Genomic DNA, 56,759 nt, shown 5'->3' on the forward strand with positions numbered 1-56,759 from the left:
AATAACCGCGCTGGCGCGCGGGGCGGGCAGGCATCCCTGTTCGCATCGGGGAGGGGACATGGGTGGTTTGCTGAATCGGCTCTTGCTGAGGCAAAAATTCTTCCTGCTTGGGCTGTTGGCGGCCGCCATGGTGGCGTTGCCCACGGTATTGTTTGTCCTCGAATCGAACAAGTCGGTCCTGATCGCCCAGACCGAGGCGCAGGGCATCGCGCCGGTGCGCACGGTGTTGCGGCTGGTGCAGCTGGTCCAGCAGCACCGGGGCCTGCAGGCGATGCGCCTGAATGGTTTTCACGATGTCCGGGCGGAGCAGGAGGCCAAGCACGCCGAGGCCGACCGCGCGATCGCCACGGTGGAAGGCCAGGTGCGGCGCCTGGACGATCGCGGCGTCAACGTCGCCTGGCTGCGGATCCGCGAAGACTGGTTCACGCTCAGCAATGACATCACCCGGCAATCCCAGTCGGCCGAGGCCAGTTTCAAGTCGCATACGGAACTGGTGGTGCGGCTGCTCAAGCTGGAACTGCTGATCGCCGACCTGTTCAAGCTGCGGCTCGACCCCGAGGCCGAAACCTATTTCCTGATCGACGCGGCGATGGTGCGCGCGCCCGCCCTGCGCGAGATGCTGGGGCAGTTGCGCGGCGTCGGCAGCGGCATCCTGGTCGAGCGCACGGTCAACCTGGCCCAGCGCATGTTGATCCGTTCGCGCTCCGACCGCGCGCTGGATTACTACGACAGCATCGATGACTCCTTGTCGCTGGCGATGGGCGGCAACGAGGCGCTGCGCGACACGCTGGCCGAGGTGGTGCAGGCCAACCGCAACGCCGGCGCGCAGGTGCTGCAGCTGGCGCACGAGCAGATCATCGCGCCGGAGCAGCTCAGCTTTCCCTCGCTGGAGTACTATCGCCTGTTTAGCGAGACCATCGACGGCCAGTACCGCGTGAGCGAGCTGGTGCTCGACCAGTTGAGCGCCTCGCTGTGGCAGCGCGCCAGCCGCCTGACCCGCGTCGCCAACACCTTGATGGGCGCGATTGTGCTGCTGGCGCTGCTGGCCGTGCTGCTCGGGCGGCGTATCGTGCACTCGGTGACGGCGCCGCTGGGCGTGGCGCTGGAGCTGGCGCGCGCCATGACCGCCGGCGCCGCCGACAAGATCGCCGTCACCGAGGCCATCGCCAGCGGCGACCTGACGCGGGAGCTGGTGCCGGCCGAGCCGCCCTCGCTCGCACCCGACAAGATTCCCGGCGATGAAGTGGGCGAGTTGCTGCGTTCGGTGCTACGCATGAGCGAAGTGCAGCGCTCGCTCGACCTGGCGTTCGGGCAGATGACGGTGGCGCTGCGCGCCAACAGCGCGGCCGAGGGCGCCCGCGACTGGCTCAAGTCGGGCCTGAATGAGTTGAGCGACCTGATGCGTGGCGAGCACGAGACCGGACCGATGGCCGAGCAGGTGCTGCAGTGCCTGGCGCACCGGCTGCGGGCCCAGGTCGGCGCCTTCTATCTGTACGACGACGCCGCGCAGCAACTGTATTTGTGCGCCAGCTACGCCTACACCCGCCGCAGGGCGCTGGGCGAGCGCTTCGGACTGGGCCAGGGCCTGGCGGGCCAGGCCGCGCGGGAACGCTGCTGCATCTGCATCGACGAGGTGCCGCCGGACTACGTCAGCATCGCCTCGGGCCTGGGCGCGGCGGCGCCGCGCAACGTCAGCGCGGTGCCGCTGCTGCACGGCGATACGCTGGTGGGCGTGCTGGAGATCGGCGCCTTTCACGTGTTCACCGATGCCGAGCTGGAATTCCTCGAGCGGGCGCGCGACAGCATCGCGGTCGGCTTCGACGCCAATCTGTCGCGCCAGCGGATGCGGCTGGTGCTTAACGGGAGGGTAGCAACGTGAGATCCTTGCTGTCGCGTTCCATGTTCTGGAAACTGTTCGTCCCGATCGGCGCCTTGTTGCTGCTCAGTGCGCTGGCCGCGGCGATCCTGCTGCCGCTGGTGATACAGCGCAACGCGGAACAGGAAGCCATCGAGGCCGGCCAGGAAACCGTGCGGCAGTTCCAATTGCTGCGCAAGTACTACACCGACAACGTGGTGTCCAAGGTGATGGCGAACGGCAAGCTGCGGGTGTCGTTCGACCACCTGGCGCGGCCCGACACCGTGCCGCTGCCGGCCACCATGATCCTGGACCTGAGCGCGCTGCTCAAGGAATCGGGCACCAGCCTGCGCCTGTACAGCCCCTATCCCTTCCCCAACCGGCGCGACCGTGTCCTCGACCAGTTCGGCGAGGACGCCTGGACTTTTCTGCAGGGCAGTCCCGAAAAGGTGTTTACCCGGGTCGAGACCGTCGGCGGCAAGACGGTGGTGCGGGTGGCGATGGCGGACCGGATGGTGGCCCAGACTTGCGTCAGTTGCCACAACAGTCTGGCCGGCAGCCCGCGCACCAACTGGAAGCTGGGCGATGTGCGCGGTGTGCTGGAGGTCGATTCGAGCCGGCAACTGGCGAGCGGCCAGGCGATCGTCTACCAGGTGCTGACCGGGCTGGCGCTGATGCTGCTGCTGCTGGCGCTGTTCATCCGGCTCTTTTATCAGCGCAGCATCGCGCGGCCGCTGGCGACCGCGCTGGAGACGGCGCGCGCGCTGAACGCCGGCAGCGCCGAGAAGGTCCAGGCGGTCGAGGCCATCGCCGGCGGCAATCTGGAGCGGGAGATCGTCCTGGCCCGGCTGCCCGCCGTCGATCCGCGCGCCATCTCCGGCGACGAGGTGGGGCAGTTGCTCAAGTCCGTGTTCAGCATCGGCGAGGCCCAGCTGGCGCTCGATCATGCGATGCGCAAGATGGGCCTGTCGCTGCGCGCCAGCCGCGCGGCGGAGCAGGCGCGCGACTGGCTCAAGAGCGGGCAGAACGAGCTCAATGCGCTGATGCGCGGCGAGCAGGAGACCGCTTTGCTGGCTGAAAAAGTCCTGGGCTACCTGGCCACGCGCAGCGGCGCCGGGGTCGGCGCCTTTTTCCTGCATGACGAGCAGAGCCAGCAGTTCTATCTGGCGGCGGCCTACGCGCTGCCGGGCGGCGTCGACCTGGGCGCGCGCATCGCCAGCGGCGACGGCTTGCTGGGTCAGGCGGTGCGGGAGCGCCGCATCCTGTTGGTGGACAATGTTCCGGCCGGATATCTGCCGGTGGGATCGGCGCTGGGCCACGCCGACCCCGGCAACCTGATGCTGGTGCCGCTGCTGCACGGCGACAACCTGGTGGGGGCGATCGAGCTGGCGGCGTTCCGCGCCTTCCGCGCGGCCGAGCTGGACTTGCTGGAGTCGGTGCGCGAGGCGCTGGCGATCGGCTTCGAGGTCAATCAATCGCGCCAGCGCACCAGGGGCTTGCTGGTCGAGACCGAGCAGCAGGCCGAGGAGTTGCGGGTGCAGCAGGAAGAGCTGCAGCAGACCAATGAGGAGCTGGCCGAACGCGCCGACTTGCTGGAAGCCCAGCGCGAGCAGCTGCGCCTCAAGCATGCCGAGGTGGAGCAGGCCAGCCGCGACATATGGCGCAAGGCCGAGGAGCTGCAAAAGGTCAGCGCCTACAAGAGCGAGTTCATGGCCAATATGTCGCATGAGCTGCGCACGCCGCTGAACAGCATGCTGATCCTGTCGGGCCTGCTCAAGGAGAACAAGAGCCAGACGCTCACGCCCAAGCAGGTCGACTACGCCAGCACCATCCATGGCGCCGGCCAGGACTTGCTCAACCTGATCAACGATATCCTCGACCTGTCCAAGGTCGAGGCGGGCCAGGTCGAGTTCAGCTATGAGTTGCTGGCGCCGCTGCAACTGTGCGAGGACATGCACGACCTGTTCCATTTGCAGGCTGAACAGAAGGGCTTGCGCTTCCACACCGAGGTCGCGCCGGAGGTGCCGCCGCGGGTGGCGCTCGATCTGCAGCGCACCGGGCAGATCCTGAAGAATCTGATCGCCAACGCCGTCAAGTTCACCCCCGCCGGCGAGGTGGTGTTGCGGGTGTCGCTGGCCGACGCGGCCGCCAATCCGCTGGGACAGCCGGCGCTGTGCTGGACGGTGGTCGACACCGGCATCGGGGTGCCGGCCAGCAAGCAGGAGTTGATCTTCGAAGCATTCAAGCAGGCCGACGGCGGCATCAGCCGCCAGTACGGCGGCACCGGGCTGGGCCTGTCGATCTCGCTGCAGCTGGCGCGCAAGATGGGCGGCAGCCTGAGCCTGCACAGCGTCGAGGGGCAGGGCAGCAGCTTCACCCTGTGCCTGCCGCTGGCGGCGCCCGCCGCCGCTGAAGCCGCCGGGGATCCGCCGGGCGCGCTGCCGCCGCCGTCCGCGCCGCCGCCGTTCGCGTCGGCTCCGCTGGCCGGCGCGCCGCTGCCGCCGCAGGCGCTGGCCGACGACCGCGCCACGCTGGAGCCGGAGGCGCGCTGCATCCTGATCGTCGAGGACGACCGCAACTTCGCCGGCATCCTGATGGACATGGTGCGCCAGCGCGGCTACGCCGCCCTGGTCGCGCTGGACGGCGCCGGCGGCATCGCGCTGGCCCGGCACTACCTGCCCAGCGCCATCCTGCTCGACGTGATGCTGCCGGGCCTGGACGGCTGGGGCGTGATGCGCAGCCTGAAGGACAGCGCCGAGACGCGCCACATCCCGGTCCACTTCATCACCTGCCTGGAGGAGCGCCAGCGCGCCATGGCGATGGGGGCGATCGGCCTGGTCACCAAGCCGGTCAGCGCGGCCCAGCTGGACCAGGTGCTGGGCACGGTCGAAAGCGCGCTCGACCATTCGCTCAAGCAGTTGCTGATCGTCGAGGACAACCCGGCCGAGGCGGCCAGCTTGAAGGCCCTGCTGGGCGAGCGCGAGGTGGTGCTGACCGTCGCCGCCAGCGGCCGCGAGGCGATGGCGCTGCTGGCGGCCGGCCGCTACGATTGCATGGTGCTCGACCTGGGGCTGGCCGACATGTCGGGCTTCGAGCTGCTGGAGCACATCCAGGGCATGGAGCAGGCGCGCCGGATACCGGTCATCATCCATTCCGGGCGCGACCTGACGCGCGAGCAGGAGCGCCAGTTGCAGCGCTATGCCGAGCGCATCATCATCAAGGGCGCCAAGAGTCCGGAACGCCTGCTGAACGAGGTGACGCTGTTCCTGCACATGGTCGAAAGCAAGATGGAGCCGTCGCGCCAGCGCATGATACGGGCCGCGATCGACAAGGAGGCGGTGTTGGAAGGCAAGACCGTGCTGATCGTCGACGACGATATGCGCAACATCTTCTCGCTCACCAGCCTGCTGTCCGAGAAGGGCATGGTGGTGCTGGAGGCCGACAACGGCCGCGAGGCGCTGCTGCGGCTGGAAGAGCATCGCGGCGTCAGCGTGGTGCTGATGGATATCATGATGCCGGAGATGGACGGCTACGAGGCGATGCGGCGGATCCGCGCCGACCGCCGCTTCAGCGGCTTGCCGATCATCGCGATGACGGCCAAGGTGATGCAGGGCGACCATCAGAAATGCCTGGAGGCCGGCGCCAGCGACTACCTGGCCAAGCCGATCGACACCGACAAGCTGATGTCGCTGCTGCGGGTCTGGACCAGCCGCTAGGAGCCGACCCATGGACCAGGACGCTATCGAGGATGTGGAAATCGGCTTGCTGTTGCAGGGCGTGCGCCAGGTGTACGGCCACGACTTCAGCGGCTACACCGAGGCCTCGTTCAAGCGCCGCCTGCGGCTGTGGCTGGCCGGCTCCGGCCACGCGACGTTTTCCCAGGCCCAGGCCCGGCTGCTGCGCGATCCGGCCTGCTTCGAGACGCTGCTGCAAGGGATCACCGTGAATGTGACGGAGATGTTCCGCGACCCGCCGTTCTTCCTGGCGCTGCGGCAAAAGGTGATCCCCTTCTTGCAGACCTATCCCTTCGTCAAGATCTGGCATGCCGGCTGCGCCAGCGGCGAGGAAGCCTATTCGATGGCGATCCTGTTGCAGGAATCCGGGCTGGCCGGGCGCTACCGCATCTACGCGACCGACCTCAACGAGGCCGTGCTGACGCGCGCGCGCGATGGCATCTACCCGCTGCGGGCCATGCAGGCGGCCACCCGCAACTACCAGCTGAGCGGCGGCACGGCGTCGTTCGCCGACTACTACACGGCCCGCTACGACAATGCCATCCTGGCCTCCGGCCTGCGCGAGCATCTGGTGTTTGTCCAGCACAACCTGGTCACCGACAGCGACGTCGGCGAAATGAACCTGGTGTTGTGCCGCAACGTCATGATTTATTTCAAGGGCGAGCTCAAGGACCGCTGCCTGCGCCTGTTCGAGCATTGCCTGCAGCCGGGCGGCTTCCTGTGCCTGGGCATGAAGGAGCGGCTCGACAGCCGCCCGCAGCACCAGCGTTACGAGCGCTTCGCCCCCAACCTGAGCATTTATCGCAAGCCCTATGCCTAAGCGCGCGCCATACCGGGCCATCGTGCTGGGCGTGTCGGCCGGCGGCGTCAGCGCGCTGAAGCTGCTGCTGGCATCGTTGCCGGCCGACTTGCCCTGGCCGATGCTGGTGGTGCAGCATATTTCGGCCGACTCGGACGGCGCCCTGGCCGGGATGCTGGGCCGCGGTTGCGCGCTGCGCGTCAAGGAGGCCGAGGAGCGCGAACGCATCGAGCCGGCCACGGTTTACCTGGCGCCGGCCAATTACCACCTGATGGTGGAGCGCGACGGCACGCTGGCGCTCAGCACGGACGCGGCCGTCAGTTATGCGCGGCCCTCGATCGACGTGTTGTTCGAGTCGGCGGCGCGCGCTTTCGGCCCGGCCCTGATCGGGGTAATATTGACTGGAGCAAACGCCGACGGCAGCCAGGGCCTACGGGCGATCAAGCAGAAGGGCGGGCTGGCCGTGGTGCAGGACCCGGCCGACGCCGCCAGCCCGGGCATGCCGCTGGCGGCGCTGGCCGCCGTGCAGGCGGATTATGTGGTGCCCCTGGCCGGTCTGGGGGCGCTGTTCCAGGCCTTGGCCGGCGCGCATGGACGTAAAGGAAAACACAGTGGACGCTAACAAGATTCCGGTGCTGATGGTCGATGACCGTCCCGAGAACCTGACGGCGCTCGCCGCCCTGCTGTCGGACATGGGGCTGGACCTGGAACTGGTGGCCGCCAACTCCGGCAACGAAGCCCTGCGCCAGAGCCTGAAATGCGATTTCGCCCTGATCCTGCTGGATGTCCAGATGCCCGAGATGAATGGCCTGGAAACGGCCACGCTGCTGCGCACCAATCCCAAGACCTGCCACTTGCCGATCATTTTCGTGACGGCCGGCATGAACGAGAAGAACCATATATTCAAGGGCTACGAATCGGGCGCGGTCGACTACCTGATCAAACCGATCGAACCGCTGGTGTTGCGCAGCAAGGTCAGGGTGTTCTGCGAGCTGTACGCCCAGCGCATGGAGATCGAATACCGCAAGGTCAACCTGGAAGGCATGGTGCACGAACGCACGGCCGAACTGTCCGCGCTGGCGCAGAACCTGGGGCAGGAGTGCAAGGTGCGCCAGGCCACCGAGGCGGCGCTGAAGGAGAGCGAGCTGCGCTTGCGCCAGCTCAACGAGGACCTGGAGCGGCGCGTCGAACAACGGACCCAGGAGCTGAGGCGGGCGATGGACCAGATCGTCGAATCGGAAAAGCTGGCCTCGCTGGGGGGCATCGTCGCGGGCGTGGCGCACGAGCTCAACACGCCGATCGGCAATATCGTCATGATGGCGTCGGCGCTGGGCGACCGCCTGAGCGAGTTGTCGAAGTCGGTGGTCGAGGGCACCTTGACCAAGAGCGTGCTGTTCGCCTCGGTGGACGAGTGCATCAACGCCAGCGTCATCCTGGTGCGCAGCGCGCAGCGGGCCGGCGAGATGATCGACAGTTTCAAGAAGGTGGCGGTGGACCAGACCAGCCAGCGGCGCCGCGTGTTCGACCTGCGCGAGACGGTGGGCGATATCCTGCACACGCTGGGCACGGCGATGCGGCATGCCCATGTCGGGGTGGAGTTACGGATACCGGCCGGCATCGAGATGGATGCCTATCCCGGCGATCTGGAGCAGATACTCAGCAATCTGATCATGAACTCGATCCGGCACGGCTTCGGCGACGCCGGCGGCCGCATCGTGATCGACGCCCGCCAGCTGCGGGAACAGGTCGAGATCATTTACCAGGATGACGGCGCCGGCATCGCGCCCGAGTTGCACCGCAAGGTGTTCGAGCCTTTCTATACCACCAAGCTGGGGCAGGGCGGCTCGGGCCTGGGCATGTTCATCGTGCACAACCTGGCCCATGGCGTGCTCAAGGGCGATATCAAGCTCGACAGCGCTTGCGGCAAGGGCGTCACCTTCACCCTGACCGTGCCCGCCGTCACCCCGTGACTGGCGCTCAGGCGGCCGGCACTTCCTTGAGGCCGCTCCACGACAGCGACGCCGCCTCGGTCACCAGCACCGAGGCGCCAGGCTTGATGCTTTCCGCCAGGCGGTGGACGGCGTCGCGCACTTCGTTGATGGTCTCATTGCCGAAGTACATGAAGGTGCCGGGTGGCAGGTGGTAGCCACGGCCATCGTCGGCCTTGACGCCGGCGGCGATATTGTATTTCGACAACTCGAAGCTCAGGCGCACGATGGTTTCGGGCTGGGCTTCGGTAAAGGACACGTTGATTATGTAGTTGATCATGGTCAGGCCTTGATTGAGGAAGCTGAATCATGCAGTAAGGCACCGGCAAAAGCAATCCTCCCCAGACATGGAAAAGCCCCGGGCAGGCTGTGGACCTGTCGGGGCTTGGTGTCAATTGGCGGAGAAAGCTGGTTGACTGGGATGCATAATAATGCAGATTTCTTAAGATTGCCTTAGTCGCCATCCCGGCTTGGGGCTTTGGCGGCGTGCGCGGATGGTGTAGCATGCTGGACGGCGATTTGGCCGGGCGCATTGGCGCCGGCCCGCCGGTAATTCGAGGATAACTATGCAAATCAAAATCAACGACGTGTTGCGCGCCTACATCGAGCCGCTGACCGAGGCCGAATACGCGGCGCTGGAGCGCAGCATCCTGGTGGAAGGCTGCCGCGACGCGCTGGTGCTGTGGGAAGACGTGCTGGTCGATGGCCACAACCGCTACCAGATCTGCCAGCAGCACGGCATTCCGTTCAAGGTGACGGAAAACACCAGTTTCCGCAGCCTGGACGATGTCAAGCTGTGGATGATCGATAACAACCTGGGCCGCCGCAGCATTTCCGACTACCAGCGCGGCGTGCTGGCGCTGCGCAAGAAGGAGATCGTCACCGCCCGCGTGGTCGAGCTGGCCGCGCAGGCCGCCGCCGAGGACGCCGCGATCGCGCCGCCGGAAGGCGAGGCGTCCAAGGCCAAGCCGGCCGCCATGCCGCTGACCTCGCGCGAGGACATCGCCCGCGCCGCCCGCCTGAGCAGCGCCACCATCAGCCAGATCGAAAAGATCCAGAAGACGGCGACGCCGGAGCTGGTGGAGGCGGTCCGTTCCGGCACCATCTCGATCAACGCCGCCGCCACCGTGGCCTCGCTGCCGGAAGCCGACCAGGTGGCCGCGGTCGCCGGCGGCAAGAAGGAATTGCAGAAGGCCGCCAAGGAAGTGCGCGACCTGCGCGCCGCCTCGCGTCCCGCCAAGGAGGCGAAGGAGGGCGGCGGCGAGTACGGCCGGCCGCTGACCGAGGCCGACGAGCTGCGCGCCGAAAACGCCTCGCTCAAGGAAAAGAACGCGGCGCTGCGGGCGGAAATCACCGCGCTGCAACTGCGTATCTCGGAGCTGGTCGACGCCAGCTAAGTTGTACTTCCCCCCACCGCCCGGAGTCTGTCGATGCGTTCAAGCTTAGCCCTGATGTGTTGTGTTGCCAGTGTCGCCAGTGTCACGATAGGTCCGGCGGTGGCGGCGCCCCCGGCGGCGGAGGCCGCGCGCCTGAAGGCCGCGGCCCAGCGCGTGACCATCCTGCGCGACAAGTGGGGCATTCCCCACGTCTACGGCAAGACCGACGCCGACGCCGTGTTCGGCCTGATGTACGCGCAGGCCGAGGACGACTTCAAGCGGGTCGAGCTCAATTACATCAACGCCATGGGCCGGCTGGCCGAGGTCGAGGGCGAGGCCGAGCTGTATCGCGACCTGCGCATGAAGCTGTTCATCAATCCGGCCGACCTGCAGGCGCAGTACGCGCTAAGCCCGGCGTGGCTGAAGCAGCTGATGGTGGCCTACGCCGACGGCTTGAACTACTACCTGGCCACGCACCCGCAGGTGAAGCCGGCGCTGATCGCCCGCTTCGAGCCGTGGATGGCGCTCAGCTTCAGCGAGGGCAGCATCGGCGGCGACATCGAATCGGTGGACCTGAAGCAGCTGCAGGAGCTGTACGCCAACGGCGCCAGGCTGCCGCTGGCGCCGCCGGTGCTGCTGTCGGCGCGCCAGGGCGACATCGAGCTGGACAAGGAACCGGGCGGCTCCAACGGTTTCGCCATCGCGCCGGCGCTGAGCAAGCACGGCCACGCGCTGCTGCTGATCAATCCGCACACCTCGTTCTACTTCCGTCCCGAAGTGCAGGTGCACAGCGAGCAGGGCCTGAACGCCTACGGCGCCGTGACCTGGGGCCAGTTCTTCGTCTACCAGGGCTTCAACGAGCGCCTGGGCTGGATGCACACCTCCGGCGGCGGCGACGTCATCGACGAATACCTGGAGACCATCAGCGACAAGGACGGTCAGTTCCACTACCAGTACGGCCGGGAGCTGCGGCCGTTGAAGGCGGTCGACATCACGCTGCCGTACAAGACGGCGGCCGGCATGGCCAGCAAGGTGGTCAAGGTCTACTACAGCCACCACGGCCCCATCGTGCGCGCCAAGGACGGCAAGTGGATCGCCGTGCGGCTGATGAACCAGCCGTTGAAGGCGCTGACGCAATCCTATCTGCGCACCAAGGCGCGCAGTTACAAGGAGTTCTACAAGGCGATGGAGCTGCGCACCAATTCGTCCAACAACACCGTGTACGCCGACGCCGACGGCAATATCGCCTACTTCCACGGCAACTTCATCCCCAAGCGCGATCCCAAGTTCGACTGGAAGCATCCGGTCGACGGCAGCGATCCGGCCACCGAGTGGCAGGGCCTGCACCCGGTGAAGGACACCATCACGCTGTTCAATCCGAAGAACGGCTGGATCCAGAACACCAACAACTGGCCGTACACGGCGGCCGGCGCATACAGCCCCAAGGCGCGCGACTATCCGGCCTATATGTCGATGAATCCCGAGAACCCGCGCGGCATCCACGCGGTGCGGGTGCTGGAGAACAAGAAGAATTTCACGCTCGACAGCCTGATCGCCAGCGCCTACGACACCCAGCTGCCGGCCTTCGAGCCGCTGCTGCCGCAATTGTTCGCCGCGTGGGATGAATTGCCGGAGGGCGATGCGCTCAAGGCCGGCCTGGCGCCGCAGATCGCCGCGCTGCGCGGCTGGAATATGCGCTATGCGCTGGAGTCGGTGCCGACCTCGCTGGCGATCTTCTGGGCGCAGGACCTGTCTGCCACCTACGGGCCGGCGGCCAAGGCGCGCGAGGTGCTGGTGCTCGATTACATCCAGGCCGCGATCACGCCGCAGCAGCGCCTGCAGGCACTGGAGCGCGCGACGGCCAAGCTGGCGGCGGACTTCGGCACGTGGCAGACGCCGTGGGGCGAGATCAATCGCTTCCAGCGGCTGACCGGCGACATCGTCCAGCCTTTCGACGACAGCAAGCCGAGTTTGCCGGTGGCGTTCGCGTCGGCCAACTGGGGTTCGCTGGCCGCATATGGAATGACCAGCAAGGCCAAGACCAAAAAGATCTACGGCGAGCGCGGTAACAGCTTTGTGGCGGCGGTGGAGTTCGGGCCGCGCATCAAGGCGCGCAGCATCCTGGCGGGCGGACAGAGCGGCAATCCGGCCTCGCCGCATTTCAGCGACCAGGCCGCGATGTACGCGCGCGGGGAGTTCAAGGACGTGTTGTTCTACAAGGCGGACGTGGAGCAGCACCTGGAACGCAAGTATCACCCAGGCGACTGAGGCGCGCCGCCGGGCAGGGCATCGCCGATGGTCTTCGCCGGAGCTGAGCGGGCTTCCGCTTCCGCCGCTGCCGCGGCCAGCGCTGCCGCCGCGGCCCGCGCCGCAGGTGAGGCATGGCGCGTCTGCGGCGCCACTGGTGCCGGAGGCGGCACCGGCGCCGCGACGGGCGGGACTTCCGGTTCCTTGCTCCAGGCCAGATTCTCGACCTTGTTGTTGCGCGGGTTGCCGTCCTTGTGGCGCACGTACTTCAGGCCCGATGGATTGGGCAGGTGTGCCTCGGCCACCAGGTTGTGCACCAGGAACTCGCCGGTGCGGTTGCCGTTGCGCAGCTTGACCATCAAGCCGTCCGGCGTCACCTTGGGCCGCAGCGCCGTCACCTTGGGGCCGCCGGAGGCCAGCACGCGGCCATCCTTCGACACCTTGTAAAAGTCGCTGCCGGGCACCGGCTTGGCGCTGGCCACACCGAGCGAGTAGAGCGCTCCGATGGCCAGTACGCCGATGATGATTAAGAGGAATTCCATGAGGTCTCGGGCTGATTACGCGATTCCCGGATACTAGCACCTAAATCGCATCGAGCGAACGGCGAATATCGGCCCTTAAATCCTCTATATCCTCGATTCCCACCGACAGCCGTATCAGGCCGTCGCCGATGCCCAGCCTGGCGCGCGTGGCCGGCGGTATGGTGGCGTGCGTCATCAGCGCCGGATGCTCGATCAGGCTTTCGACCCCGCCCAGGCTTTCGGCCAGCGCGAACACCGAGCAGCTTTCCAGGAAGCGGCGCGCGCCCGGCAGGTCGGTCTTCAGGTCGATCGAGATGATGCCGCCGAAGCCATCCATCTGGCGCTTGGCCAGTTCGTGCTGCGGGTGCGATGCCAGGCCGGGGTAGTAGACCTTGCGCACTTCCGGCTGTTGTTCCAGCCAGCGCGCCAGTTCCAGCGCGCTGCGGCAGTGGCGCTCCATGCGGATCGCCAGCGTCTTCACGCCGCGCAGCGCCAGGAAGCTGTCGAACGGGCCGGCGATGGCGCCCACCGAGTTCTGCAGGAAACCGACCTGTTCGCACCATTCCTTCTGGTGCGGCTCGCCGCCCACCACGGCGATGCCGCCGATGATGTCCGAGTGGCCGTTCAGGTACTTGGTGGTCGAATGGACCACGATGTCGAAGCCGTGTTCCAGCGGCCGCTGCACCATCGGGCTGGCGAAGGTGTTGTCGGCCACGGCGATGATGCCGCGTTCGCGGCAGATCCTGGCGATCGCCTTCAGGTCGGCCAGCTTGAGCATCGGGTTGGTCGGCGTTTCGACCCACACCATTTTGGTTTCCGGCCGGATCGCGGCCAGCAGGTTTTCCGGGTTGGTCAGGTCGACGTAGCTGAAGTCGTGGCCCGCGCTGCGCCGGCGTACCCGCTCGAACAGGCGGTAGGTGCCGCCGTACATGTCGTCGCCGGCGATGATGTGCGAGCCGGCGTCGGCCAGCTCCAGCACCGTCGAGATCGCCGCCAGGCCGGAGGCGAAGGCGTAGCCCTGGGCGCCGCCTTCCAGGTCGGCCACGCAGCGCTCCAGCGCCCAGCGGGTGGGGTTGTGCGAGCGGCCGTAGTCCAGGCCCTTGTGCACGCCGGGGCTGTCCTGCACGAAGGTGGAGGTGGCGTAGATCGGCGGCATGATGGCGCCGGTCGACGGATCGGGCGCCTGGCCGGCGTGGATCACGCGGGTGGCCAGCGCGGCTTTTTTGTGGCTGTTCAGAGGTTGGTCGCTCAAGATAAAGTCCTTCTCAGGTGGTTCAGCAAATCGAAGCGGGTGATCAGGCCGTAGAAGGCGTCGCCGTCGGCCACCACGGCGGTCAGGCCGCGGTCCAGCGTGCTGCGCAGCGCCTGCACGCTGGCGCTCGGGTGCAGCGTCTCCAGGCGGGACGTCATGGTGCTGCCAACCAGGCTGGAGAACTGTTCGGCGTGCTGGTCGACCTTGAGCAGCAGGTCGGATTCGTCGATGATGCCGACCAGCTTGCCGTGTTCAAGCACCGGCAGCTGCGCCAGGTCGGTGCTGCGCATGCGGTTGAAGGCGGTCAGCAGGGTGTCGGCGGGGGAGACGCTGACGACATCGCCCTCGTCGTAGCGGCGGCCGATCAGGTCGCGCAGGTCGTGCAGCGGTTCGCGCCGCAACAGGCCCTGGTCGTGCATCCAGCCGTCGTTGTAGACCTTGGACAGGTAGCGGGTGCCGGTGTCGCAGACGAAGGTGACGACGCGCTTGGGCGTGGTCTGTTCGCGGCAGTACTTGAGCGCGGCCGCCAGCAAGGTGCCGGTCGAGGAGCCGCCCAGGATGCCTTCGGCGCGCAGCAGCTCGCGGGCGCTGTCGAAGCTTTCCTGGTCGGTGACGGTGTAGGCCTTGCGCACGCCGCTCAGGTCGGCGATCGACGGAATGAAGTCTTCGCCTATGCCTTCCACCGCCCACGAGCCGCTGGTGTCGGACACGTGGCCGGTGTTGACGTACTCGGTCAGGATCGAGCCCTTGGGATCGGCCAGCACGAATTCCACGTGCGGCGCGGCCTTGCGGAAATAGTTGGTCAGCCCGGTCAGGGTGCCGGACGAGCCGACCCCGACCACGATGGCGTCCACCTCATGCCCCATCTGCTCCCAGATCTCCGGGCCGGTGGTGGTTTCGTGCGCCAGCGGATTGGCCGGGTTGTTGAACTGGTCGGCGAGGAAGGAGCCCGGCAGCCCGCGCGCCAGCCGCGCGGCGTAGTCCTGGTAGTACTCGGGGTGGCCCTTGCCGACGTCGGAGCGGGTGCTGCGCACTTCGGCGCCCAGCGCCTTCAGGTGCAGCACTTTTTCGGTCGACATCTTGTCCGGCACCACCAGCAGCACGCGGTAACCCTTGAGGCGGCCGACCAGCGCCAGGCCCAGGCCGGTGTTGCCGGCGGTGGCCTCGATGATGGTGCCGCCCGGTTTCAGGCGGCCGTCGGCCTCGGCCGCTTCGATGATGGACAGGCCGATGCGGTCCTTGATCGAACCGCCGGGATTCTGCGATTCCAGCTTGAGGAACAGTTGGCAGGGGCCGGTGTCCAGGCGCGTGACCTGGACCAGTGGCGTGTTGCCGATGAGCTTAAACAATGCGGGGGTGGGCATGCGATTCTCCTTGCGAACTGTGGGCGCGGGCGAATTGTGTTCGCTCGTGCTTTTTTGTAAAGGGCGGATGGTAGGCCGCTCTGTAGGCGCTGGAAAGGAATGTTTCCGAGTTTGCATATGCAAAAAAAATACCGGTTTCACCATGCTGCTGGAAAAGCAAGTATGCTCCTTTTTCTGAAGGGGCGGTTTATAATCCCGCACTTCAAAAAGGGGTAGTAGTGGCTAAACTTTATTTCCGTTATTCTGCTATGAACGCAGGCAAGTCCACCGCGATGTTGCAAGTGGCGCACAATTACGAAGAGCAGGGCCAGCAAGTGCGTCTGTTCACCGCCGCCATCGACAACCGCTACGGCGTGGGCCAGGTGACGTCGCGGCTGGGACCGCAGCGGCAGACGGAAGTGTTCGACGGCGGCACCAATTTCCTCGAACTGATAGACCAGAAAATCGCCTGCCTGCTGATCGACGAGGCGCAGTTCCTCAGCACGTTGCAGGTACAGCAGTTGCATCAGTTGGCGCAGGTGCGCGGCATACCCGTGATCACCTACGGCCTGCGCACCGACTTCCGCGGCGAGCCGTTCCCCGGCTCGGCCTATCTGCTGGCGCTGGCCGACGATATTGAAGAGTTGAAGAACATCTGCAGTTGCGGCAAGAAGGCGACCATGAACATCCGGGTCGACCAGGACGGCAAGCGCATGAAGGACGGCGAGCAGATCAGCATCGGCGGCAATGAGAGTTATCGCCAGGCTTGCGGACGCTGCTTTTACACCGACAGTCATTAAACATTAGAACCGGGAGCGCGGGCGATGTCGTTAAGCGTCACCGATGTGCCTGCGCTGGACAACCGGCGCGTCAAGACCAGCACCGAGGATGTGCTGATCGACCGCGTCGTGCCCGGCGAGATCCTGGTGATCGCCTTCGGCTTCGTGTCGTGGGAGACGCGGCCGGAATTCGATTTCTATGGCCGCCTGAAGAAACTGGAGCAGGCCAGCGGGCGGCATCTGAACAAGATCCTGGTGCGCGATTCCGGCAACAGCTGGTATCACCGCACGATTGCCGGCCTGGGCGATCATCCCGACGATACGGTGGAGACGCTGCGCGCGCTGATCGTCGCGATCAAGCCGAGCAAGGTGGTCACCATCGGCCAGTCGATGGGCGCCTACGCGGCGGTCATGTTCGGCCTGCTGCTCGACGTGCAGCAGGTGATCGCCTTCGGGCCGCTGTCCTTCCTCGATGTACGGCAGGCGCTGCTTTATCACGACCGCCGCTGGATCGCCGTGATGCGCGCGCTGGAGCAGACTCCGCCGGCCTCGGGCTACTACGACCTGGCGACGCTGGGCCGGGAGCGGGCAGGTGGGCAGACCCGCTTGCATATCGCGTTCGGCACCAAGCCGGATCAGCCCAATTCCACCGAGTCGGTCAACCTCGACGCCATGCACGCGCACCGCCTGGCGGCGATCGGCAATTGCACGCTGTATCCGTACCCGTATTCGGGCCACGCGGTGGTGCAGCACCTGATCGACACCAAGCGCATCAACGCGCTGCTGGCCGGGATCATCACCGGCATCGAGCTGCCGGCGGAGACGCTCGCCATCACACCCGCGTGGCGCGCCTGGGTGATCGAGAACCTCAAGCTGGGCAGCACGCAGGAGGAACTGGTGGACATCCTTCAACAGCACGGCTTTTCATATGACAGCAGCGTCGCGGCGGTGACCGGCGCCGCCTGAGGGCGCCGCGCGCAACAACACATCGGGATTGACCTTCGCGATCATCGTGGTATAGTTTTCATACAAATATGGGAACGTTTCCATTCTACTGTGGAAGCGCTTCCATGTTTTGTACTGCGGTCCTTCATCACAAAAACCAATGGAGACTACATGAAGACGACACTACATCACCGCATCAAATGGTGGTTGGCCCTGGCCGGCTTGGCCGTCGCCGGCGCCGGCTACGCGCAAACCGCCTTGCCGGGCAAGCTGGAGGCGGAGAGCTACACCAGCATGACCGGCGTCGCGCTGGAAGCCACCACCGACACCGGCGGCGGCAGCGACGTCGGCTGGATCGACGCCAACGACAGCATGACTTACTCGGTCAACCCCGGCAGCGCCGGCTGGTACAACGTGCAGTACCGCGTGGCCTCGGCCAGCGGCGGCGGGCAGGTGGTGCTGGCGCAGAACGGCAAGGCCATCGGCGAGACCACCACCTTGCCGAACACCGGCGGCTGGCAGAGCTGGGTCACGGTCAGCTCGCACGTGTTCCTGGCGGCCGGCCCGCAGAGCCTGACGGTGCAGGCGCGCGCCGGCGGCTTCAACCTCAACTGGATCACCTTCACCCCCGAGACCACCGGCGTGACGCTGCCGGCGATACGGCAGAACGGCAAGTACTGGGTCGACAATGCCGGCAACCGCGTCAACCTGCGCGGCGTTAACCTGGGCAACTGGCTGGCGTTGGAAATGTGGATGATGAATACCAACCTGACCAACAACGGCGCCGGCATCGGCGACCAGTGCCACCTGGAGTCGGCGCTGTCCGGCCGCTTCGGCGCGGCGGAAAAGGAGCGGCTGATGTCGGTCTTCCGCGACAGCTGGATCAGCGGCCGCGACTTCGACCTGATGAAGGGCATGGGCATGAACGTGGTGCGCGTGCCTTTCCTGTACAGCCTGGTTGAGGACGAGGCCCGTCCGTACACGCTGCGCGCCGACGCCTGGAAATACCTGGACTACGCCATCAACGAGGCCGAGAAGCGCGGCATGTACGTGATCCTCGACCTGCACGGCGCGGTCGGCGGCCAGGCGGCGGCCAGCGAGCAGCACGACGGCTGCGCCGGCGCGGCGGAAATGTGGACCAATACCAGCTACCGCGACCGCACCAAATGGCTGTGGGACATGATCGCCAGCCGCTACAAGAACCGCAGCTCGGTGGCGGCCTACGACCTGCTCAACGAACCGTGGGGCACCGACGCCACCACGCTGGCCAACTTCTCCTACGAACTGTTCAACGTGGTGCGGGCCAAGGACGCCAATCACGTGATCCTGCTGCCCGGCCACAATTCCGGCATCGACGCCTACGGCAATCCGAACACGCGCGGCCTGAGCAACGTGGCCTTCTGGATGCACTTCTATCCCGGCCTGTGGGGATGGAACGAAGTGCAGGGCGCCACCGCGCAAGCGAATATGCATGCGACCTGGCTGCACTGTAATGCCAGCGGCACCGGCGAAAGCTGCGACTGGAACAACAAGCTGAGCGCGCTGAACACGCCGTTCCTGATCGGCGAGTTCCAGCCGTGGACGCTGACCGGCAGCTACGGCGGCCAGATCACCCGCAAGACCTACGACATCTACAATATGTACGGCTGGGCCGCGACCAACTGGGCGTACAAGACGGTCAGCTACGGCGGCTCGAACGGCGACACCGGTTCATGGGGCTGGGGCATGGTCAGCAACAGCAGCAACGGCGGCGGCTTCGGCGCGCTGGACGTGGGCAGCGCCACCAATGCCGCCATCGAAAGCTACTTCCGCGGCTTCGGCACGCAGGCGCTGGTGCGCAACGAGAGCATCGCCTACTGGATGAACTGGAAGGCCGAAGCGGGCCAGCGCATCGAGGCCGAGATGTTCAGCAACCATAGCGGCATGCGCATGGAAACCACCACCGACACCGGTGGCGGTTTCAACGTCGGCAACATCGACAGCAACGACTGGATGAGCTATCCGATCAATGTGCCGAAGACGGGGTGGTACAACCTGCAATTCCGCGTGGCCAGTCCGAACAACGGCGGCCAGCTGGTGCTGAGCAAGAACGCCACCGACCTGGCCGCGCTGGCGGTGCCCAACACCGGCGGCTGGCAGAACTGGACCACCGTCACCGGCACCGTCTACCTGACGGCGGGCCAACAGGACCTGGCGATCTTCGCCCGCGCCGGCGGCTGGAACATCAACTGGTGGTCGTTGACGGCGCAGTAGCGCTTGCGGCCGGTGCTGCGTCGGCGACGCGGCGCAGCACCGGCGCTCCGTGTTGCCGTTTGCACAAGACATCGCACAACTGTAATGCGCGCAATTGACGTTGTTCCGCCGCCGTGCGACGATGCGGCCATGAGCAGCCTGTTTGAATGTAGTACGCTCGCGCCGGCGTGGTTATGCCATCACCGCGACATTCTGTTGTACCTGGCGCCGTCGCTAGTGCTGGCGCTGCTGATCCGTGCCTTGTCGGCCCGGCATCCCTTCTTTTTCCTGTTCACCGTCGCCGGCACCATCTGCCACGAGCTGGCCCATTTCGTTGCCGGCCTGGTGACGTATGCGCGGCCGGCCGCCTTCACCGTCATTCCGCGGCGGGTCGCGCAGGGCTGGGAGTTGGGATCGGTGCGCTTGACGCGGGTGCGCTGGTACAACGCGGCGCCGTCCGCGCTGGCGCCGTTTGTGGTGGTGTTGCTGCCGTTCGTGGTGGCCTGGTGGCGCACCCGGGCCGGACTGGATTTCCAGTGGATAGACCTGGCGCTGGCGTTTGCCGTGGCGCCGCAGTTCCTGGCCTGCTGGCCGTCGACGGTCGACTGGAAAATCTCCTTGCGCTCCTGGCCCTACCTGCTGATCGCCGGCTTGCTGTGGTGGTCGGTGCCTTACTGGTGGCCGCTGCTGAAATCGATCTGACTGTTGGCGCCGATGTCGAATTGATCCGCTACGCCGACTCTGGCTGACCCAAGTCTTGCCCACGTAAGCCAGGCGGGGGCCACGTTTGCGCAAAGTTTGATGGGTCACCGATTCTCGGCGGCCTGGGTCGATTTGGCATCGGCGCCAACAATGGTGGCAGTATAGAGAATGAAGACGCACAGGAAAAGAGACCTTCAACACATCGGACGTCGCCCCCCCCCCGCAGCGCGCGCCTACGATTACAATGGAGAAAATATATCGGAAAAGATTCAATGTCCAACCTAGGCCGCCTCCCCACTGCCAGCGATGGCAAGACCATCGGTTTCAAGGCCGAGAAATGTTTCGTCGCGCGCTGCCCAGAAGCTTGGCTGGCAAAAAATGTAGATGGCACGGACGACTTCGGGATCGACTATCAGGTGCAGACCCTTCATGACAGCCAAGTGACTGATATGTTTCGCGTGCAGTTGAAGGGCACGACTATCCCCGATCTTAGTGCGGACGGAGCCCATTTTTCGATCCAGCTCAAAGCGGCCACCATTCGATACTACGCGCGCTTCACTGAACCCATTCTTCTAGTTCTCTGTGACCTAAGCGCGGATTCCGTGGCGGTCAACTGCCCGCTGTATCACGTCTGGATTCATGAAGAGCTGCGCCGACTGAACGCACACGGCCTCAGCGACGAGCAGCTTTTCGTCACCCTGCGCGTGCCGAAGGCAAATGCGCTCGACAGCCACACCGACCTGTCCAAAGAGTTGTCGCAATTTAGGGCGTTGGCGAACATCGGTGCTTCTCTAGACATGACGTTGGAGAAGCGCAGTCCAACCATGGCTGCTGGAGAACGGGCGGCGCTGATAGAAAAGCTCCCAGCGGGCTTCTCCACTCGCAGTGCCGCCCTCATGGAATCCCTATCTGAAGAGCCCGCCACTGTATGGCCGGACAGGCCGCCTGGATCAATGGCCTGGTTCTTGTTTGAGGCCGAAAAAGACCTGAATACAGGCGCGTTCATGAGAGCCGCAGAGCGGCTTGGTTCTGCGAGCGCATTGGTGCACAAAGCCGTTCCGTTGGAAGTCGCAGACTATTGGCATCTGAGCGGACGCGAGAGCCTATCTCGGCTTTGTCAAAGCGAGGCCTGCGAGGCTTTTGAGAAGGCCATGGAAGTGGCGCCAGGGCACCCCAAGTATCTGGCCGCTTGGGCAGAGACCAAGTTCAGCGTGGAGGTGTCCGAAGATGGTCACGGTGACGTAGGCGCCATACTAGCCAAATTGACGTCCTCAGAGCCGGCAGTCTTGTCGATCAAGGCCCGTATTCTTGCAACGGAAAAAAGGTTCGACGAGGCGGAAGACGCGTTGTCCACATTCTCAGGCGCAGAGCGGCTCTCAGCCTTGGCCATCATCCACACGATGCGCTCGCAGTTGGCACAGGCCTTGGCGGTCTCCGAAGCCGGCCTCTTGCTGCCTGATCTGAAAGATGGAACGCGCATTCTTTTTCTAATCATCAAGGCGCGCGCGCAGTTCAGCATGGCGATGAACCTTGAGCCGGAGCCGGAAAGCGGAAGACTCCACCTCCCTTTGACAGGCAGGCCCGGCGCGAATTTGAATCTCGTGCACGATGCTTGGAACGGCATGAAGTTAGCTGCCGAAGGACTGAGAGCGAGCGGCTGGCCCGTCAACATTGAATTCTTAGCTGACATTCTTTGCGCCGCCAGCTCAATCCTGGACAAGGAGGAGGAGGCGCTGGCGATCCTGACGGAAGCGGCGGACAAGCGCCCAACCCTTCCGACGCTGCAATCTGCAGTGGAATCTTTGGCTGCCCAGACAGGCGACTTTGATCTGGCCCTGAGTTCCAACGCCATGCAACCGCAAAACGCCACGACGAAGCTTCGCAAGACCGCGATGCTGCACGCAACAAAAAGAGATGCCGAATGCGTGGCGTTTTTCGAGGAAGAGCTTCCAACGCTTAGTCGCGCCGATCCCATGTTTGGGGAAGCGCTCAGTTCCGCCCTCACCTCAGCCGACCGCTTGGTCAGGGCAGATCTGATCGAGGCATGGTTGCCGCTTTTTGAAGAAAGTCCCGAGCTTTTAAACCAGCGCGCGGTATGGAATTACGCGACGGCCATCTCAAAAAACAAAGCCAAGCGTGGCCAAGCCCTCGAGGAACTGTTCGCCAACTTTGAGAGCAAAGGCAGGCCCGTCGCGCTCGCGATCCATTTGTTTCACGCGCTTAATCCTCATCAATTGGCCGAAGCTGAAAGAATCGTCGCCGTCGCTGAGGTTTTGGTGAAAGACAGATTGTTGCCGATGGAGCCACTTCTGCAATTGGGACAAGCCTACACGACGTTGGGGCGATGGAGGGAGCTATTGGCGCTTGCCGAGGATGGCCGTGAGCGTTTCACAGAGAACTCAACATTGACTGCGGTCGCCGCGCTGGCGCTGGACCGCTTGGGCCGCACTGCGGAAGCTCGCGCGCTGCTGTTTCCGCTCATTGAGCAAGGCGTGGCGGAGCCATTCGTCCTCACCGTCCACATCGACATCGCCACCCGATGCGGATTTATGGACGAGGCAATGGCGGTGACGGAGAAGATGCTCGCGCTGTCCAGTGGGAACGACAAGAAGATCGAACATTTGCGGTTGCTTCATCATCTGGTTCGGGCAAAGAATCCCGCGGATCCACGCGCGCACGCCATCGCTTGGCGCATCGGCGAATTGATTGACCCCGACGACGAGATCAATGAGGGCTCATTCCTAATGATGTTCATGACCTCTCCCCATCCAGCGAAACCCGACCCGAAGCAGATCGCTGAGTATCAAGCTCGCCTGAAGCACTACTCTGAAAAATTCCCGGATTCGAAGATACTGCGGGCGGGCTCCTTCGCCGACGACTCTACTCCAGAGGAGATGCTGCAGACGTTGATGAAGTTGGTTGGAGATACGCCCGAAATCATTGAGGAGCGCCGCAAGCAAGAGGAGTCGCTGAGTGAACAAGCGAAGGGGGCGCCATTTTCCTGGCGTCCGCATTTCAACGCAAATTTGGGCAGAGATCTTCCCGCAATATGGGAAGCGTCAAAGATGGCAAAAGGCGGAGAGAAAAGCCTTTTGTTGCAAATGATACCGGGGCAATGGGAACCCTTTCCATTGGAAAAAATGCGGGGTCGAGTTCCATTGATGGACCATCTCTCTTTGTTGGTCGCATACGACCTCGGCCTCATCGACCTGATCTTCAAACTTTTTCCCCAAGTGGCCGTGTCGCAGCGGACCATGCATGAAATCGGCCGACTGGCCGATCCTGTCATGGGCTCGTTCGTTCGAGAAAAATGCCGATCAATACAGGCCGGCCTCCAAAAACACTTCGGACAACTGCTACAGCCAAGGAGCGACACTTCGGATGCGGAAGATGCCGGCATCGCATCCCTCCAAATCGCAACGGAGATCCAGGCGCTGGCTAAGCAACCGCCCCATCTTTTGTATTCCGACGATGCTATTTTTAGAATTTATTGCCAAGGGCATGATGGCGACTTTGAAAGCATCTGTGCCTTGGATATTTTGGCCGCGCTGGAAAGCAACGGAACGCTCACTTCGAGAGAGGTGGCGGAGAAGGTCGGCCAGCTGTGCAACTGGGGAGTCGGAACCGCAGTTCAACAAGGATGGCAGATTGCCAGCTTGCCCGCCGACTTGTCCACCGCAAAGAGCGTGAAGGAAGGCGAAGACATTCTCCACTCGGCGGAGCTTTGCATCTCCATTTTCAATGGCATGTGGGATCGACCTGGCCAGACGTATGGAGAAAGTTTGGCGCACGCCGCGAGTCTGACAGCGACAATGTTAATGGACGACGACCACGACCCGATATCCATCGCCGCTCTGATGGCCATTTGGCACGAGAAAGCCATGCTATCCTCCGATCCACCACCCAACGCGGAGACCTCGATGGCTCTCTTAGCGAGAAATGCTGCGATGTCTCTGCCGCTATCCGGCGATTACGGCTCTATTAGCCGCAAGCTTTGGAAGGTTTATCGGCTGCTGCTGGAACGTTTTCAGCCAGAGAAGGAACATGCGGTTAGGCTGGTCGATGGCCTGATCATGATCGCTTGCGTGGCCATCAACAATGACGTGACGCCTGGGAGCTCTACCCGCCGGTCTATCAAGACATTCTTCTGTGCCGGGCTTGCGGATGGTTCAAACACAAAGCGCGCATTCCAAAAGAGCTGCAAACTATGGCGAGAGAAAGTATTGGGTGCACTCGGAAGAACTCCGATATTCGTCAATGCTTGGGCGCCATCCAACGCATCGAAGCCAGATTATTGGCACCTTTGGGTTAGCCAGAATAGCGAGGCGAGCTTGACTCACGAGGGAATGACTGCCCCCGTATCGCTAAACCTGCCAAGCATGTCGTCGACCAGTGAACATGAAAATGCCAGAGACTATGGCTATCAGAAAAAATTGGCCTTCTCACAGACTTTTATAGAGGCACTGCGTTGGGTGCGGCGAATTCCGTGAAGCGCGCGGACTGCCCAACGTCGAAGCGACTCGCTAGATAGGGACTAGTCGAACCTGCTTTGATGGGAGCGCTGACCCAGGAACCTAGAAACAGCGCCATAATTGCTTGCATCAAACCAAGCGATCTGTTGGCGCCGATGCTGAATTGATCCACTACGCCGACTTTGGTTGACCCAAGTCTTGCCCCCGTAAGCCAGGCGGGGCCTACGTTTGCGCAAAGTTAGATGGGTCACCGATTCTCGGCGGCCTGGGTCACTTCGGCATCGGCGCCAACAGCCGCTGCTGAAGCCGATCTGACGGCCACCGTGCGCGCCTAGTGCTGGTGCGCGCTGTTCAACGGCTTGACGACGGCGTCCACCACCATCTTGCTGCGGACTTTGTTCGCGTCCTCAAACTCCAGCGTCAGCGGAACCTTCGCGCCGTCGGCCAGCGGCTGTTTCAGCTGCATCAGCATCAGGTGATAACCGCCGGGGGCCAGCTTGACGGCCTTGCCGGAAGGCAGCGCCAGGGCGTCGATCTGACGCATGCTCATCATGTCGTTCACCATTTTCATTTCGTGCACTTCGACCGCGCCGGCCGCCGGCGAGCTGGCGCCGACCAGGCGGCTGTCTTTCGCCGAGGTCAGCGTCATGAAGGCGCCGGTGGCTTTTTGCGAGGCCACGGTGCCGCGCACCCAGGCCTCGCTGACGGTGACTTGGGCGAAGGCGGGCAGGGCGGCGAGGAGCAGCAGGTAGATCATGCGTTTCATTGGAATAATCCTTTCAGGAAGCTGGTTTCTTTTTTAGGTTGCATCAGTTTGCGCAGATCGGCTGCGCATTGCTGGGCGGTTTGTTCGTGCTTGAAGGCGAGGCGGATCTTGCCGGCGGCGTCGAGCACGTAGGTGATGGCCGTGTGGTCCATCGTGTACGAGCTGCCGCTGGGGACTTTGCGATAGAAGATCTTGAAGTCCTTGGCCGCCTTGGCGGTTTGCGCCGCGTCGCCGCGCAGGCCGACAAAGGCGGGATCGAAGGCGCGCATGTATTCGGCCAGCAGCGCGGCGGTGTCGCGTTCGGGATCGACGGTGACGAAGACGACTTGCAGCTTGTCGCCATCGGCGCCCAGCAGCTTCTTGATCTCGACCGCGCGCGACAAGGCGGTCGGGCAGACGTCCGGGCATTGCGTGAAGCCGAAGAACAGCAGCACGTATTTGCCTTTGTAGTCTTGCAGCGAGGCGGGCTTGCCGTTGCCGTAGAACAGGCGGAAGTCCGGGCCGATGCTGCTGCCGGTGATGTCGATGCCGGTGTAGGCCGGCGGCGCGGCGTGCGCGGCCAGCGGCAATGCGGCGGCCGCGGCCAGCGCGGTAAGTAGGGTACGGCGTTGCATGGTTAATCCTGTGAGTCGTTGAACAGGCGCACGCCAGCCATCGCCGGTGCGGCGTGGCTGCATGCGGTCTAGCGGGACGTCAGGACAGGGCGGGCGGTGCGCGCGGCTGCGCGCTCGACCAGTTGAACAGCGGGGTGGGGGATTGGTAGTGCAGCGCCGGATAGGCGTCGTGGCCGCTCAGCACGGTGAGCAGGCCGGCCGGCGCTGGCGGCGGCGCGTAGGTGTCGGCATGGGTGGCGCAGAACACGCAGTGCTTGAGCGCGTGCGTGGAAGTGTCGCCCGGCGCCGGCTTGGCCGGCGTGGTGCTGCAAATTTCCAGTACCAGCGGATCGCGCGCCAGCGTCGCCATCGCATGGCCGATCGCCGGGGCGAGCAGGTTCAGCAAAATCGCAATGCAGACGATCAGGCTGTGGCCGCGCCGGTGCTTCAGAAATGTACCCATGCCGGAATTATAGATGAAAGTGCGGCGGGCGCCATTTCAGTCCTGCTTAAGCTTGGGCGGGGACACTGCAAACTCCCAGCGCCGCGGTGCAGCCTATCCTGTAGAATGGAACGGCAGGCAGGAGCACTGCGCGCGACGATTAATTGATAACACTACGTTTCGGAGTAAGCCGATGAAGAAGCAAATACTGTTAGTGGCCGTGTTGGCGGCGCTGTCAGTGCAGGCCGGCGCGGCCGTGCCAGAAAAAGCGGCGGCGGAGACCGTACTCAAACCCCAGCCGGGCCAAGCCCAGGCGGCCGTGTGGGCCTCGCGGGTACTGACCAAACTGCATTACAAATCCACTCCGTTAGACGATGCGATGTCGGAAAAGATCTTCGACCGCTATTTCAAATCGCTGGATTCGGAAAAACTGTTCTTCACCCAGTCCGACATCGACCAGTACGCCATTGTGCGCACCCGGCTGGACGACGCCATCACCGGCGAGAACCTCAGCGTTCCATTTTCCGTCTACAACCAGTACCAGCAACGTTTCAACGAGCGCATCGCCTACGCCCGCGAACTGCTCAAGACCAAGCCCGATTTCTCGCTCGACGAGAGCTATCAGTACGACCGCGAGAAGGCCGACTGGGTCAAGAGCGACGCTGAAATGAAGGAACTGTGGCGCAAGCGCGTCAAGAACGACTGGCTGCGCCTCAAGCTGGCGGGCAAGGACGACAAGGGCATCCGCGACACGCTCGACAAGCGCTACGATAACTACGTCAGCCGTTCGCGCAAGTTGACCAATGAAGACGTGTTCCAGATCTTCATGAACGCCTACGCCATGTCGATCGAGCCGCACACCAACTACCTGGGCCCGCGCGCGTCGGAAAACTTCGACATCGCCATGCGCCTGTCGCTGGAAGGCATCGGTTGCGTGCTGCAAACCCGTGATGAATACACGGTGGTGCGCGAAGTCGTGCCGGGCAGCCCGGCCGGACTGTCGGGCAAGATCAAGGTCGGCGACAAGATCCTCGGCGTGGCCAAGGACGACAACTCGCCGATGACCGAAGTGCTGGGCTGGCGCATCGACGACGTGGTCGCGCTGATCCGCGGCCCGAAAGACTCCACCGTGCGCCTCGACATCCTGCCGGTCGACGCCGGCGTCGACGGCAAGCACGCCACCGTCTCGCTGGTGCGCAAGAAGATCAACATGGAAGAGCAGTCGGCCAAGAAATCCATCCTGGAAGTCAAGGACGGCACGGCCAAGCGCCGCATCGGCGTGATCTCGCTGCCGACCTTCTACCAGGACTTCGAAGCCAGCCGCAAGGGCGACAAGGAATACAAGAGCGCCACCCGCGACGTGGCCCGCCTGCTGGGCGAGCTGAAGAAGGAAAAAGTCGACAACGTGCTGATCGACCTGCGCAACAACGGCGGCGGCTCGCTGTCCGAGGCGGTGCAGTTGACCGGCCTGTTCATCGACAAGGGTCCGGTGGTGCAGCAACGCACCGGCGACAACAAGATCGAAGTCGAAAGCGACAGCAACGCCGGCATGGCCTGGGACGGTCCGCTGGGCGTGCTGATCAACCGTGGTTCGGCCTCGGCCTCCGAGATCTTCGCGGCCGCGATCCAGGATTACGGCCGTGGCGTCATCATCGGCGAGCCGAGCTTCGGCAAGGGGACGGTGCAAACCATCTTCGGCCTGGACCGCTTCGCCCAGAGCGACAAGGTCCACTATGGCGAGCTGAAAATGACCATCGCCCAGTTCTTCCGCATCAACGGCGGCACCACGCAGCTGCGCGGCGTCACGCCCGACATCAAGCTGCCGACCATGGGCGATTCGGACACCTTCGGCGAATCGAGTTACGACAACGCCTTGCCGTGGACCGCGATCAAGCCGGCGCCGTACATCCCGACCGGCGACCTGAAGGACATCCTGCCGCTGCTGGACAAGAAGCATGAGGCGCGCGTGGCCAAGGACAAGGACTTCCAGTACCTGTCCGAGGACATCGCCCTGGTGAAGAAGCAGCGCAAGGACAACCTGATCTCGCTGAACGAAACCGTGCGCCGCAAGGAGCGCGACACCCAGGAGGCGCGTGCCAAGCTGCGCGAGGCGCGTCTGCTGTCGACCACCTTGGGCGCGGACGACCCGGTGCTGCTGCCGGATCCGAAGGATGCGCTGAACAAGGCGATCTCTGCCAAGCCGGCCAACGGCAAGGCGGCGCCATCGCCGAAAGTGGCGGCGGTCAAGGGCGCCTTGCGCACCGATGACGGCCTGCAAGGCGACGAGCGTTCGCTGACGGCGGAGCTGGATGCGGAAAAAGCCGCCAAGGCCGCCAAGGACGTGCTGCTGAATGAAGCGGTGCACATCCTGGCCGACGAAGTGGGTTTCCTGAAGACCGACACCCGCATGGCTTCGCGCGTGCTGCCGTACGCGGTGGACTCCAGCAAATAAGCCGTCGTAGGGAAGGTGGCCCCGTGTAGTTTGCGGGGCCATTTTTTTTGAGTTATTCACGTTGGAAATTACTGCTATTGCCAATATAAATTGGATCTATATGCCGCGATGCAGCATCATTCACCTGTCTCCTCTATTCTCCTCCAAGGAAATAGACTTAGCCCGCTCCCGTAGCGGGCTTTTTTTTGAACGTTGCAATTGAAATGGCTATCGATTTGATAGTATTAATTAAGTATACCAATGACTTCGCCGGGAATATAGTGATTAAACCTCAACTGTTCCAGGAGACACCAGAATGTATTCCTATCAAACCCCGGCCCGCATCTTGTTGCTGGCCTTGCCTTTGGTCGCCGGCGCCGCCGTCGCCGGCACCGGCACCACGCTGACACGCGACAACGGCGCCCCGGTCGGCGACAACCAGAACTCCCAAACAGCCGGTCCCAATGGCCCGGTACTGCTGCAGGATGTGCAACTGATCCAGAAGCTGCAACGCTTCGACCGCGAACGGGCGCCGGAGCGGGTGGTGCATGCGCGCGGCACCGGCGCCTATGGCGTGTTCGTGGCCGAGCAGGATCTGTCCGCGCTGACCCGCGCCGCCGTGTTCCGGCCGGGCACGCAGACGCCGGTGTTCGTGCGCTTCTCCAGCGTCATCCACGGCAACCACTCGCCGGAAACGCTGCGCGATCCGCGCGGCTTCGGCACCAAGTTCTACACCAGCGAGGGCAACTGGGATTTGGTCGGCAACAACCTGCCGGTGTTCTTCATCCGCGACGCCATCAAGTTCCCGGACATGGTGCATTCGCTCAAGCCTTCGCCCGACAGCAATCTGCAGGACCCGAACCGTTTCTTCGATTTCTTCTCGCACCAGCCGGAAGCGACCCATATGCTGACGCGCGTGTATTCGGACTTCGGCACCCCGGCCAGCTACCGCGAAATGGACGGCAACAGCGTGCACGCGTATAAATTCGTCAACAACCAGGGCCAGGTCCATTACGTCAAATTCCACTGGAAGAGCCTGCAAGGCCAGAAGACGCTGAGCGCCAAGGAAGCGACGGCCATCCAGGCCACCGATTTCAACCACATGACTCGCGACCTGATCGGCGCCATCCAGCAAGGCAAGTTCCCGCGCTGGGAGCTGTACATCCAGACGCTGACGCCGGTGCAACTGGCGGCGCTGGAGTTCGACGGGCTGGACGCGACCAAGACCTGGCCGGGCGTACCTGAAGTCAAGGTGGGCAGCATGACGCTGAACAAGAGCCCGGACAATGTGTTCCTGGAAACCGAGCAGTCGGCGCTGGCGCCGTCCAACCTGGTGCCCGGCATCGAGGCCTCCGAAGACCGCTTGCTGCAAGGCCGCATGTTCTCGTATGCCGATACCCAGTTGCATCGGATCGGCGCCAACGGCCTGCAATTGCCGGTCAACCGTCCGCGCAATGTGGCCGCCAACTACAACCAGGATGGCGCGCAGAACGGCGGCAACCGCAAAGGCGGCGTCAACTACCAGCCGAGCGAACACGCGGACCTGGCCGACGATGTGCAATACAAGTCCAGCCAACTGCCGTTGAGCGGCGCCACCCAGCAAGCCCGCATCGCCAGGACGCAAAACTTCAGGCAGGCCGGGGAGTTCTATCGGTCGCTGAACCCGCAGCAGCAGGCCAACCTGGTCGCCAACCTGGCCGGCGACCTGGGGCAGGTGAAGGATGAGAGCGTGAAGTACGCCATGCTGTCCTACTTCCAGAAGGCCGATGCCGGCTACGGCCGCGCGCTGGCCGCCGCCTTGCGGGCCGACGGCGCCCGTGTGGTCCAACTGGCGGGCCAGTTGCGCGACTGAAGCAGCGCTCGCAGCCGCGCAGCTTCCCGGTAGCCGCCGCCCCGAAGATCGGTTAAGATATTTTCTTTCGATCAACGTTTAGGCTTGCGCAGCGTGACTCCTACCCAATTCAAGTTAATCGCCGCCGCCCTGGCCCTGGGGGGCGCATTGGGTGGGGGCGGGGCGGCCTACATCCTGACCCATCGGCCGGGCACTGACGCCGACGCCGAAGTGGCGCGGCCGTCGGCCTTGAAGGGCACGCAGCCGCACTGGAGCGCGCGCGTCACCTCGATCGCCGGCGACGGCATGCCGGGCGCGAACAACGGGCGCGGCCGCAGCAGCCGTTTCGCCGATCCGTTCGGGGTGGCGATCGACGGCGCCGGCAACCTGTACGTGGCCGACGGCGGCGACAACAACAGCATCCGCAAGATCGCCCTGGACGGCAGCACCACCACCCTGGCCGGCGCGGTCGAGGGCTATGCGGAAGGGGCGGGCAAGGCGGCCGCCTTCCACACCCCGTCCGGCCTGGCGATCGACGCCGCCGGCAATCTGTACGTGGCCGACACCGGCAACAACGCCATCCGCAAGGTCACGCCCGAGGGCGTGGTCAGCACGCTGGCCGGCGACGGCCTGCCGGGCGACAAGGACGGCCGTGGCGCGGCGGCCCAGTTCAACGGCCCGACCGGCGTCGCGGTGGACGCGGCCGGCGTGGTCTACGTGGCCGACACCTACAACGACCGCATCCGCCGCATCGCCGCCAACGGCGAAGTCACCACCGTCGCCGGCGGTGGCCGCCCGGGCGATGTCGACGGCGCCGGCGCGCAAGCATTGTTCAACACCCCCACCGGCCTGGCGCTCAGCGCCGCCGGCGAGCTGTACATCGCCGACACCGGCAACCACGCGATCCGCAAGCTGGCCAAGGATGGCAACGTCAGCACCGTGGTCCAGGCCAAGGACGGCGAGCGCGCGCCGCTGCTGCAATCCCCGGTCGGACTGGCGATGACGGCGGACGGTTTCCTCTACGTCAGCAGCAACGCCCACGGCCGCCTGGCGCAGGTCACCCCGGCCGGCGACGTGCTGACGCTGGAAGACGCCGACCGCCCGCCGCAGCCGGGCTACGGCGCCGACGGCAGCGTGCGCTTCTACGCGCCGCGCGGCCTCGCGCTGGCCAGGGACGGTTCGCTGTTCGTCACCGACGCCGCCACCTTCCGCCTGCACCACGTGGCGCTGGCGTTGGCCGGACAGGCGGCCGCGCCGGTGGAACCGCTGGCCGGCGCGCCGTCCCACGGCGCCACGATGCTGTGGCCGGTCAAGCCGCAGCACAAGCCGCACGAAGTGGTCGGCCTGATGGGCGAGGTGCGCGGCAACTTCGACGGCGAAAGCCGCGACCATTTCCATTCCGGGCTGGACGTGCAGGCCGCCATCGGCACGCCGGTGCTGGCCGTCACCGCCGGCAAGATCAGCGATCCGGGCGCCAGCTGGGGCTATGGCGAACTGTCGGAAGGCGTGGTGCTCGATGGCCTGCAATACATCCACATGCGGGTGGGACGCGGCGCCAACGACAAGCCGCTCGACCCGCGCTTCCAGTTGTTGAAGGATGAAAAAGGCGTGCCGTCTGCCGTGCGCGTCAAGCGCGGCACGCGTTTCCTGGTGGGCGAAACGCTGGGCACGGTCAACCGCATGGCGCATGTGCACCTGGACTACAAACCGAACGGCGACGCCCTCAATCCGCTGACGCTGCCCTTCATCGACCTGGAAGACACCATCGCGCCGCAGATCCAGGCTATCGCGCTGGCCGACAGCAGCGGCAAGCTGCTCAAGGAAAAGGCCGGCGGCCGCCTGCTGGTCCCGCGCGCCTTGGGCGAGGTGCAGATCGTGGTCGACGCCTTCGACCAGATGAACGGCAACCAGGCACGCCGCCGCCTGGGCGTGTACAAGCTGGGCTATCAGTTGCTGAACACCGACGGCGAAATTATCCCCGGCATGGAAGAGCCATTGATCACCCAGCTCTACGACCGTCTGCCGCGCAACCGCGACGCGGTCAAGCTGGCCTATGCCGCCACCAGCGGCATCACGGTTCACGGCGCGGCGGAGACGCGTTTTTCCTACGCCATCAACAACACGCTCATCCACGGCAAGCTGACGCCGGGTGGCTGGAAAGTCGGCGCCCTCGGCCCTGGTAACTACACGCTGCGCATCACGGCCGAGGACTATGCCGGCAACGCCGCCAGCAAAGGGCGCGATCTGTTGATCACCGTCGACTGAAATGACCGACGCCGCGCGCGACCCGCGCTATCAACGATGCATGGTGCTGGCCGGAGGCGGCTTCTGCTTCGGCTACTACCTCGGCATGCACGCGGCGGCGATCGACGCCGGCCAGGAGCCGGACCTGCTGCTGGCCACCTGCGGCGGTTCGGTGGCCGGCGCCATCATCCGCAACCTGCCGGATAGCGCGGCGCGCAAGGCCTGGCTGGCGTCGCCGCTGATGTATGCGTTTTTCCGCAGCCTGCGATCCGGCCCGCGCGCCACGCCGCTGCGGGCGGTGACCAGCATCGCGCTGCGGCGCTTGAACGGCGCCAGGGCGGCGCATATCCCAGACCTGTTCAACGACTATCTGTTCGAGATTCCGGCCGTGCTGCCGTTGCCGCCGGAGCCCACGGACGCCACCGCGCCGGCGCTGGCCATCCTCGGCGGCAAGCTGCTGTTCGGTCCCGACGAAGTAGGGCAGTTGCGGCAAGGGCGCGCCATCTATCGGGTCACCTTGTTCGGCGATGCGCGCATCGCCGCGCTGGCGGCCGGCCAGCCGGCGGCCATCGGTCGTGATGGCTGGACCGACGCCGTCGCGCACGAACTGGAGATCGACACCGCCATGCCGCTGGCCGACGCGGCCCGGATCTCGATTGCCGACATGGTGTATTTCCGCTGCCAGTCGGCCGGCGGCGCCGACTACACCGGCGGCGTGATCGACCTGTTCCCGATCGAACTGGCGCAGTGCCTGGCGCAGCACATCAGCATGGAGATGAAGCAGTCCTACGACCAGTTCACCGCGATTCCCGCCTTGCGCTCGGTATTCGGCTTCGACGCCAACCAGCGCCTGCGGCATGTGCATGGCCAAGCGGTCGATGTGTGGATCGATACGTCCGACGTCAGCGCGGCTTTGCGCGGCACCGGCGTCCAGAAGCGCATCGCGTGGCGCAACAATCGCGTGCAACTGGTGGCGCCGGCCAGCTACGAACAATACGTGGCCGACGTGGAAACCCAATGGCTATATGGTTATCGGCGCGCGCAGGAAGCCTACGGACTGGCCGCGCAGGGTCGCCGCGCCGCCATGCGCAACGAGGATAAGCACAACAAGGCCGCCAACTGATAACGCTAGCGTCCACAAAAAATAGTCGACGCACGTTTGCGCGTCTTCGTTGACAAAAAATATTATTCAGAATATATTTTAAACATGGAATTGGAATCGTTTCCAATTTTAATCAGCGACACAGCCCGGGCCACGACCCGGTCGGCACGGAGACTGCAACAGCAAGCGAAACGCCTCGTAGCGAAGGCGCCCCCGCGCCCATTTTTTTGCCGGGCCGCGCCACGCTCCATGCTCCCTGACCGCAAGCGGAATAGCCGGCGTTGCCGGCGAAGGTGCGGACCGGACGGCCGTCCGGTTCGAAATGTGGAAGTATGGATACGAGGAGTCATACATTGTGAATAAACAGAAATTCGTTCTGTCCGCCGTTGCCGCCGGCATTTTGCTGGCCTACGGCACGCAGGTGTCGGCCAGCGTCACCAGTCCCGTCATCGGTCCCTTGCTGTGGTCCGAGGAATTCAACGCCGCCGCGCTCAACACCACCTTGTGGACGGCGGTGGACGGCAACGGCTGCCAGATCAACCTGTGCGGCTACGGCAACCAGGAGCTGGAGTACTACAGCCCCAACAACGTCTCCATCGCCAATGTGCCGTTCGAGCCGAACACGCGGGCGCTGGCGATCAAGGCGCAGAACCAGACGGTGGGCAGCAACGTCTTCACTTCCGGCAAAATCGGCTCCTTCGGCAAGGTGCAGGTGCAGTACGGCATGGTCGAGATCCGCATGGCGACGCCGCAGCTGGGCATCGGCCTGTGGCCGGCGGCGTGGATGCTGGGTGTGAGTCCGCAGAGCTGGCCGCGCAACGGCGAGATCGACATCGTCGAGATGGGCCACAAGGCCAGCAGCCGCGCGGCGGCCGGTGCGCCGACGCCGGGGATCGACAACTTCGTCGGGGCCAACGTCATCACCTGGCAGCAGGCGGCCTGCGTGCCGGGCAATGAAAGCTGCGCCGCCTCGACCGCGTGGCAGACCAAGAACTGGTACACGCCGAGCCAGTCGCTGGCGAACCGCTTCGTCACCTACCGCCTGTACTGGACCGATACGCAGATGCGCTTCACGGTGGTCGACAACGGCGTCGAGCACGATATGTACAACAATCCGCTGCCGGTCAATTCGACCGCGCTGCAAGCGCCGTTTTACCTGCTGTTCAACCTGGCCGTCGGCGGCAACTTCACCGACGCGGCCGCGCCGGGGCAGGTGACGGCGCCGTTGCCGGGCACCATGTACGTCGATTATGTGCGCGTGTACCAGCTGGACGGCAAGGGCACGGTCAAGCTGGGCAGCCAGAGCACGCCGGAGGTGGGCAAGTTCGGCGTCTTCACCGACAACACCGTGGTCAACAACAAGCTGGTGGCGGGCACCAGCTCCGACGTTTTTGTGTGGAACAACGCCTCTGTCACGCCGGGCAATCTGGCGCCGTATGAAGGCGGCAATGTGATGGCGTGGAGCTTCAACACGCCGGGCCAGTGGTTCGGCGGCAGCGTGGAATCGCGCCAGGCGCGGGACATGAGCAACTTCCGCAACGGCGCCATGAAGCTGAAGATCAAGATCCCGGCCAACGTCGCCTTCACGGTCGGGGTGCAGGACACCTACACCAACCAGAACGCGGTCAAGTTCCCGGCCAACGCCACCACGTACGGCCTGGTGCGCAATGGCGACTGGGGCACAGCAACCATCCCGGTGGCGGACCTGGCCGGCAGCAAGATCGCCCTGCAGTCGATGCTGGACCTGTTCCAGATCGCCAGCGACGGCGCCGCACTGCCGAGCTCGGCGTTCCAGATGGCGATCGACGACATCGTGTGGGATACCGGCGTGCCGACGCCGACGCCAACCCCAACGCCGACCCCAACCCCAACCCCAACGCCAACGCCGACTCCGACTCCGACACCAACGCCAACGCCAACGCCAACACCGGCGGTGCAGCAAACCAGCGCGACGATGTTGAAGTTCTCGGTCGCTTCCAGCAGCTGGGCGGACGTGCACTACAGCGTCAACGGCGGCGGGCAGTTAAACGTGCGCATGACGCAGAGCGCCGGCATCAACAGCTACACCGCGGGCGGCCTGAAGATCGGCGACGTGGTGAACTACAGCTTCACCTACTGGGACGCGTCGCATAACTACGCGGTCGACACCGCACAGCAAAGCTACACCATGAAGTAAGCTCCCGTGGGGTCAAGTCTGACATTCGGACACGAGTTCAACCGTAGCAGCCTGCTACTGCCGAGCTTGTGTCCGAATGTCAGACTTGACCCCCGGGTTTTTGACCTTGGGTTTTGGAAATGGCGCCATTCTGTCGCCCTTTAAAAATGCCACAATGCTTGGCAGGATATCGGGTACAATTATTTGAACGATCGTGCTTTTTTAGCGGGGTCATAAGAATATGGAGACAGCATGGATTTGAACTACTCGGCGGCGGATCTGGCGTTTCGGGATACGGCGCGCGCTTTTCTTGACGCTAACCTGCCCAGCGATCTGCAGAAGAAGGTCCGCAATCACCTGCGCCTGAGCCGCCAGGATTATGTGCGCTGGCATCAGATCGTCGCCAGGCAAGGCTGGGCCGCGCCGGCCTGGCCGGTCGAGCACGGCGGTCCGGGCTGGAGCGCCACCCAGCGCCATATCTGGGAAGAGGAGTGCGCCCGCGCCGGCACGCCGCCCATCCTGCCGTTCGGCGTCAATATGGTGGCGCCGGTGATCATGGCCTTCGGTAACGAGGCGCAGAAGGCCCACTATCTGCCGCGCATCCTCAGCTGCGAGGATTGGTGGTGCCAGGGCTATTCCGAGCCCGGCTCCGGTTCCGACCTGGCTTCGCTCAAGACCACCGCCGAACGCTCGGGCGACCACTACATCGTCAACGGCCAGAAGACCTGGACCACGCTGGCCCAGCACGCCGACATGATCTTCTGCCTGGTGCGCACCGATTCCACCGTGCGCAAGCAGGAGGGCATCTCCTTCCTGTTGATCGACATGAAGACGCCGGGCATCACCGTGCGCCCCATCGTCATGCTCGACGAAGACCACGAGGTGAACGAAGTCTTCTTCGACAACGTCCAGGTGCCGCTGCAGAACCTGATCGGCCAGGAGAACAAGGGCTGGACCTACGCCAAGTACCTGCTGGGCCACGAGCGCACCGGCATCGCGGCGGTCGGCCGTTCCAAGCGCGAGCTGCTGTTCCTGAAAAAGATCGCCTCCGAGCACTACAAGCACGGCAAGCCGCTGCTGCAGGACCCGGTCTACGCCGCCAAGGTGGCCAGTCTCGAAATTGAATTGATGGCGCTGGAAACCACGGTGCTGCGCGTGATTACGCGCGAATCGCACGCGCCGGGACCGGAGGCCTCGCTGCTGAAGGTGCGCGGCTCGGAGATCCAGCAACTGCTGACCGAGCTGATGGTCGAGGCCCTGGGCCCGGACGCGCTGCCGTTCGATACCGACTACCTCGAAGGCAAGGCCGACCACGCCGTCACCGGCGACGACGCCGCCGCGCCACTGGCCGGCTACTACTTCAATTTCCGCAAGACGTCGATCTACGGCGGCTCGAACGAGATTCAGAAAAACATCATCACCCAGATGATCCTGGGACTGTAAGGGGCAGCGATGGATTTTAATTTGAAAGAAGAACAGCAGCAGTTCGCCGACGCGCTGCGCCGCTGGGTCGCCAAGGATTACGGTTTCGACGTGCGCCAGCGCATCGTGCACTCGGCCACGGGGGTGTCGGATCTGGCCTGGAGCACGCTGGTGGAACTGGGCATGACGGCCTTGCCGGTGCCGGAAGAGCAGGGCGGCTTCAACGGCAGCGCGGTCGACCTGTGGGTGGTGATGCAGGAGATCGGCCGCGGCCTGGTGGTCGAGCCTTACTTCGCCACCGTGTGGGGCGCGCAATTCCTCAAGCTGGCCGGCAACCAGCACCACCTGCTGGAGGAAGTCGCCAGCGGCGAACTGAAGCTGGCCTGCGCGCTGGGCGAGAAGCACGCGCGCCATGAGCTGTCGGACATCAAGACCATCGCCAGCATCAACGGCGAAGGCTACCGCATCGACGGCAGCAAGACCGTGGTGATCCACGGCGCCCAGGCCGGCGCGCTGATCGTCTCGGCGCGCAGCGCCGGCGCCCAGCGCGACACCAACGGCATCAGCCTGTTCGTGGTGCCGGCCGTCACGCCCGGCGTCAGCGTGCGCGACTACCGCACCATCGACGGCCAGCGCGCCGCCACGGTGCAGTTCAGCCATGTGGCGGTGCCGGCCTCTGCGCTGCTGGGCAGGATGGGCGGCGGCTGGGACATGCTGGACGAGGCGGCCGACTACGGCGCCAGCCTGCTGTGCGCGGAAGCGGTCGGCGCGATGGATGCGCTGTTCGCCGCCACCCTGGACTACCTGAAGACGCGCAAGCAGTTCGGCACGCCGATCGGCGGCTTCCAGGCCTTGCAGCACCGCATGGCCGACATGTACATCCACCTGGAGCAGGCCCGTTCGATGGCGATGCTGGCGGCCGCCCGCATGTCCTGCGGCGACGCCGAGGAGCGCCGGCGGGTGGTGTCGGCGGCCAAGGTGCGGGTCGGGCAGGCGTCCAAGTTCCTCGGCCAGCAGGCGGTGCAGCTGCACGGCGGCATGGGCGTGACCGACGAACTGCCGGCCGCGCACCACTTCAAGCGGCTGGCGATGATCGAGCTGACCCTGGGCGATGTCGACCATCACCTGGAGCGCTTCATCGCCCAGCGCGGCTTCCAGCAGCACTCCTGATGCGCAGCTTCGCCAACCTGGCGGCCATGAAGGCCGAGATCGGCAAGGAGGTGGCGGTGTCGGACTGGGTGGCGATCACCCAGGCGCGCATCGACCTGTTCGCCGACGCCACCGGCGACCACCAGTGGATCCACACCGACGCCGAACGGGCGGCGCGCGAGTCGCCTTACGGCGCCACGGTGGCGCACGGCTTTCTGACCTTGGCGCTGCTGCCGGCGCTGCTGGTCAATGCGCTGCACATGGTGGACATGACGATGGGCCTGAACTACGGCCTGAACAAGGTGCGCTTTCCGGCCCCGGTGCCGGTCGGCAGCCGGCTGCGGGCGCGGCTGACCATCGTCGCCATCGACGATATCGCCGACGGCGCCCAGGTCCTGTGGGGGGTGGTGATCGAGCGCGAAGGCGGCGACAAGCCGGTCTGCGTGGCCGAGTTCGTGATGCGCCGCTACTAGCCCGGCCTTAGTCCCTGGCCTGGTCGGCCTCCAGCGCGCTGCCGCTGTGGCGGTTGCGGCCGGATTGCTTGGCCAGGTAGAGCTGGCTGTCGGCGACCCGGATCGCGGCGTCGCTGGCGCTGGCGTCCAGCGGCGGCATGGCGGTGCAGATGCCCAGGCTGGCCGTGACGTGCGGCGCGGTCGGCGAGGCGGCGTGCGGGATCGCCAGCAACCTGACTTCGTCGAGGATGCGGCGCGCCACCACGTCGGCGCCTTCCGGCCCTTCCTGCGGCAGCAGCAGGATGAATTCCTCGCCGCCGTAGCGGGCCAGCAGGTCCGGCGGCCGGGCGGCGCAGCGCGCCATGGCCGCGCTCACCTGTTGCAGGCACAGGTCGCCCGCCTGGTGGCCGTAGTGATCGTTGTACAGCTTGAAGTGGTCGACGTCGATCATGATCACCGACAGCGGCAGGCCGGCGCGCGCGCAGCGCCGCCATTCGGCCTCCAGCGCGTCGTTGAAGCTGCGGCGGTTGGCCACCCCGGTCAGGCCGTCGGTCATGCTCAGTTCGCGCATGGCGTCGGCCTGGCGCTTGATGGTCAGCTGGCTGCGCACCCGCGCGCGCACCACCGCCACGTTGAACGGCTTGCTGATGAAATCGACCGCGCCCGCTTCCAGCGCGCGGGTTTCGTCCTCCGGCTGGCTCAGCGCGGTGACGAAGATCACCGGAATGTCCTGCAGCCGCGGCGAGTTGCGCAGCGCCGCGCACACCGCGTAGCCGTCCATGCCGGGCATCACCGCGTCCAGCAGGATCAGGTCGGGTTGCTGCTCGAGCGCCACTTCCAGCGCCTTTGCGCCGTCCAGCGCGAACAGCACGTCGTGCTCGTCGCGCAGGGCGTGATGCAGGATCTGGATGTTTTCCATGGCGTCGTCGACCACGAGTATGCGTCCGTTCCTGGCCAGGTTGGTCCAGCTCATGCACTGTCCTTTCGTTGCAACATATCCGCCACCATTTTTTGCGCAACGGTGAAATTCAGCGTCTCGACCGCTTCCGCCAGCGCGCCGGCTTGCGCCATCGCCGCCAGTGCCGGGCGCAGCTGCCGGTAGTGTTCCAAAGCTTTCAAGTTGTTATTCTGAAGCAAACACTGTAACTCCGCCAGCTTTTGCGGCAAGTCGTGCGTCACGGTGTTGCTTGGGGGAATATCCGGCGCCGCCAGCTGGCGCGCCGCCGCCGTCAACCGCTGCAGCGCGGACTCCAGCTGCGCCAGCGCGGCGTGCAGCGCGGCCGGTTCGGGAGCGGCCTGGTGCAGCACGGCTTCGACCTTGGAAGTCAGGCCGGCGACCTGGGTCGCGCCCAGGTTGGCGGCCACGCCGCGCAGCCGGTGCAGGCTTTGCGCCGCCTGCTGCCGCTGGCCGGCCGCCAGCAGCGCCCGCACCTCGCCCACGGTGTCGCCCTGCGACTGTTCGAAGCGCTTGAACAGCGCCACCAGCGCGTCGGCGTTGCCGCCCAGCCGGGCCAGCGCGGCATCCAGGTCGACGCCCGGCAGCGCCGCCAGTGCGGCGGCGTCGCCGCCCAGCCGCGCCAGCGCGGTGTCCGCGGCCACGCCGGGCGCTGGATCAGGCGCGGCCGCCGCCCCGCTGTGACCGTGCACCAGCCCGGTCAGCACGGAGATCATTTCCTCCACATCGATGGGTTTGGCCACGTGGGCGTTCATGCCGGCCTGGTCGGCGCGGCGGCGGTCGTCCTCCATCACGTTGGCGGTCATGGCGACCACCGGCAGCCGGGCCAGCGTGCCGCCGGCCGCGCGGATCGCCACCGTGGCGTCGTAGCCGTTGAGCACCGGCATCTGCACGTCCATCAGCACCACGTCGCAGCGCTGCGGATCGGCCAGCAGCAAATCGACCGCCAATTGGCCGTTGGCCACCGTCTCGACGACGGCGCCGGCGTGGGTCAACATGTATTGCGCCACCTCCTGGTTGATTTCATTGTCTTCCACCAGCAACACGCGCATGCCGGCCAGCCGTTCGTGCAGCGGCGAATGCTCGCTCAGCGGCGCCATGCCGGCGTCGCGGTTGTCGCCCGCCAGCAGCGAGGCGACCCGCTCCAGCAGGCGCGCCGGGCTGATCGGCTTGGACAGCATGCCGGCCGCGCCCAGGCCGCTGCACTGCTGGGCCCGCGCGGCGACGACGTGCTCGGAGGCCATCAGCAGCAGCGGCGGCAGCGGCTGGCCGGCGCGCAGCCAGTCCTGCGGCGCGGCGCCGTCCGCCGTCGGCAGCTCGCAGTCCAGCAGCATCAGGTCGTAGGGCTGGCCCAGCTGCTGGCGTTCGCGCAGCAGGGCCAGCGCGGCCTCGGCGTCGGCGGCGGCGCTGGCGACCCAGCCCAGGTGGTCGCAGGCGCGCTGCAGGGCTTGCCGCACGCTGGCGTTGTCGTCGACGATCAGCAGCGCCAGGCCGGCGGCGGCGGGCGGCGCGGCGGCGGCCGCCGCGCCGCATTCGAGCGGGCAGGTGAACAGGAATTCCGAGCCGACCCCGGCCTCGCTGCTGACCTCGATCGCGCCGCCCATCATGTCGGCCAGCTGGCGGCAGATCGCCAGGCCCAGGCCGGCGCCGCCGAACTGGCGGCTGGTGCTGCTGTCGGCCTGCGAGAAGGCGCCGAAGATATGGGCTTGCTGATCCGGCGCAATGCCGATGCCGGTGTCGCGCACGCGGAACTCGAACAGCACGGCGCGCGCGCCCGGTTGCTGCGGCGGGACGGCGCCCGGCGCCTGCCGCACCTGCAGCACCACCTCGCCGCGCTCGGTGAACTTGATGGCGTTGCCGATCAGGTTGAGCAGCACCTGTTGCAGCCGCATCGGGTCGCCCGCCAGTTCGGCCGGCAGGCGCGGGTCGATGTCGTAGACCAGCTCGATGCCCTTGTCGCTGGCGCTGCCGCTGACCAGCACGCTGATGCTGCTGAGCACGCGCTCCAGGCTGAAGCTGGCGTGTTCGAGCACCAGCTGGCCGGCCTCCACCCGCGAGAAGTCCAGCACGTCGTTGACCAGGGCCAGCAGCGATTGCGTGGCCAGCTGGATCTTGTCCAGATAGCCGCGCTCGCGCGGCGCCAGCCCGGCTTCCTCCAGCAGCCGCGCCAGGCCGATGATGGCGTTCATCGGGGTGCGGATCTCGTGGCTCATATTGGCCAGGAATTCGCTCTTCGCGCGGCTGGCGGCCTCGGCGCGGTCGCGCGCCAGCACCAGCTCCTCGTTCAATTCCTGCAGGTGCAGCTCGGTTTCCTTGAGCTCGGTGACGTCGGACACCAGCACGAAGAAGCCGCTGACCCGGCCGGCCTCGTCGACATCCGGGATGTAGTTGACCCAGGTGTGGCTCAGCTCGCCCGACGGCCAGCGCAGCTGGTCGGCGAAGCCCTGCGGCTGGCCGGCCAGCGCGGCCCGCACATAGGGCGCGCTGACCGCGTACTGGGCCGCGCCCAGCACCTCGGGCATGTGGGCGCCCAGCATCTGCCCGGTGCGGCGGCCGTGCCAGTCGAGGAAATAGCGGTTGGCGAAGCGGCAGCGCAGGCCGGCGTCCCAGTAGGCCACCATGCCGGGCAGGTTGTCGGTCACGGTGCGCACGAAGTGCTCGCTCTGCGCCAGCTGCGCCACGGTGGCGCGCAGCGCCTCCTTGGCCGCCTTGCGGTCGGTGATGTCGAGCGAGATGCCCAGCACGTGGGTGGCGGCGCCGTGCTCGTCGCGCAGCGCCACCTTGCGGGTGGTCAGGTAGCGGGTCTGGCCGCTGGCGTCGGTGATCGGCTCCTCGGCGATCTCGGTCACCTCGCCGGCGGCGGCGGCCAGCACCCGGCGGTCGGCGGCGGTGAAGAAGTCGGCCTGGGCGGTGGGCACCAGGTCGTAGTCGCTCTTGCCGATGAAGGCTTCGCCGTTGGTGCGGCCGAACATCTGCGCGCCGTGGCGGTTGAACAGTTCATAGCGCAGGTCGGCGGCGCGTTTCAGGAAGATCATCGCCGGCATGTTTTCCAACATCGAACTGAGCAACTGGCGCGAGCGCCGCAATTCCGCTTCCGTCCGTTTCAGCTCGCTCACGTCCATCAACAGGGCGGTGATGCCGATGATGCGGCCGTCGGTGCCGAACTGCGGATAGTAGCTCAGCACCCAGTGGCACAGCTGCTTGGGGGAGGCGGCCGGATAGCCCGAGCGTTGCAGGCCGGTCAGCGGCCTGCCGCTGTCGAGCACGGCGCGGTAGTCGGCCAGCACGCCGCGCCGCACTTCGGGGTCGGGGATCATCTCGCCCACGTGGCGGCCCAGGTGGGCGATCACCGGCTGCTCGTTGAGCGCGGCCAGGTAATCGTTGAGGCGGACGAAGCGCAGCTCGTTGTCGACATAGCTGAGCCCGACCGGCGCGGTGGCGTACAGGGTTTCCAGCTGGGCGCGGTTTTTTTCCAGCTGGGCGGTGCGCTCGGCCACCAGTTCTTCGAGCCGGGCCTTATTGCGGCGCAGGTCGCCCTCCAGCGCCAGGAAGGCCAGCCCGACCTCGTTCGCTTCGCGGAAGGTCAGCGCACCCAGCGTGAAGGGGCTGCCGCTGGCCAGCGCCTGGGCCGGCCCGACCAGCTCGCGCACCGAGCGGGCGATGCGGCCGCCGACCCACCAGGCCAGCGAAAAGCCGGCCAGCAGCAGCGCCGTCATGGTCAGCGAGATGGTGGTGACGGCATCCAGCAGTTCCTGCAGGGCCTGGTGCTGCGGGGTGGCGATGGCGACCGTGACGCCGCTGACCGGCGCCCGGCTGAAGCCGAAATAAACCGGCGTGCCGTCGGCCGCCGTGGTCGACAGCAGGGCTTCGCCGGTCGCGCGCAGCTGGGCCCGCATTGCCTCCTCGGCCGGGCGCGCCAGCAGCTGGCGCGGGCCGCCGGCCTGGGCCACGAACTGGCCTTCGGTGTCGTACAGGGTCATGGCCTGGTGCGGGCCGATCTTTTCGTCGCGCAGGATGCTGGCCAGCCGCTCGGGCTTGAGCAGCGCGGTCAGCGCGTAGCTCAGGCGGTTGTCGAGCATGACCGGCAGGTCGATCGCCAGCAGGCCCTGGCCGTCGATGCTGAGCATCGACAATTGCGGCCGCGCCTGCGCGTACAGCAGCGCCAGGCGGCGGCGGTTGTCGGCGCTGCTGAAGCTGGCGGGCAAGTCCGGGCCGAGGTGCAGCGCGAGCTTGCCGGCGGCGTCGCTGAGCAGGAAATGGGCGACCGGGAATTGCGGGCCGAGCAGGGTGGCGGCCTGGGTCCGCAGCGCCGCCAGGTCGCCGCTGTGCAGGCTGGGCGAAGCGGCCAGCGCGCGCACCGCGCTGTCCGCCTGCAGCAGGTCGCGGTCGATGGCGGCGGCCACCAGCCGGGCCGACTGCCGGGTGTCTTCCATCAGGGTGTCGCGTTCGCGCTGGTAGAACTGGCCGACCACGGCGCCAAAGCCGACCACCGTCGGCAGCGCGCAAGCCAGCACCAGCAGCGCGATCTGCGAGCGGATGGAGGGCAGGCGTGGACGTTGTGATTCTGGCACGTAGAGGACCCCGGCGGCGGCGGCCAGCATAGCGCTGGCAGCACGATAGTAGCCGACGCCGGCCGTTTCAGAAAGCGATTTTGTCCTCCACAGGCAACGGTCAGATCGGCTTGCCGCAGGCGTAGCGCCAGGCCAGCTCGGCCATCGGGCGCGCCATGCGGCCCGATTCCAGCGCCTGGGCGCTGGCGGCCGTGCCGTCGACATGGCGTTTCATGATGCCTTGCATGATGCTGGCCAGGCGGAACATATTGAAGGCCAGGTAGAAGTTGAAGTCCTCCAGCCGGATGGTCTTGCCGGTGCGCGCGGCGTAGCGGGCGATGTAGTCCTGCTGGGTGGGGATGCCCAGCGCCGCCAGGTCCAGCCCGGCGATGCCGCGGAACTGGCCCGGCTCGATGTGCCAGCTCATGCAGTGGTAGGAGAAGTCGGCGAACGGGTGGCCCAAGGTCGACAGCTCCCAGTCCAGCACCGCCAGGATGCGCGGCTCGGTCGGGTGGAACAGCATGTTGTCGAGGCGGAAGTCGCCGTGCACGATGGCGGCGCAGTTGTCACCTTCGTCCCCGGGCGGGATGTTGCCGGGCAGCCAGGCGATCAACTGCTCCATCGCGTCGATCGATTCGGTCTGCGAGGCCAGGTATTGCTTGCTCCAGCGCTCGATCTGGCGTCCGAAGTAGTTGCCCGGCTTGCCGAAGTCGGCCAGGCCGATGGCCGCGTAGTCGACCGTGTGCAGCTGGGCGATCACGCGGTTCAATTCATCGTAGATGGCGCCGCGTTCGGCCGGCGTCATGCCGGGCAGGGCCTGGTCCCACAGCACCCGGCCCTCGACGAATTCCATCACGTAGAAGGCGCGCCCGATCACCGTCTCGTCGGTGCACAGCGCGTATTGGCGGGCGGCCGGGAAGCCGTGCTTGTTCAGCGCGTCCATCACCCGGTACTCGCGCTCGATCGCGTGCGCCGACGGCAGCAGCTTGGCGGCCGGCGCCGGCTTGGTGCGCAACACATAGTGCTGGCCGCCGATGCTGAGCTTGTAGGTGGGGTTGGACTGGCCGCCCTTGAACTGTGCCACGCTCAGCGTGCCGTCCGGGTAGCCGGCCACGTGCCGGCGCAGCCAGGCGTCCAGCGCCGCCAGGTCGAACTGGTGGCGCGCCGACACCGCCTTGGTACCGATGAATTCTTCGAACATGCTGTCTCCCGCAGTTGTGAGTATCAGCTATTTTAGTCCAGTAAAAGTACGTGCGTGCTTTTTATTTTCAGTCGGCCGCCGCGCTGCGTTGCAGCCATTCCAGCAGCGCCTGCTGCGGCGCCGCCAGCGGCGCCGCAGCCAGCAGGTAGTAGCTGGAACCGTCGGCGACGAAATCCAGCGGCGCCGCCAGCAGGCCGGTTTTCAAGTCGTCGCACACCAGGTGGCGCGGGCCGATGGCGACCCCCAGGCCGGCCACGGCCGCCTGCAGGCTGAAGTAGAAGTGTTCGAACGACAGGCCGGCGCCGTCCTGCCGCTCGGGCGTGCCGGCGGCGCCGGCCCAGTCGCGCCAGGCGTCGGCGCGGCTGCGGGCGTGCAGGCGCGGCGCGTCCGGCCGCAGCGCGGGCGCAAACCACTGTCCCACCTTGTCCGGGCGACAGACCGGGCCGACCTGTTCGGCGAACAGATGGTGGCTGTGGAAGTGCTCGGGCCAGCTGAAATCGCCGCGCCGGATGGCCAGGTCGATGCCGCTGTCGAACGAGAACGGGCCGCCGCCGGCCACCAGCAGGAAGTCGGCCTCGGGGTGGGCGGCCTGGAACGCCGGCCAGCGCGGGATCAGCCAGCGCATCAGCAAGGTCGGCTCGCAGGACAGCACCAGCTGCCGCTGGCGGCCGGCGCCGGCGCGCAGTTCGGCCACCGCCTGCTGGATCAGGTCGAAGCCGGATTGCACCGCGCGCGCCAGCGTTCGTCCGGCGTCGGTGAGGAACACCCGGCGGCTGCGCCGCTCGAACAGCTGCACGCCGAGGTCGTCCTCCAGCGCCCGCACCGCGCGGCTGATGGCGCCGTGGGTCAGGTGCAGGGTGTCGGCGGCCTGGCCGAAATGCTCCAGCCGGGCGGCCGCCTCGAAGCAGCGCAGCGCCATCAGCGAGGGCATTCTGGCGCCGGGTTTGCTGTGAGTTGAGGTCACCATCATGGTCAGCAATCATCGTTATGTTCCGACGATTGTATCCTTTAGCATGGAGGCTGGTTTGATTCGATAGACGGAGATGCTATGACAGAACTGATAGTTGTAATCACCATTACCCTGCTCGCCGTGATCAGCCCCGGGCCGGACTTCGCGATGGTCTCGCGCAACAGCCTGCTGCTGTCCCGGCGCGCCGGCGTGCTGACCGCCGTCGGCATCGGGCTGGGCGTGCTGGTCCACGTCGGCTACACCTTGCTGGGCGTGGGGCTGCTGATACGAAACTCGCTGTGGCTGTTCAACGCCATCAAGCTGGCGGGCGCCGCCTACCTGGTCTGGCTGGGCGTGCGGATGCTGCGCGCGCGGCCCGCTGCAGGGGGCGGCGGCGAGGGCGAGCGGGCGGCGGCGCTGTCCGACCTGGCGGCCTTGCGCACCGGCTTCTTCACCAATGTGCTCAATCCCAAGACCACGGTGTTCATCGTCAGCCTGTTCATGCAGGCGGTGCGGCCGCAGACGCCGTTCGCGGTGCAGCTGGCCTACGGCGGGTTGATCGCGGCGGCCCACGTGGTCTGGTTCGGCCTGGTGGCGCTGTGCTTTTCGGCCGGGACGGTGCGCGCGCGCCTGTTGCGGGCGCGGCACTGGATAGACCGCGTGTTCGGCGGCCTGCTGGTGGGGCTGGGGGCGTTGCTGGCCGTGCGCTGAGGCGATCGCCCCGGCGGCGCGGCCGGCGGCTGCGTCAGAAGAACAGGGCGGTGCGCTGGATGACCGTGCCGTTGTTGCTGTAGGCGGCGGTGGCGCGCACCGAACCGGTGTTGTATTTGCCGTCGTCGAGCTTGCTGTCGACCTGCTCGGCGAAGGAGTCGGGCAGGTTGTCGAGCCGTACGCCGTTGCCGCCGCGGCCGCCGACCACGTCGTTGTAGAGGTAGACCGCGCCGCCCTGCGCGCTGGTCATGAAGTCGGTGGTGCCGTTGAACGAGCCGGTGATGAACCCGGCCAGCGCCAGGTGCTGCGGCGCCAGCTGGTACTCGGCGATCTGGCCGTCGCCGTTGCCGTTGCCGGTGGCGCCGGGGGCGTGGGTGGTGGCCTGCGGATCGTCGCCCGGCAGCGCGCGGAACTTGTCCTGGTAGGCGTTGACGGCCGCCGTCAGCGAGGTCGATTGCTGGATGATGTTCTTGACGCGGGCGCTGTCGATCAAGCCCTGGCCTTTGAGCACGCCGCCCAGCAGCAGGCCGATGATGACCAGCACGATGGCGATCTCGACCAGGGTAAAGCCGCGTTGGCGCAGTTGGATGGCAGGCATGGTGTTCCTTTCTTTTGATGACGCTATCTTACAACAATGCTCAGCGCTTGGGGGCGGGCGCAGGGCCCAGCCGGTCCAGCCGCCGGGCCAGGAACTGCAGCTCGCGCGGATCGGTGATCAGGCCGTCGTGCAGCAGGCCGCCGATCAGCGCGCGGGCGCTGTCGAGTTCGTTCATGTCCTCGGCCATGAACACTTCCAGTTCGCGCGCCCACGGCGGCACCCCGGGCCCGGTGGCGCGCAGCCGGATCGCCTGCGCGTAGCGGCGCGCCAGCGGCAGGTCGTGCAGCCGGTGGCGCGCCACCAGCGCCGCGTGCGCCAGCCACGGCCAGCGGCGCTCGGGGTCTTCGGCAAAGCGCGCGTAGACGAACTCCAGCATCAGCCGGCAGCGCGCCGGGTCGCCGACCGCGCCATACACCTGGCTGGCCGCCAGCAGCGGATACTGGCTGCGCGGATCGAGCTCCAGCGCCCGCTGCAGCCACGTCGCCAGGCGGCCGTAGTCCAGCGCGCGCCAGGCGATGCCGACGCCGGCCTGCTCGTCATAGCCCTGCACATACAGCATGGTGGCGCGCGCCAGCGCGGCCGGTTCGCCCAGGCTGGCCAGCTGCAGCGCCGCCAGCGGCGGCGGCGGCGGCAGGTCTTGCGGCCGCGCCTGCGGCGCCGGCCGGCCGCCCTGCCACAGCAGCTGGGCCAGCAGCGCCGCCGCCAGCAGCAGCGGCACGGCGCGCGGCACCGACGCCAGCGGCCTGAGGGCGGAAACGGCGGCCATGCTCAGAAATTCTTGCGGTACAGGTCGAACAGCGCGGCCAGCGCCAGCAGCGCCACATAGATGGCGGTCTGCGCCGCCACCGCCAGCAGCGCGGCGGCGTTGCCGTCGTGGTACACCAGCCAGCTGCTGCGGGTGAACTGGTCGAGGTGGGGCAGCAGCAGCGCCAGCAGGTCGACGCCGGCGCCCAGCGCCTGTTGCAGCGCGCCGTCGTCCTGGTGGGGGCCGTGGCCGAGCAGCTGCAGCGTGCCGATCACCCGCGCCAGCAGGTAGAAGGCGCAGGCGGCGGCCAGCGCCGGCAGCGCCTGCTTCAAGGTCAGCATGCACAGCACGCTGAAGGCGGCCACGATCCAGCATTCGCCCAGCAGCGACACGGCCCACAGCGCGGCCTGCGGCAGCGGCGCGTAGCGCAGGCCCAGCGCGCCGAACAGCAGCGCCGGCGCCAGCGCCAGCGCGCCGAAGCCGGCCAGCTTGCCGGCCAGGTAGACGGCGCGCGGCTGCGGCAGCGCCAGCAGCAGTTCCTGGCCCTTGTCGGCCGCCTCGCGCGCCATGCTGGTGACGACGAAGCCGGCCACCAGGCCCACCGCCGCCAGCCGCAGCAGCGCGCTCAGCAGCGCCGCCTGCAGCGCTGCGCTCTCGGTCAGCGCCAGCCGGTCGAGCAAGCCGCCCAGCGCGAGCGCGGCCAGCGCCGTCGCCAGCAGCAGCCACGGCAGGCGGTTGCGCAGCCCCTCGAGCAGCGTGTAGCGGGCGATCGCCAGCGCCGCCGGCAGCATGGACGGGGCGCGCATCATGGCAGGCGTTGCGCCGCCACCATGCGGTTGTACAGGATGTTGGGCGAAATCCAGGCGACCATGTCGTCGTAGGCGCCGCCCGGCGCGCGCGGGTTGTCGCCGACCTCGCGGCTGACCAGCAGGGTACCGCTGTTCAGATTGGTTTTCTCGTCGTCGTTGCCGGCGCCGCCGTCGGCCAGGCGGGTGTTCTGCTCGCTGGTGGCGCCGTAGCCGTTGCGGCCGAACGAGATCAGCGCGGCCGGCACGTCGCGGCTCTCGGTCAGCGGCGTGATCCGGCCCTGGCTGTCGCGGGTGACGACGCTGATGTCGCGCGGCGTCTTGAGCGTAAACAACACCACGCTGTCGGCGAAGGCCGGCGTGACGGTGTAGCCGAGGATGCGGTTCCAGCCGTCCAGCCGCGCCACGCCCAGCGTGGTCCACGGCAGGTAGCCGTAGCGCTTGTTGCAGGCGCTGCCGGTGCGGTCTTCCAGGCCGTTGGCGGCGGAGATCGCGGGGCAGGGCAGGTAGCCGTTGCGCAGCGCGTAGCCGAACAAGGCTTCGCGCGCCAGCTCCATGGCCTGGCGGGTGTCGTTGCCTTTCTTTTGCTCCAGCTGCGAACTGAGCGGTGCGATCATGCCGCCGATCAGCAGGCCGACGATCACCAGCACGATCGAAATTTCCACCAGCGTAAAGCCGCGCTGGCCGCGCCGGCGCCGACTAGGGTTCATGGACATCCTTGATGCGGCCTTCGCCGAGGTCGTAGCGCTGGCCGGGCTTGAGCACGATGCGCTTGCCCGACGGCAGCGTCACCGTCAGCGCGCTGCCGCTCCGGTTGGCGAAGTGGTTGTGCGCGCCGCTCTGCGGCACCTCGTTGAGCCAGACGGTGCTGCGCCCGCTGCTGCTGCGCAGCACGCCGTTCATGACCAGCGCCGGCGGCGGCGCGGCGGCGGCGGCGGCCGCCGCCTGCTCATCGGTCGGCGCCGCGTTGGGATCGAACACGATGTTGGCCTGGCCGGCCGGACTGCCGGTTTGCGGCATCAGCGCGGCGCTGCTGCCGCGCTGGTTTTCCATCTCGGCCCGCTCGGCCGGCGTGGCGAACAGCCGGCCCAGCGCCGGCGCCGCCGACACCGGCGGCAGCGCCAGCCCGGCCGCCAGCAGCACGGCCGCGCGCAGGCGCGCGCTCATGGCGCCCCCCTGCGGGCGGCCGGCGCCGGCGCGCTCTTGGGCGCGTTGTCGAGCGTGATCCAGTTCAGCGTGCAGTCGGCGCCCAGCGTCGGCCCGCCGACCGCGCCGACGGTGCGGCCCAGCCGCTTGAGGGCGCAATCCTGCACGGCGAAGAAGCCGCGCTGGCGCAGATCGTCGAGGAAATTGAACAAGTCCATTTCATGCAGCAAGTCCATATGCAGCCGCATGCGGCTGCCGTGCAGCTGGTAGTCGCCCAGGTCGAGCGCCGATTCCAGCCGCACCACCTGCTGCGGCTCGATCTCGTAGCTCAGCGGCAGCAGCTTGCGCTGCTCCTGCGAGCGGCGGATGATGTCGACCCATTCCAGGCGCCGCTCGGCGCCGACCAGGCCGCGCTCGCGCAGCTCGATATAGCGCGGCTGGAAATTGCGGATGTCGCGTTTTTCATTGTCGACGTGGGCGAAGCGCGCATAGGCGACGTCGCGCGTGCGCTGGGCCTGATCGAGGCGCTCGTCGGCCTCGTTCAGTTTCCAGCCGCTCACCAGCAACGCCGTCAGGCTGATGGTGACGCAGGCGATCGCCACCAGCACGGCGGTGCGGATCAGCGCGAACTCGGCCACCCAATAGGGCAGCGCGATGACGGCCTTGGTCTTGCTTTTGCTCTTGCCGGGGACGGGATGGGCGCTCATGGATTCCATGCCAGGTTGAGGGAGAATTTGGCGCGCGCCTGGGCCGTGGCCGGGCCGGCCTTGCCGCTCAGCTTGACCGACGAGCGGGTGTCGAGCGGCGGCTTGTCGATCGCCACCGTCAGGTGCGGCTGGCGCGCCAGCTGCTGGGCGAACTGGTTCATGCTGTCGACCGCGCCGCGGTAGTCGTCCTGGTCGGCCACGATCTCGGCCTCCACCAGCAGCGCCTGCGGCGGCCGGCCGGGGATGCCGGCCAGCAGCGACGAGATCGGCGCGGCCTGGGTCTCGTCCTGGCCGGCGGCCGGCGCCGCGCCGGGCAGGCTGACCTTCCAGTCCAGCTGCAGCAGGCGGATCTGCGGCGACTGTTCCAGCGCGGCGCTGACCATCGCCACCATGTCCAGCGGCGACGGCGCCTGCGTCGCCAGCATGCGTTCGACGTTGACCGCGGCCCGCATATTGGCGGTGCTGGTCACGCGCGGCGGCATGGCCGCCATCACGGCGCGGTAGCGCTGGTCGTACTGGCCGGCCTCGGCCAGCAGGCGCGCGCTGGCGCCGTCGGCCTCGCGGGTCTGCCACAGATTGGCGCCCAGCCACAGCAGGCTGCACAGGCCCAGCACGGCGCTGGCGCCATACAGCGCCAGGCGGGTGCGCCACAGCAGGTAATAGCGGCGCAGCGCGCCCAGCGCGTAGTGGCCGGACGGGGCCTGGCGGCCGAGCCGGGCCAGCAGCATGGGCTCGGCCACGCGCGCGCCCAGCTCGGCGACCGCGCGGTCGTCGCTGCGCAAGCCCATGGCGCCGGCGGCGGCGCGCAGCGCGATGAAGCGGAACGCCGTCTCCGGCCCGTTTTCGCATTGCGCGCCGAGCGCCGGCGTGGCGGCGGCCGGCGCCACCACCACCGCGTGCAGCACCGCGCCGCGCCCGAGCAGGCGCACGCTGGTCAGGAACTGCTGGGTCTTGGCGGTTTCGGCGCCGATGTCGATCGGCCGGTGGTCGCGGTCGATGGCCGGCGTCAGCCGCGAGAATTTCAGCTGGCCCTGCTGGAAATAGCTCTGGCGCCAGCCGGCCGACTGCTGGGTGATCAGCAGCAGGTGCTCGTCGCGCAGGGCCAGCTTGCGCACCAGTTCCGCGCTCAGCAAGGTGGTGGTGGTGAGCCTGGCCAGCGGCATCTTCAGCTGTTCCAGCGCCTTGACCCACGGCTGCACCGCGGCCACGTTGGTCAGCGCCGCCAGCAGCACCAGGTCGTCGCGCCGGCCGCCGCTCTCGCGGCCCTGCACCGCGGCGTGGCGGTACGGGGTCTCGCGGTATTGCTGCAGCAGCCGGCGCTGCAGCAGCTTGCGGCCGGCGGCGCCGCCCACGTGGGGCAGCTGCACGCGCTGGAAATCCTCCTCGATCAGGTCGGCCAGCAGGTAGGCCGGCATCATCCGGTGGCTGTCGACGTAGTCGAGGAAGCGCTCGACGCCGGCGGCGTCGTTGCTGAACGGTTCGCCGCCCGACAGGCGCCCGCCCTGCCACAGGTAGGCGCACAGCTGGTCGCCGCTCAGATAGAATAAATGTTTGCTAATTAGCACGGCCGCCTCAGGTTCGGATCTTGCTGATCGTGTCGTAAATCGGCCCCATCACCGAGAGCATGATCCAGCCCACCATCAGGCCCAGGATCACGGTCATCGCGGGTTCTATCATGGTCTGCACCTTCTCGATCATCTCCTTGACCTCGCGGTTGTAGAAGTAGCTGACGTTGCGCAGCGCGCCGTCCAGGCCGCCGGTGGCCTCGCCCACCTTGAGCATGCGGATCACCAGCGGCGGGAAGATGCCGGTGATCTGGAACGCCGCCGTGATGCCCTGGCCCTCGGAGATCAGCTGGGCCGCGCGGCGCAGCCCGGCCGCGATCACGCGGTTGCCGACGATGCCCTCGGACAGGTGGATGCATTCGAGCACGGTGATGCCGGAGCCGTACATCATGGCGAAGAAGGTGGCGAAGCGGGCTAGGATGATCTTGTGCAGCACCGGGCCGATCATCCACAGGCGCAAGGTCAGGCCGTCGGCGCGGTAGCGCGCCTGCTCGCTGCGCGCCAGCCAGGCGCGCCCGCCGAACCAGGCGATCGGCGGCAGCGCCACCAGCACATACCAGTAGTTGATGAAGATATCGGAGACGAAGATCAGCGCGCGCGTGTGCAGCGGCAGCGTGTTGCCCATGTTCTTGACGAAGGAGGTCAGCTGCGGCACCAGGTAGATCATCAGGAAGAAGGTGACGGCGAGCACGAAGCCGCCGACGGCGGCCGGGTACATGACGATCTTCTTGGTCTGCGAGGCCAGCTCGTCCTGCCACTTCAGGCTGTCCGACAGGTTCTTGAACACCTCGGCCAGCTTGCCGCTCTGCTCGCCCGCGGTGATCAGGCTGACGAAGGTCAGGTCGAACACTTCCGGATAGGCCGCCAGCGCCGCCGACAGTTGCTGGCCGCCCTCGATGTTCTCGATCAGGCCGGTGATCATTTCGCGGAAGCGCGGATGGTCGATGCTCTCGCGCAGGTCGTTCAAGCCGTCCAGGATCGGCACGCCGGCGCCGGTCAGCTGCTCCATGTGGAAGCAGAAGTTGATCAGGTCGCGCCGCGTGATCAGGCGCTTGAGCGCCAGCACCCGGCTGCGCGTGGCGCGGCACTCGATCAGGTCCAGGCCCATGCGGTGCAGCCGCAGCTCCAGGTCCGGTTCGTTGGCGGCGTCCATATTGCCCGGCTGGATGTGGCCGCTGGCGTCCATGGCGCGGTAGTAGTATTGGGCCATCAGGCGGGCCGCTCGCCAGGGGGGGCGGTCAAGCGTTCGGTCAGGTCCACCACCCGGCCCACTTCCTCCAGCGTGGTGACGCCCTCGAGCACGCGGCGCACGCCGTCGTCGATCAGCGTGTGGAAGGCGCCGGCGGCGGCGGCCGTCTTCAGCTCGCGGGTCGAGGCGCGGCGCGCCACCAGCTCGTCGAGCGCCGGCGTCATCTTCAGCAGCTCGATGATCGCGATGCGGCCCTTGTAGCCCTGGTGGCTGCAGGCTTCGCAGCCGACCGCGTGGTACAGCGTCTGGGCCGGCGCCGACGGCTCCAGGCCCAGCAGGCGGCGTTCGACGGCGTCGGCCTGGTGCGGCGCGCGGCAGGCCAGGCACAGCTTGCGCACCAGGCGCTGGGCGATGATGCCGATCACATTGCCGGCCATGATGTCGGGCACCACGCCGATGTCGAGCAAGCGCGGGATGGCGCCGATGGCCGAGTTGGTGTGCAGCGTCGAATACACCTGGTGGCCGGTCATGGCCGCCGAGAACGCCATCTCGGCGGTCTCGCGGTCGCGGATCTCGCCCACCAGGATGATGTCCGGATCCTGCCGCATCATCGAGCGGATGCCGTCGGCGAAGCCCATCTTGGCGGCCTCGTTGACGGCGGTCTGGCGTATCATGTTCATCGGGTATTCGACCGGGTCTTCCAGCGTCATGATGTTGACGCTCTCGGTGTTGATGTGGTTGAGGATGGAATACAGGGTGGTGGTCTTGCCGGAGCCGGTCGGGCCGGTCACCAGGATCACGCCGTCGGGCCGGGCGATCATCAGCTTGAGCAGGCCGAGCTCGTTCTCGCCCAGGCCCAGGCCGTCCAGCGGCACGATGCCCTTCTGCCGGTCCAGCACCCGCAGCACGAAGTTCTCGCCGTGGGTGGTGGCCTGCGCCGAGGCGCGGAAATCGATCTGGCGGCCGGAGAACTTGATCGAGATGCGGCCGTCCTGCGGGGCCCGGGTCTCGGCGATGTTCATGCCGCTCATCACCTTCAGGCGCACCGCCATCGCCGGCCAGTAGGACTTGTGCAGGCTGCGGATCTGGCGCAGGATGCCGTCGATGCGGTAGCGGATGCGCAGGAACGATTGCTCCGGCTCGAAGTGCAGGTCGGAGGCGCCGTGTTGCACGGCGTCGGCCAGGATGGCGTCGATCAGCCGCACCACCGGCTGGCTGTACTCGTCCGAGGTGCTGCCCAGGCTGGCGTAGTTGACTTCGCCGGTCTCGATCTCGTGCAGGATGCCGTCGATCGACAGCTCGAAGCCGTAGTACTGGTCGATCGCGCGCTGGATGTCGGACTCGTTCACCAGCAGCGGGCTGATGGTGATGCCCTTGACCAGCATGGCGCTGATCTGGTCCAGCGCGACGATGTTGCTGGTGTCCGACATGGCCAGGATCAGGTTGTCGGTGGCGCGCTCGTAGACGATCGGGAACACGTGGTAGCGCTTGGCCACGTCCTTGGGGATCAGCTTGAGGGCGATCGCGTCCACCACCAGGCTGGTCAGGTCGGCGCTCTGCTGGTTGAGGTTTTCCGACAGCGCCATGCGCACCGTGGCCTCGGTCACGAAGCCCAGCGTGATCAGCAGCTTCCCCAGCGGCTCGCTGCTGCGCTTTTGCTCGATCAGGGCGATGCGCAGCTGGTCCTCGCTGATCACGCCTTTCTGGATCAGCAGCTTGCCGAGTGGAAGTTTTGCTTGTTCTGCCATGGATCTGTTCTCTCGTTGCCGGCTCAGCGCGGGCCGGCGTTCAATTCATTCATGCGGGTGCGCAGCGCGCCGCGGTCGAAGGCGGCCGCGTGGCTCTGCGCCAGCGCCAGCGCGCGCTGGTAATAGCCCAGCGCCAGCTTGCCCTGGTTCAGCCGGTCCAGGCCGATGGCCAGGTTGTAGGCGTAATCCGGGTTGTCCGGCGCCGCGCTGAAGGCGCGGAAATACGCCTGCTGGGCCTCGGACCAGCGGCCCTGCTGGGCGTACAGATTGCCCAGTGCGAACTGGGCCGGCGCGGCGTCCGGATTGGCGGCCAGGATGGCCTTGAGGCGTACCTCGTTCTGGCCGGGGTCGCCCTGGCGCAGGCCCACCAGGCCGGCCACGGCGGCGGTGTCGTTGGGATCGAGCTCGAGCAGGCGCAGGTAGTGGCCGGCCGCCACCTGGCTCTTGCCGGCGCGCGCGGCCAGGGTGGCCAGGCCGAGCAGGGCGTCGCGGCTGTTCGGGTCCTGGCGCAGCGCGGCCTCGTATTGCTGCTGGGCGGCGGACAGGTCGCCGTTGTTGAGCGACTGGTAGGCGCCGTTCAGCGCCGGCGCCAGCGGCGAAGCCTGCACCGCGCGCGCCACCCGGATCTCGCGGTTGTCGGGCGCGGCCAGCGGCGGCAGCTTTTCGGCCTGCGGCATGTTCTGCTGGGCCTGGATCGCCTGCTGGGTGGCGGCCAGCTGCTGTTCGGTCTGGGCCAGGCGGCGTTCCAGGTCGTCGCGCGCGGGGTCGTGCCGGGCGGCCGGCGCCAGCAGCGCATCGGTGGCGGCGTCGGCCGGCGCGGCCAGGCCGTCGGGCGCGGCCCGCACCAGCTGCGCCGGCGTGGCGCCGGTGGCGCCGGGCGGCGGCATCGGCACCGGCGGCAGGCGCGCACCGGCGCCGGGCGCCAGCATCGCCTGCCAGTAGTAATAGCCGAAGCCGGCGACGATCAGCAGCAGCGCCGCGACCAGGCCGATCAGGCGCAGGCGCGCCGGGTCGATGCCGGCCGGCTCGCCGCCGAGGCGGTCGAGCCGGCCGGCAT

41 protein-coding genes and 1 pseudogene are annotated in these 56,759 nt (G+C 66.4%); 21 read left to right on the forward strand and 21 right to left on the reverse strand.

Features of this window, described 5'->3' with window-relative positions; translation table 11 throughout:
* Positions 1 to 82: 82 nt before the first annotated feature.
* From AC1RMD_RS20475 to AC1RMD_RS20495, 5 genes are read left to right on the forward strand one after another with little or no spacing between them, the layout of a single operon-like run.
* On the forward strand, positions 83 to 1,879 hold the full coding sequence (locus AC1RMD_RS20475; RefSeq protein ID WP_492928826.1) for a GAF domain-containing protein: 1,797 nt from the start codon (positions 83 to 85) through the stop codon (positions 1,877 to 1,879).
* Positions 1,876 to 5,571, forward strand: coding sequence for a response regulator (locus AC1RMD_RS20480; protein ID WP_492928828.1), 3,696 nt, complete (start codon positions 1,876 to 1,878; stop codon positions 5,569 to 5,571). The genes AC1RMD_RS20475 and AC1RMD_RS20480 overlap by 4 nt, the downstream gene beginning before the upstream one ends.
* 10 nt (positions 5,572 to 5,581) lie before the next feature.
* A complete protein-coding gene (locus AC1RMD_RS20485; RefSeq protein ID WP_492928832.1) occupies positions 5,582 to 6,409 on the forward strand; it encodes a CheR family methyltransferase in 828 nt (275 codons plus the stop codon).
* Complete coding sequence (locus AC1RMD_RS20490) at positions 6,402 to 7,010, forward strand: chemotaxis protein CheB (protein WP_492928833.1); 609 nt, start codon at positions 6,402 to 6,404, stop codon at positions 7,008 to 7,010. The genes AC1RMD_RS20485 and AC1RMD_RS20490 overlap by 8 nt, the downstream gene beginning before the upstream one ends.
* A complete protein-coding gene (locus AC1RMD_RS20495) occupies positions 7,000 to 8,358 on the forward strand; it encodes an ATP-binding protein (protein ID WP_492928836.1) in 1,359 nt (452 codons plus the stop codon). The genes AC1RMD_RS20490 and AC1RMD_RS20495 overlap by 11 nt, the downstream gene beginning before the upstream one ends.
* A 7-nt stretch (positions 8,359 to 8,365) precedes the next feature.
* Here AC1RMD_RS20495 and AC1RMD_RS20500 read toward each other — a convergent pair whose 3' ends face one another.
* Positions 8,366 to 8,656 (reverse strand): hypothetical protein, encoded by a 291-nt coding sequence (locus tag AC1RMD_RS20500; protein WP_492928838.1) that lies wholly within the window; start codon positions 8,654 to 8,656, stop codon positions 8,366 to 8,368.
* Positions 8,657 to 8,942: 286 nt separating this feature from the next.
* Between AC1RMD_RS20500 and AC1RMD_RS20505 the strand changes: the two genes are divergently transcribed.
* Together AC1RMD_RS20505 and AC1RMD_RS20510 are read left to right on the forward strand one after the other, a co-directional pair.
* Positions 8,943 to 9,773 carry a ParB N-terminal domain-containing protein gene (locus AC1RMD_RS20505; protein WP_492928840.1) on the forward strand — a complete coding sequence of 277 codons (831 nt, stop codon included), beginning with the start codon at positions 8,943 to 8,945 and terminating at the stop codon, positions 9,771 to 9,773.
* Between the two features lie 33 nt (positions 9,774 to 9,806).
* Positions 9,807 to 12,020 carry an acylase gene (locus AC1RMD_RS20510; RefSeq protein ID WP_492928841.1) on the forward strand — a complete coding sequence of 738 codons (2,214 nt, stop codon included), beginning with the start codon at positions 9,807 to 9,809 and terminating at the stop codon, positions 12,018 to 12,020.
* Here the strand turns inward: AC1RMD_RS20510 and AC1RMD_RS20515 are convergent.
* Genes AC1RMD_RS20515 through AC1RMD_RS20525 form a run of 3 tightly spaced genes read right to left on the reverse strand, consistent with a single transcriptional unit; the run spans position 12,005 to position 15,136 of the window.
* The gene (locus AC1RMD_RS20515; RefSeq protein WP_492928843.1) at positions 12,005 to 12,541 is read right to left on the reverse strand and encodes an HNH endonuclease; all 537 of its coding nucleotides are present in this window, start codon (positions 12,539 to 12,541) and stop codon (positions 12,005 to 12,007) included. The genes AC1RMD_RS20510 and AC1RMD_RS20515 overlap by 16 nt on opposite strands.
* A 40-nt stretch (positions 12,542 to 12,581) precedes the next feature.
* Positions 12,582 to 13,757, reverse strand: a complete 1,176-nt coding sequence (locus AC1RMD_RS20520; RefSeq protein WP_492928911.1) for a trans-sulfuration enzyme family protein — start codon at positions 13,755 to 13,757, stop codon at positions 12,582 to 12,584.
* A gap of 11 nt (positions 13,758 to 13,768) precedes the next feature.
* Positions 13,769 to 15,136, reverse strand: a complete 1,368-nt coding sequence (locus AC1RMD_RS20525) for a pyridoxal-phosphate dependent enzyme (RefSeq protein WP_492928844.1) — start codon at positions 15,134 to 15,136, stop codon at positions 13,769 to 13,771.
* 218 nt (positions 15,137 to 15,354) lie between these two features.
* Between AC1RMD_RS20525 and AC1RMD_RS20530 the strand changes: the two genes are divergently transcribed.
* The 5 genes from AC1RMD_RS20530 (at position 15,355) to AC1RMD_RS20550 (ending at position 24,263) form a co-directional block, all read left to right on the forward strand.
* Complete coding sequence (locus AC1RMD_RS20530) at positions 15,355 to 15,915, forward strand: thymidine kinase (protein ID WP_492928846.1); 561 nt, start codon at positions 15,355 to 15,357, stop codon at positions 15,913 to 15,915.
* Positions 15,916 to 15,939: 24 nt separating this feature from the next.
* A complete protein-coding gene (locus AC1RMD_RS20535; RefSeq protein WP_492928848.1) occupies positions 15,940 to 16,860 on the forward strand; it encodes a hypothetical protein in 921 nt (306 codons plus the stop codon).
* A gap of 150 nt (positions 16,861 to 17,010) precedes the next feature.
* Entirely contained in the window at positions 17,011 to 19,092 is a 2,082-nt protein-coding gene (locus tag AC1RMD_RS20540) for a carbohydrate-binding protein (protein WP_492928850.1), read from the forward strand.
* 129 nt (positions 19,093 to 19,221) lie between these two features.
* The gene (locus AC1RMD_RS20545; protein WP_492928852.1) at positions 19,222 to 19,773 is read left to right on the forward strand and encodes a hypothetical protein; all 552 of its coding nucleotides are present in this window, start codon (positions 19,222 to 19,224) and stop codon (positions 19,771 to 19,773) included.
* Between the two features lie 272 nt (positions 19,774 to 20,045).
* Positions 20,046 to 24,263, forward strand: a complete 4,218-nt coding sequence (locus tag AC1RMD_RS20550) for a DUF4365 domain-containing protein (protein WP_492928854.1) — start codon at positions 20,046 to 20,048, stop codon at positions 24,261 to 24,263.
* A gap of 313 nt (positions 24,264 to 24,576) precedes the next feature.
* On the opposite strand, the gene AC1RMD_RS20555 is transcribed toward AC1RMD_RS20550, so the two are convergent.
* The 3 genes from AC1RMD_RS20555 to AC1RMD_RS20565 form a co-directional block, all read right to left on the reverse strand.
* Entirely contained in the window at positions 24,577 to 25,011 is a 435-nt protein-coding gene (locus AC1RMD_RS20555) for a copper chaperone PCu(A)C (RefSeq protein ID WP_492928856.1), read from the reverse strand.
* Entirely contained in the window at positions 25,008 to 25,625 is a 618-nt protein-coding gene (locus AC1RMD_RS20560) for an SCO family protein (protein ID WP_492928859.1), read from the reverse strand. The genes AC1RMD_RS20555 and AC1RMD_RS20560 overlap by 4 nt, the downstream gene beginning before the upstream one ends.
* Before the next feature lie 79 nt (positions 25,626 to 25,704).
* Positions 25,705 to 26,067: a DUF2946 domain-containing protein gene (locus AC1RMD_RS20565; RefSeq protein ID WP_492928861.1), complete on the reverse strand. Its 363-nt coding sequence runs from the start codon at positions 26,065 to 26,067 to the stop codon at positions 25,705 to 25,707.
* A gap of 172 nt (positions 26,068 to 26,239) precedes the next feature.
* On the opposite strand from AC1RMD_RS20565, the gene AC1RMD_RS20570 reads away from it, so the two are divergent.
* The 8 genes from AC1RMD_RS20570 to AC1RMD_RS20605 all read left to right on the forward strand — a co-directional run bounded on the left by AC1RMD_RS20570 (position 26,240) and on the right by AC1RMD_RS20605 (position 38,853).
* A complete protein-coding gene (locus tag AC1RMD_RS20570) occupies positions 26,240 to 28,498 on the forward strand; it encodes a carboxy terminal-processing peptidase (RefSeq protein ID WP_492928864.1) in 2,259 nt (752 codons plus the stop codon).
* A gap of 295 nt (positions 28,499 to 28,793) precedes the next feature.
* The gene (locus AC1RMD_RS20575) at positions 28,794 to 30,329 is read left to right on the forward strand and encodes a catalase (RefSeq protein WP_492928866.1); all 1,536 of its coding nucleotides are present in this window, start codon (positions 28,794 to 28,796) and stop codon (positions 30,327 to 30,329) included.
* Positions 30,330 to 30,422: 93 nt separating this feature from the next.
* Positions 30,423 to 32,573, forward strand: a complete 2,151-nt coding sequence (locus tag AC1RMD_RS20580) for a gluconolaconase (RefSeq protein WP_492928868.1) — start codon at positions 30,423 to 30,425, stop codon at positions 32,571 to 32,573.
* A 1-nt stretch (position 32,574) separates the two neighbouring features.
* The gene (locus AC1RMD_RS20585) at positions 32,575 to 33,675 is read left to right on the forward strand and encodes a patatin-like phospholipase family protein (RefSeq protein ID WP_492928870.1); all 1,101 of its coding nucleotides are present in this window, start codon (positions 32,575 to 32,577) and stop codon (positions 33,673 to 33,675) included.
* Positions 33,676 to 34,009: 334 nt separating this feature from the next.
* The gene (locus AC1RMD_RS20590; protein ID WP_492928872.1) at positions 34,010 to 35,830 is read left to right on the forward strand and encodes a glycoside hydrolase family 16 protein; all 1,821 of its coding nucleotides are present in this window, start codon (positions 34,010 to 34,012) and stop codon (positions 35,828 to 35,830) included.
* Positions 35,831 to 36,061: 231 nt separating this feature from the next.
* Positions 36,062 to 37,252: an acyl-CoA dehydrogenase family protein gene (locus tag AC1RMD_RS20595; protein ID WP_492928874.1), complete on the forward strand. Its 1,191-nt coding sequence runs from the start codon at positions 36,062 to 36,064 to the stop codon at positions 37,250 to 37,252.
* A gap of 9 nt (positions 37,253 to 37,261) precedes the next feature.
* On the forward strand, positions 37,262 to 38,401 hold the full coding sequence (locus AC1RMD_RS20600; RefSeq protein ID WP_492928876.1) for an acyl-CoA dehydrogenase family protein: 1,140 nt from the start codon (positions 37,262 to 37,264) through the stop codon (positions 38,399 to 38,401).
* Complete coding sequence (locus tag AC1RMD_RS20605) at positions 38,401 to 38,853, forward strand: MaoC family dehydratase (RefSeq protein WP_492928878.1); 453 nt, start codon at positions 38,401 to 38,403, stop codon at positions 38,851 to 38,853. The genes AC1RMD_RS20600 and AC1RMD_RS20605 overlap by 1 nt, the downstream gene beginning before the upstream one ends.
* A 7-nt stretch (positions 38,854 to 38,860) precedes the next feature.
* Here the strand turns inward: AC1RMD_RS20605 and AC1RMD_RS20610 are convergent, their stop codons facing one another.
* The 4 genes and pseudogenes from AC1RMD_RS20610 to AC1RMD_RS20625 form a co-directional block, all read right to left on the reverse strand.
* Complete coding sequence (locus tag AC1RMD_RS20610) at positions 38,861 to 39,805, reverse strand: diguanylate cyclase domain-containing protein (protein ID WP_492928880.1); 945 nt, start codon at positions 39,803 to 39,805, stop codon at positions 38,861 to 38,863.
* On the reverse strand, positions 39,802 to 44,358 hold the full coding sequence (locus AC1RMD_RS20615) for a PAS domain-containing protein (protein WP_492928882.1): 4,557 nt from the start codon (positions 44,356 to 44,358) through the stop codon (positions 39,802 to 39,804). The genes AC1RMD_RS20610 and AC1RMD_RS20615 overlap by 4 nt, the downstream gene beginning before the upstream one ends.
* A gap of 100 nt (positions 44,359 to 44,458) precedes the next feature.
* A complete protein-coding gene (locus AC1RMD_RS20620) occupies positions 44,459 to 45,538 on the reverse strand; it encodes a phosphotransferase (protein ID WP_492928884.1) in 1,080 nt (359 codons plus the stop codon).
* Positions 45,539 to 45,605: 67 nt separating this feature from the next.
* Positions 45,606 to 46,521 (reverse strand): annotated as a pseudogene (locus AC1RMD_RS20625) (LysR substrate-binding domain-containing protein).
* Between the two features lie 65 nt (positions 46,522 to 46,586).
* Between AC1RMD_RS20625 and AC1RMD_RS20630 the strand changes: the two are divergent.
* Entirely contained in the window at positions 46,587 to 47,198 is a 612-nt protein-coding gene (locus tag AC1RMD_RS20630; RefSeq protein ID WP_492928886.1) for a LysE family transporter, read from the forward strand.
* Positions 47,199 to 47,232: 34 nt separating this feature from the next.
* Here the strand turns inward: AC1RMD_RS20630 and AC1RMD_RS20635 are convergent, their stop codons facing one another.
* The 10 genes from AC1RMD_RS20635 to AC1RMD_RS20680 all read right to left on the reverse strand — a co-directional run.
* Positions 47,233 to 47,796 (reverse strand): prepilin-type N-terminal cleavage/methylation domain-containing protein, encoded by a 564-nt coding sequence (locus AC1RMD_RS20635; protein ID WP_492928887.1) that lies wholly within the window; start codon positions 47,794 to 47,796, stop codon positions 47,233 to 47,235.
* A gap of 40 nt (positions 47,797 to 47,836) precedes the next feature.
* On the reverse strand, positions 47,837 to 48,562 hold the full coding sequence (locus tag AC1RMD_RS20640) for a hypothetical protein (protein WP_492928890.1): 726 nt from the start codon (positions 48,560 to 48,562) through the stop codon (positions 47,837 to 47,839).
* 2 nt (positions 48,563 to 48,564) lie between these two features.
* Positions 48,565 to 49,350, reverse strand: a complete 786-nt coding sequence (locus tag AC1RMD_RS20645) for an ABC transporter permease (RefSeq protein ID WP_492928892.1) — start codon at positions 49,348 to 49,350, stop codon at positions 48,565 to 48,567.
* On the reverse strand, positions 49,347 to 50,057 hold the full coding sequence (locus AC1RMD_RS20650) for a prepilin-type N-terminal cleavage/methylation domain-containing protein (protein ID WP_492928894.1): 711 nt from the start codon (positions 50,055 to 50,057) through the stop codon (positions 49,347 to 49,349). The genes AC1RMD_RS20645 and AC1RMD_RS20650 overlap by 4 nt, the downstream gene beginning before the upstream one ends.
* Positions 50,047 to 50,514, reverse strand: a complete 468-nt coding sequence (locus AC1RMD_RS20655) for a hypothetical protein (protein ID WP_492928896.1) — start codon at positions 50,512 to 50,514, stop codon at positions 50,047 to 50,049. The genes AC1RMD_RS20650 and AC1RMD_RS20655 overlap by 11 nt, the downstream gene beginning before the upstream one ends.
* A complete protein-coding gene (locus tag AC1RMD_RS20660) occupies positions 50,511 to 51,200 on the reverse strand; it encodes a hypothetical protein (RefSeq protein ID WP_492928897.1) in 690 nt (229 codons plus the stop codon). Before AC1RMD_RS20660 ends, AC1RMD_RS20655 begins: the two co-directional genes overlap by 4 nt.
* Positions 51,197 to 52,765: a hypothetical protein gene (locus tag AC1RMD_RS20665; protein ID WP_492928898.1), complete on the reverse strand. Its 1,569-nt coding sequence runs from the start codon at positions 52,763 to 52,765 to the stop codon at positions 51,197 to 51,199. The genes AC1RMD_RS20660 and AC1RMD_RS20665 overlap by 4 nt, the downstream gene beginning before the upstream one ends.
* A gap of 7 nt (positions 52,766 to 52,772) precedes the next feature.
* A complete protein-coding gene (locus tag AC1RMD_RS20670; RefSeq protein WP_492928900.1) occupies positions 52,773 to 53,975 on the reverse strand; it encodes a type II secretion system F family protein in 1,203 nt (400 codons plus the stop codon).
* Positions 53,975 to 55,702, reverse strand: a complete 1,728-nt coding sequence (locus AC1RMD_RS20675) for a GspE/PulE family protein (RefSeq protein WP_492928901.1) — start codon at positions 55,700 to 55,702, stop codon at positions 53,975 to 53,977. Before AC1RMD_RS20675 ends, AC1RMD_RS20670 begins: the two co-directional genes overlap by 1 nt.
* Before the next feature lie 23 nt (positions 55,703 to 55,725).
* A partial coding sequence (locus AC1RMD_RS20680) for a tetratricopeptide repeat protein (protein ID WP_492928903.1) occupies positions 55,726 to 56,759 on the reverse strand: 1,034 nt, incomplete at its 5' end.

This window comes from Duganella sp. GW822-FHT06D06 (assembly GCF_058799615.1).

Excerpts from the sequence above, each read along its gene's own strand:
- AC1RMD_RS20620 (WP_492928884.1), bottom strand. The coding sequence starts at position 45,538 with ATGTTCGAAGAATTCATCGGTACCAAGGCGGTGTCGGCGCGCCACCAG.
- AC1RMD_RS20610 (WP_492928880.1), bottom strand. The coding sequence starts at position 39,805 with ATGAGCTGGACCAACCTGGCCAGGAACGGACGCATACTCGTGGTCGAC.
- AC1RMD_RS20660 (WP_492928897.1), bottom strand. The coding sequence starts at position 51,200 with ATGAGCGCCCATCCCGTCCCCGGCAAGAGCAAAAGCAAGACCAAGGCC.
- AC1RMD_RS20565 (WP_492928861.1), bottom strand. The coding sequence starts at position 26,067 with ATGGGTACATTTCTGAAGCACCGGCGCGGCCACAGCCTGATCGTCTGC.
- AC1RMD_RS20675 (WP_492928901.1), bottom strand. The coding sequence starts at position 55,702 with ATGGCAGAACAAGCAAAACTTCCACTCGGCAAGCTGCTGATCCAGAAA.
- AC1RMD_RS20525 (WP_492928844.1), bottom strand. The coding sequence starts at position 15,136 with ATGCCCACCCCCGCATTGTTTAAGCTCATCGGCAACACGCCACTGGTC.
- AC1RMD_RS20545 (WP_492928852.1), top strand. The coding sequence starts at position 19,222 with ATGAGCAGCCTGTTTGAATGTAGTACGCTCGCGCCGGCGTGGTTATGC.
- AC1RMD_RS20500 (WP_492928838.1), bottom strand. The coding sequence starts at position 8,656 with ATGATCAACTACATAATCAACGTGTCCTTTACCGAAGCCCAGCCCGAA.
- AC1RMD_RS20570 (WP_492928864.1), top strand. The coding sequence starts at position 26,240 with ATGAAGAAGCAAATACTGTTAGTGGCCGTGTTGGCGGCGCTGTCAGTG.
- AC1RMD_RS20630 (WP_492928886.1), top strand. The coding sequence starts at position 46,587 with ATGACAGAACTGATAGTTGTAATCACCATTACCCTGCTCGCCGTGATC.
- AC1RMD_RS20640 (WP_492928890.1), bottom strand. The coding sequence starts at position 48,562 with ATGGCCGCCGTTTCCGCCCTCAGGCCGCTGGCGTCGGTGCCGCGCGCC.
- AC1RMD_RS20550 (WP_492928854.1), top strand. The coding sequence starts at position 20,046 with ATGTCCAACCTAGGCCGCCTCCCCACTGCCAGCGATGGCAAGACCATC.
- AC1RMD_RS20510 (WP_492928841.1), top strand. The coding sequence starts at position 9,807 with ATGCGTTCAAGCTTAGCCCTGATGTGTTGTGTTGCCAGTGTCGCCAGT.
- AC1RMD_RS20605 (WP_492928878.1), top strand. The coding sequence starts at position 38,401 with ATGCGCAGCTTCGCCAACCTGGCGGCCATGAAGGCCGAGATCGGCAAG.
- AC1RMD_RS20560 (WP_492928859.1), bottom strand. The coding sequence starts at position 25,625 with ATGCAACGCCGTACCCTACTTACCGCGCTGGCCGCGGCCGCCGCATTG.
- AC1RMD_RS20600 (WP_492928876.1), top strand. The coding sequence starts at position 37,262 with ATGGATTTTAATTTGAAAGAAGAACAGCAGCAGTTCGCCGACGCGCTG.
- AC1RMD_RS20635 (WP_492928887.1), bottom strand. The coding sequence starts at position 47,796 with ATGCCTGCCATCCAACTGCGCCAACGCGGCTTTACCCTGGTCGAGATC.
- AC1RMD_RS20540 (WP_492928850.1), top strand. The coding sequence starts at position 17,011 with ATGAAGACGACACTACATCACCGCATCAAATGGTGGTTGGCCCTGGCC.
- AC1RMD_RS20490 (WP_492928833.1), top strand. The coding sequence starts at position 6,402 with ATGCCTAAGCGCGCGCCATACCGGGCCATCGTGCTGGGCGTGTCGGCC.
- AC1RMD_RS20655 (WP_492928896.1), bottom strand. The coding sequence starts at position 50,514 with ATGAGCGCGCGCCTGCGCGCGGCCGTGCTGCTGGCGGCCGGGCTGGCG.
- AC1RMD_RS20645 (WP_492928892.1), bottom strand. The coding sequence starts at position 49,350 with ATGATGCGCGCCCCGTCCATGCTGCCGGCGGCGCTGGCGATCGCCCGC.
- AC1RMD_RS20485 (WP_492928832.1), top strand. The coding sequence starts at position 5,582 with ATGGACCAGGACGCTATCGAGGATGTGGAAATCGGCTTGCTGTTGCAG.
- AC1RMD_RS20575 (WP_492928866.1), top strand. The coding sequence starts at position 28,794 with ATGTATTCCTATCAAACCCCGGCCCGCATCTTGTTGCTGGCCTTGCCT.
- AC1RMD_RS20670 (WP_492928900.1), bottom strand. The coding sequence starts at position 53,975 with ATGGCCCAATACTACTACCGCGCCATGGACGCCAGCGGCCACATCCAG.
- AC1RMD_RS20650 (WP_492928894.1), bottom strand. The coding sequence starts at position 50,057 with ATGAACCCTAGTCGGCGCCGGCGCGGCCAGCGCGGCTTTACGCTGGTG.
- AC1RMD_RS20555 (WP_492928856.1), bottom strand. The coding sequence starts at position 25,011 with ATGAAACGCATGATCTACCTGCTGCTCCTCGCCGCCCTGCCCGCCTTC.
- AC1RMD_RS20595 (WP_492928874.1), top strand. The coding sequence starts at position 36,062 with ATGGATTTGAACTACTCGGCGGCGGATCTGGCGTTTCGGGATACGGCG.
- AC1RMD_RS20515 (WP_492928843.1), bottom strand. The coding sequence starts at position 12,541 with ATGGAATTCCTCTTAATCATCATCGGCGTACTGGCCATCGGAGCGCTC.
- AC1RMD_RS20505 (WP_492928840.1), top strand. The coding sequence starts at position 8,943 with ATGCAAATCAAAATCAACGACGTGTTGCGCGCCTACATCGAGCCGCTG.
- AC1RMD_RS20585 (WP_492928870.1), top strand. The coding sequence starts at position 32,575 with ATGACCGACGCCGCGCGCGACCCGCGCTATCAACGATGCATGGTGCTG.
- AC1RMD_RS20535 (WP_492928848.1), top strand. The coding sequence starts at position 15,940 with ATGTCGTTAAGCGTCACCGATGTGCCTGCGCTGGACAACCGGCGCGTC.